Source organism: Kribbella sp. NPDC023972 (assembly GCF_040639075.1).
GTDB lineage: Bacteria > Actinomycetota > Actinomycetes > Propionibacteriales > Kribbellaceae > Kribbella.
On record NZ_JBEZZH010000010.1, the window covers coordinates 167,868 to 223,681 of the forward strand.

62 protein-coding genes (2 of these 62 cut by a window edge) are annotated in these 55,814 nt (G+C 67.3%); 37 read left to right on the forward strand and 25 right to left on the reverse strand.

Going from position 1 to position 55,814, the window contains the following annotated elements; all coding sequences use genetic code 11:
• The 13 genes from AB0F43_RS31745 to AB0F43_RS31805 form a co-directional block, all read left to right on the forward strand.
• Positions 1–171: the end of a hypothetical protein gene (locus AB0F43_RS31745; RefSeq protein ID WP_360485190.1), read on the forward strand. It extends 1,941 nt beyond the left edge of the window; only the last 171 of its 2,112 coding nucleotides appear in the window; its start codon lies off the left edge, out of view; the stop codon is at positions 169–171.
• Positions 168–1,289: a bifunctional lytic transglycosylase/C40 family peptidase gene (locus tag AB0F43_RS31750; RefSeq protein ID WP_360485193.1), complete on the forward strand. Its 1,122-nt coding sequence runs from the start codon at positions 168–170 to the stop codon at positions 1,287–1,289. Before AB0F43_RS31745 ends, AB0F43_RS31750 begins: the two co-directional genes overlap by 4 nt.
• Complete coding sequence (locus AB0F43_RS31755) at positions 1,286–1,891, forward strand: hypothetical protein (protein ID WP_360485196.1); 606 nt, start codon at positions 1,286–1,288, stop codon at positions 1,889–1,891. The genes AB0F43_RS31750 and AB0F43_RS31755 overlap by 4 nt, the downstream gene beginning before the upstream one ends.
• Before the next feature lie 64 nt (positions 1,892–1,955).
• The gene (locus AB0F43_RS31760; protein ID WP_360485199.1) at positions 1,956–4,106 is read left to right on the forward strand and encodes a hypothetical protein; all 2,151 of its coding nucleotides are present in this window, start codon (positions 1,956–1,958) and stop codon (positions 4,104–4,106) included.
• A 531-nt stretch (positions 4,107–4,637) separates the two neighbouring features.
• The gene (locus AB0F43_RS31765; protein ID WP_360485202.1) at positions 4,638–6,965 is read left to right on the forward strand and encodes a DNA translocase FtsK; all 2,328 of its coding nucleotides are present in this window, start codon (positions 4,638–4,640) and stop codon (positions 6,963–6,965) included.
• Between the two features lie 295 nt (positions 6,966–7,260).
• Positions 7,261–7,806 (forward strand): hypothetical protein, encoded by a 546-nt coding sequence (locus AB0F43_RS31770; RefSeq protein ID WP_360485203.1) that lies wholly within the window; start codon positions 7,261–7,263, stop codon positions 7,804–7,806.
• 43 nt (positions 7,807–7,849) lie between these two features.
• Positions 7,850–8,602 carry an HNH endonuclease family protein gene (locus AB0F43_RS31775; RefSeq protein ID WP_360485206.1) on the forward strand — a complete coding sequence of 251 codons (753 nt, stop codon included), beginning with the start codon at positions 7,850–7,852 and terminating at the stop codon, positions 8,600–8,602.
• Positions 8,599–8,868, forward strand: a complete 270-nt coding sequence (locus AB0F43_RS31780) for a hypothetical protein (protein WP_360485209.1) — start codon at positions 8,599–8,601, stop codon at positions 8,866–8,868. Before AB0F43_RS31775 ends, AB0F43_RS31780 begins: the two co-directional genes overlap by 4 nt.
• Complete coding sequence (locus AB0F43_RS31785) at positions 8,865–9,383, forward strand: hypothetical protein (RefSeq protein WP_360485212.1); 519 nt, start codon at positions 8,865–8,867, stop codon at positions 9,381–9,383. The genes AB0F43_RS31780 and AB0F43_RS31785 overlap by 4 nt, the downstream gene beginning before the upstream one ends.
• A gap of 290 nt (positions 9,384–9,673) precedes the next feature.
• The gene (locus AB0F43_RS31790; RefSeq protein ID WP_360485214.1) at positions 9,674–12,097 is read left to right on the forward strand and encodes an amidoligase family protein; all 2,424 of its coding nucleotides are present in this window, start codon (positions 9,674–9,676) and stop codon (positions 12,095–12,097) included.
• Positions 12,094–12,375, forward strand: coding sequence for a hypothetical protein (locus tag AB0F43_RS31795; protein WP_360485217.1), 282 nt, complete (start codon positions 12,094–12,096; stop codon positions 12,373–12,375). Before AB0F43_RS31790 ends, AB0F43_RS31795 begins: the two co-directional genes overlap by 4 nt.
• Before the next feature lie 21 nt (positions 12,376–12,396).
• The gene (locus AB0F43_RS31800; RefSeq protein WP_360485220.1) at positions 12,397–12,672 is read left to right on the forward strand and encodes a hypothetical protein; all 276 of its coding nucleotides are present in this window, start codon (positions 12,397–12,399) and stop codon (positions 12,670–12,672) included.
• Positions 12,673–12,997: 325 nt separating this feature from the next.
• The gene (locus AB0F43_RS31805; protein WP_360485223.1) at positions 12,998–13,693 is read left to right on the forward strand and encodes a hypothetical protein; all 696 of its coding nucleotides are present in this window, start codon (positions 12,998–13,000) and stop codon (positions 13,691–13,693) included.
• Positions 13,694–13,772: 79 nt separating this feature from the next.
• On the opposite strand, the gene AB0F43_RS31810 is transcribed toward AB0F43_RS31805, so the two are convergent.
• The 3 genes from AB0F43_RS31810 to AB0F43_RS31820 form a co-directional block, all read right to left on the reverse strand.
• Positions 13,773–14,585, reverse strand: a complete 813-nt coding sequence (locus AB0F43_RS31810; protein WP_360485226.1) for a hypothetical protein — start codon at positions 14,583–14,585, stop codon at positions 13,773–13,775.
• A gap of 149 nt (positions 14,586–14,734) precedes the next feature.
• A complete protein-coding gene (locus AB0F43_RS31815) occupies positions 14,735–15,229 on the reverse strand; it encodes a hypothetical protein (RefSeq protein WP_360485229.1) in 495 nt (164 codons plus the stop codon).
• A gap of 164 nt (positions 15,230–15,393) precedes the next feature.
• The gene (locus tag AB0F43_RS31820; RefSeq protein ID WP_360485231.1) at positions 15,394–15,879 is read right to left on the reverse strand and encodes a hypothetical protein; all 486 of its coding nucleotides are present in this window, start codon (positions 15,877–15,879) and stop codon (positions 15,394–15,396) included.
• A 76-nt stretch (positions 15,880–15,955) separates the two neighbouring features.
• Between AB0F43_RS31820 and AB0F43_RS31825 the strand changes: the two genes are divergently transcribed.
• Both AB0F43_RS31825 and AB0F43_RS31830 read left to right on the forward strand, forming a co-directional pair.
• Positions 15,956–16,144 (forward strand): hypothetical protein, encoded by a 189-nt coding sequence (locus AB0F43_RS31825; RefSeq protein WP_360485234.1) that lies wholly within the window; start codon positions 15,956–15,958, stop codon positions 16,142–16,144.
• Between the two features lie 134 nt (positions 16,145–16,278).
• A complete protein-coding gene (locus AB0F43_RS31830; protein WP_360485237.1) occupies positions 16,279–16,563 on the forward strand; it encodes a hypothetical protein in 285 nt (94 codons plus the stop codon).
• 58 nt (positions 16,564–16,621) lie between these two features.
• Here the strand turns inward: AB0F43_RS31830 and AB0F43_RS31835 are convergent, their stop codons facing one another.
• The 3 genes from AB0F43_RS31835 to AB0F43_RS31845 are packed head-to-tail and all read right to left on the reverse strand — an operon-like array spanning position 16,622 to position 17,746.
• Positions 16,622–17,176 (reverse strand): SAM-dependent methyltransferase, encoded by a 555-nt coding sequence (locus tag AB0F43_RS31835; protein ID WP_360485240.1) that lies wholly within the window; start codon positions 17,174–17,176, stop codon positions 16,622–16,624.
• Positions 17,061–17,495, reverse strand: a complete 435-nt coding sequence (locus tag AB0F43_RS31840; RefSeq protein WP_360485243.1) for an SAM-dependent methyltransferase — start codon at positions 17,493–17,495, stop codon at positions 17,061–17,063. Before AB0F43_RS31840 ends, AB0F43_RS31835 begins: the two co-directional genes overlap by 116 nt.
• Positions 17,495–17,746: a hypothetical protein gene (locus tag AB0F43_RS31845; RefSeq protein WP_360485246.1), complete on the reverse strand. Its 252-nt coding sequence runs from the start codon at positions 17,744–17,746 to the stop codon at positions 17,495–17,497. Before AB0F43_RS31845 ends, AB0F43_RS31840 begins: the two co-directional genes overlap by 1 nt.
• Before the next feature lie 363 nt (positions 17,747–18,109).
• On the opposite strand from AB0F43_RS31845, the gene AB0F43_RS31850 reads away from it, so the two are divergent.
• From AB0F43_RS31850 to AB0F43_RS31910, 13 genes are all read left to right on the forward strand, one after another.
• Positions 18,110–18,439, forward strand: coding sequence for a hypothetical protein (locus AB0F43_RS31850; RefSeq protein ID WP_360485249.1), 330 nt, complete (start codon positions 18,110–18,112; stop codon positions 18,437–18,439).
• A gap of 2 nt (positions 18,440–18,441) precedes the next feature.
• Entirely contained in the window at positions 18,442–18,762 is a 321-nt protein-coding gene (locus tag AB0F43_RS31855) for a hypothetical protein (protein ID WP_360485252.1), read from the forward strand.
• Entirely contained in the window at positions 18,759–19,226 is a 468-nt protein-coding gene (locus AB0F43_RS31860; RefSeq protein ID WP_360485254.1) for a hypothetical protein, read from the forward strand. The genes AB0F43_RS31855 and AB0F43_RS31860 overlap by 4 nt, the downstream gene beginning before the upstream one ends.
• A 62-nt stretch (positions 19,227–19,288) precedes the next feature.
• Positions 19,289–19,453 (forward strand): hypothetical protein, encoded by a 165-nt coding sequence (locus AB0F43_RS31865; RefSeq protein WP_360485257.1) that lies wholly within the window; start codon positions 19,289–19,291, stop codon positions 19,451–19,453.
• Positions 19,450–20,361 carry a hypothetical protein gene (locus tag AB0F43_RS31870; protein WP_360485260.1) on the forward strand — a complete coding sequence of 304 codons (912 nt, stop codon included), beginning with the start codon at positions 19,450–19,452 and terminating at the stop codon, positions 20,359–20,361. Before AB0F43_RS31865 ends, AB0F43_RS31870 begins: the two co-directional genes overlap by 4 nt.
• 202 nt (positions 20,362–20,563) lie before the next feature.
• The gene (locus tag AB0F43_RS31875) at positions 20,564–20,953 is read left to right on the forward strand and encodes a hypothetical protein (RefSeq protein ID WP_360485263.1); all 390 of its coding nucleotides are present in this window, start codon (positions 20,564–20,566) and stop codon (positions 20,951–20,953) included.
• Positions 20,950–21,240, forward strand: a complete 291-nt coding sequence (locus AB0F43_RS31880; RefSeq protein ID WP_360485266.1) for a hypothetical protein — start codon at positions 20,950–20,952, stop codon at positions 21,238–21,240. Before AB0F43_RS31875 ends, AB0F43_RS31880 begins: the two co-directional genes overlap by 4 nt.
• Positions 21,237–21,635 carry a hypothetical protein gene (locus AB0F43_RS31885; protein ID WP_360485269.1) on the forward strand — a complete coding sequence of 133 codons (399 nt, stop codon included), beginning with the start codon at positions 21,237–21,239 and terminating at the stop codon, positions 21,633–21,635. The genes AB0F43_RS31880 and AB0F43_RS31885 overlap by 4 nt, the downstream gene beginning before the upstream one ends.
• A gap of 36 nt (positions 21,636–21,671) precedes the next feature.
• Positions 21,672–21,890 carry a WhiB family transcriptional regulator gene (locus AB0F43_RS31890; RefSeq protein ID WP_360485272.1) on the forward strand — a complete coding sequence of 73 codons (219 nt, stop codon included), beginning with the start codon at positions 21,672–21,674 and terminating at the stop codon, positions 21,888–21,890.
• Positions 21,887–22,039 carry a hypothetical protein gene (locus AB0F43_RS31895; protein ID WP_360485275.1) on the forward strand — a complete coding sequence of 51 codons (153 nt, stop codon included), beginning with the start codon at positions 21,887–21,889 and terminating at the stop codon, positions 22,037–22,039. The genes AB0F43_RS31890 and AB0F43_RS31895 overlap by 4 nt, the downstream gene beginning before the upstream one ends.
• Positions 22,039–22,947 (forward strand): hypothetical protein, encoded by a 909-nt coding sequence (locus AB0F43_RS31900; RefSeq protein WP_360485278.1) that lies wholly within the window; start codon positions 22,039–22,041, stop codon positions 22,945–22,947. The genes AB0F43_RS31895 and AB0F43_RS31900 overlap by 1 nt, the downstream gene beginning before the upstream one ends.
• Positions 22,944–23,177 (forward strand): hypothetical protein, encoded by a 234-nt coding sequence (locus AB0F43_RS31905; RefSeq protein ID WP_360485281.1) that lies wholly within the window; start codon positions 22,944–22,946, stop codon positions 23,175–23,177. The genes AB0F43_RS31900 and AB0F43_RS31905 overlap by 4 nt, the downstream gene beginning before the upstream one ends.
• Positions 23,178–23,197: 20 nt before the next feature.
• Positions 23,198–23,680, forward strand: coding sequence for a helix-turn-helix transcriptional regulator (locus tag AB0F43_RS31910; protein ID WP_360485284.1), 483 nt, complete (start codon positions 23,198–23,200; stop codon positions 23,678–23,680).
• On the opposite strand, the gene AB0F43_RS31915 is transcribed toward AB0F43_RS31910, so the two are convergent.
• The 8 genes from AB0F43_RS31915 to AB0F43_RS31950 all read right to left on the reverse strand — a co-directional run bounded on the left by AB0F43_RS31915 (position 23,681) and on the right by AB0F43_RS31950 (position 37,214).
• Positions 23,681–24,475 (reverse strand): hypothetical protein, encoded by a 795-nt coding sequence (locus AB0F43_RS31915; protein WP_360485287.1) that lies wholly within the window; start codon positions 24,473–24,475, stop codon positions 23,681–23,683.
• Positions 24,472–26,127 (reverse strand): hypothetical protein, encoded by a 1,656-nt coding sequence (locus tag AB0F43_RS31920; protein ID WP_360485290.1) that lies wholly within the window; start codon positions 26,125–26,127, stop codon positions 24,472–24,474. Before AB0F43_RS31920 ends, AB0F43_RS31915 begins: the two co-directional genes overlap by 4 nt.
• 1 nt (position 26,128) lies before the next feature.
• A complete protein-coding gene (locus AB0F43_RS31925; protein ID WP_360485293.1) occupies positions 26,129–26,662 on the reverse strand; it encodes a hypothetical protein in 534 nt (177 codons plus the stop codon).
• 830 nt (positions 26,663–27,492) lie between these two features.
• Positions 27,493–28,713, reverse strand: a complete 1,221-nt coding sequence (locus tag AB0F43_RS31930; protein WP_360485296.1) for a Wadjet anti-phage system protein JetD domain-containing protein — start codon at positions 28,711–28,713, stop codon at positions 27,493–27,495.
• Positions 28,710–32,138 carry an SbcC/MukB-like Walker B domain-containing protein gene (locus tag AB0F43_RS31935; protein ID WP_360485299.1) on the reverse strand — a complete coding sequence of 1,143 codons (3,429 nt, stop codon included), beginning with the start codon at positions 32,136–32,138 and terminating at the stop codon, positions 28,710–28,712. Before AB0F43_RS31935 ends, AB0F43_RS31930 begins: the two co-directional genes overlap by 4 nt.
• Complete coding sequence (locus AB0F43_RS31940; protein WP_360485302.1) at positions 32,135–32,899, reverse strand: DUF4194 domain-containing protein; 765 nt, start codon at positions 32,897–32,899, stop codon at positions 32,135–32,137. Before AB0F43_RS31940 ends, AB0F43_RS31935 begins: the two co-directional genes overlap by 4 nt.
• Positions 32,896–34,365, reverse strand: coding sequence for a DUF3375 family protein (locus AB0F43_RS31945; RefSeq protein ID WP_360485305.1), 1,470 nt, complete (start codon positions 34,363–34,365; stop codon positions 32,896–32,898). The genes AB0F43_RS31940 and AB0F43_RS31945 overlap by 4 nt, the downstream gene beginning before the upstream one ends.
• Before the next feature lie 437 nt (positions 34,366–34,802).
• The gene (locus tag AB0F43_RS31950) at positions 34,803–37,214 is read right to left on the reverse strand and encodes a hypothetical protein (protein WP_360485308.1); all 2,412 of its coding nucleotides are present in this window, start codon (positions 37,212–37,214) and stop codon (positions 34,803–34,805) included.
• Between the two features lie 143 nt (positions 37,215–37,357).
• On the opposite strand from AB0F43_RS31950, the gene AB0F43_RS31955 reads away from it, so the two are divergent.
• The 4 genes from AB0F43_RS31955 (at position 37,358) to AB0F43_RS31970 (ending at position 43,890) form a co-directional block, all read left to right on the forward strand.
• Positions 37,358–37,537 (forward strand): hypothetical protein, encoded by a 180-nt coding sequence (locus AB0F43_RS31955; RefSeq protein ID WP_360485311.1) that lies wholly within the window; start codon positions 37,358–37,360, stop codon positions 37,535–37,537.
• Between the two features lie 194 nt (positions 37,538–37,731).
• The gene (locus tag AB0F43_RS31960; RefSeq protein WP_360485314.1) at positions 37,732–41,286 is read left to right on the forward strand and encodes a hypothetical protein; all 3,555 of its coding nucleotides are present in this window, start codon (positions 37,732–37,734) and stop codon (positions 41,284–41,286) included.
• A gap of 150 nt (positions 41,287–41,436) precedes the next feature.
• Entirely contained in the window at positions 41,437–42,243 is an 807-nt protein-coding gene (locus AB0F43_RS31965) for a hypothetical protein (protein WP_360485316.1), read from the forward strand.
• Positions 42,244–42,372: 129 nt separating this feature from the next.
• Positions 42,373–43,890 (forward strand): hypothetical protein, encoded by a 1,518-nt coding sequence (locus AB0F43_RS31970; protein ID WP_360485320.1) that lies wholly within the window; start codon positions 42,373–42,375, stop codon positions 43,888–43,890.
• A gap of 6 nt (positions 43,891–43,896) precedes the next feature.
• Here the strand turns inward: AB0F43_RS31970 and AB0F43_RS31975 are convergent, their stop codons facing one another.
• On the reverse strand, positions 43,897–44,415 hold the full coding sequence (locus AB0F43_RS31975; RefSeq protein ID WP_360485325.1) for a hypothetical protein: 519 nt from the start codon (positions 44,413–44,415) through the stop codon (positions 43,897–43,899).
• A 120-nt stretch (positions 44,416–44,535) separates the two neighbouring features.
• Here AB0F43_RS31975 and AB0F43_RS31980 point away from each other — a divergent pair, with 120 nt between their 5' ends.
• From AB0F43_RS31980 to AB0F43_RS31990, 3 genes are all read left to right on the forward strand, one after another.
• On the forward strand, positions 44,536–44,979 hold the full coding sequence (locus tag AB0F43_RS31980; protein WP_360485328.1) for a hypothetical protein: 444 nt from the start codon (positions 44,536–44,538) through the stop codon (positions 44,977–44,979).
• Positions 44,980–45,079: 100 nt separating this feature from the next.
• Positions 45,080–45,412 carry a hypothetical protein gene (locus tag AB0F43_RS31985; protein ID WP_360485331.1) on the forward strand — a complete coding sequence of 111 codons (333 nt, stop codon included), beginning with the start codon at positions 45,080–45,082 and terminating at the stop codon, positions 45,410–45,412.
• A gap of 585 nt (positions 45,413–45,997) precedes the next feature.
• Positions 45,998–46,501 (forward strand): NUDIX domain-containing protein, encoded by a 504-nt coding sequence (locus AB0F43_RS31990; RefSeq protein ID WP_360485334.1) that lies wholly within the window; start codon positions 45,998–46,000, stop codon positions 46,499–46,501.
• 8 nt (positions 46,502–46,509) lie between these two features.
• Here the strand turns inward: AB0F43_RS31990 and AB0F43_RS31995 are convergent, their stop codons facing one another.
• Genes AB0F43_RS31995 through folE form a run of 6 tightly spaced genes read right to left on the reverse strand, consistent with a single transcriptional unit; the run spans position 46,510 to position 51,116 of the window.
• Positions 46,510–47,760: a glycosyltransferase family 4 protein gene (locus AB0F43_RS31995; protein WP_360485337.1), complete on the reverse strand. Its 1,251-nt coding sequence runs from the start codon at positions 47,758–47,760 to the stop codon at positions 46,510–46,512.
• Positions 47,760–48,398, reverse strand: coding sequence for an AAA family ATPase (locus tag AB0F43_RS32000; protein WP_360485340.1), 639 nt, complete (start codon positions 48,396–48,398; stop codon positions 47,760–47,762). The genes AB0F43_RS31995 and AB0F43_RS32000 overlap by 1 nt, the downstream gene beginning before the upstream one ends.
• Complete coding sequence (locus AB0F43_RS32005) at positions 48,376–49,287, reverse strand: DUF2797 domain-containing protein (protein ID WP_360485342.1); 912 nt, start codon at positions 49,285–49,287, stop codon at positions 48,376–48,378. Before AB0F43_RS32005 ends, AB0F43_RS32000 begins: the two co-directional genes overlap by 23 nt.
• On the reverse strand, positions 49,211–50,032 hold the full coding sequence (locus AB0F43_RS32010; RefSeq protein WP_360485345.1) for a hypothetical protein: 822 nt from the start codon (positions 50,030–50,032) through the stop codon (positions 49,211–49,213). The genes AB0F43_RS32005 and AB0F43_RS32010 overlap by 77 nt, the downstream gene beginning before the upstream one ends.
• The gene (locus AB0F43_RS32015) at positions 50,029–50,502 is read right to left on the reverse strand and encodes a 6-carboxytetrahydropterin synthase (RefSeq protein ID WP_360485348.1); all 474 of its coding nucleotides are present in this window, start codon (positions 50,500–50,502) and stop codon (positions 50,029–50,031) included. Before AB0F43_RS32015 ends, AB0F43_RS32010 begins: the two co-directional genes overlap by 4 nt.
• Positions 50,499–51,116 carry a GTP cyclohydrolase I gene (folE, locus tag AB0F43_RS32020; protein ID WP_360485351.1) on the reverse strand — a complete coding sequence of 206 codons (618 nt, stop codon included), beginning with the start codon at positions 51,114–51,116 and terminating at the stop codon, positions 50,499–50,501. Before folE ends, AB0F43_RS32015 begins: the two co-directional genes overlap by 4 nt.
• A gap of 282 nt (positions 51,117–51,398) precedes the next feature.
• Here folE and AB0F43_RS32025 point away from each other — a divergent pair, with 282 nt between their 5' ends.
• Both AB0F43_RS32025 and AB0F43_RS32030 read left to right on the forward strand, forming a co-directional pair.
• Entirely contained in the window at positions 51,399–51,776 is a 378-nt protein-coding gene (locus tag AB0F43_RS32025; protein WP_360485353.1) for a hypothetical protein, read from the forward strand.
• 188 nt (positions 51,777–51,964) lie between these two features.
• On the forward strand, positions 51,965–53,029 hold the full coding sequence (locus AB0F43_RS32030; RefSeq protein ID WP_360485356.1) for a hypothetical protein: 1,065 nt from the start codon (positions 51,965–51,967) through the stop codon (positions 53,027–53,029).
• 40 nt (positions 53,030–53,069) lie between these two features.
• On the opposite strand, the gene AB0F43_RS32035 is transcribed toward AB0F43_RS32030, so the two are convergent.
• The 4 genes from AB0F43_RS32035 to AB0F43_RS32050 all read right to left on the reverse strand — a co-directional run.
• Positions 53,070–53,240 (reverse strand): hypothetical protein, encoded by a 171-nt coding sequence (locus AB0F43_RS32035; protein ID WP_360485359.1) that lies wholly within the window; start codon positions 53,238–53,240, stop codon positions 53,070–53,072.
• Between the two features lie 189 nt (positions 53,241–53,429).
• Positions 53,430–54,410, reverse strand: coding sequence for a hypothetical protein (locus AB0F43_RS32040; RefSeq protein ID WP_360485362.1), 981 nt, complete (start codon positions 54,408–54,410; stop codon positions 53,430–53,432).
• Complete coding sequence (locus AB0F43_RS32045) at positions 54,407–55,045, reverse strand: hypothetical protein (RefSeq protein WP_360485365.1); 639 nt, start codon at positions 55,043–55,045, stop codon at positions 54,407–54,409. The genes AB0F43_RS32040 and AB0F43_RS32045 overlap by 4 nt, the downstream gene beginning before the upstream one ends.
• Before the next feature lie 219 nt (positions 55,046–55,264).
• Positions 55,265–55,814, reverse strand: the 3' portion of a protein-coding gene (locus AB0F43_RS32050; RefSeq protein WP_360485368.1) for a TIGR02391 family protein. 260 nt of this gene lie beyond the right edge of the window; the window shows 550 of its 810 coding nt (coding positions 261–810); the start codon falls outside the window, past its right edge — the gene reads right to left on this strand; its stop codon occupies positions 55,265–55,267.

The following is a 55,814-nucleotide window of genomic DNA, read 5'->3' on the forward strand; positions in this document are numbered from 1 at the left end:
CCCCAGCCCCCGCAGGCGACCATAGCCGCCACACCCCGCCCCAGGCGGCAGCCAGAAACCGTTCCGGCGGTCGTGCCCCGAGTCGGGCCGCGCCGGCCCGTCCAGCGGCGCCGAGCCGACCAGATGCGCACCTATCTGAAGTCCCTGAGCCCCGAGGAGCGTGACTCGTGAAGAAGCTGATCGTCGCCGGTGGCATCGCCGCCGTCGCTGGCATCGCGGTCGTCGGCTTCGTCGGTCTGTCGATGCTGACGATCCTTCTGGGCCGCGGCTCGATCGCCGAGGCGAAGCCGCCCGGCGATGTCCCGGGGGTGTCGCCGATCCTGCTCAAGGCCTATCAGCAGGCCGTCGAAGGAGCCGCGAAGACGCTTCCGAACTGCCACGGGCTGCGCTGGCAGATCCTGGCCGGCATCGCCCAGATCGAGTCGAACAACGCCGCCGGCCACGCGATCAGCGAAGCCGGCGACGTCACCCCGCCGATCATCGGCCCGGCCCTGGACGGATCCGGTGCCGGCGGAAACCTGACCCCGGTGAACGACACCGACCAGGGTGTCTGGGACCGCGACACCAACTTCGACCGCGCGGTCGGCGTCCTGCAGTTCATCCCGAGCTCGTGGCGCGTCTACGGCCGCGACGGCAACAACGACTCGATCAAGGATCCGCACAACGTGTTCGACAACGCAGCGGGTGCAGTCGTTCACCTGTGCGGAACCGGCGACAAAGACTTCTCCACTCCCGAAACCCTGCGCCAGGCGCTCTACGGCTACAACCAGTCCTGGTCGTATGTCAGCAAGGTCACCGAGGCGATCGCCACCTTCGATGTCTCCGCCCCCACAGCTGACCTGCCTCCGGGCTCACCGAAAGGTGCAGTGATCGTCGCGGCAGCCATGAAATGGGTCGGTACCCCGTACTCGTGGGGTGGCGGCAACGCCTCCGGCCCATCGACGGGAATCTGCTGCAGCCCCGGCGGCTCCGACGGCCGCAAGACCACCGGATTCGACTGCTCCGGCCTGAGCACCTACGCCGCCGCCCAGATCGGCATCAACCTCCCACGGACCGCCGCGGCACAGTCACTGCTGCAGCAACAGATCCCCGCCTCGGCCGGTGTGGCTGCCCTGCAGCCGGGCGACCTGGTCTTCTTCGGGTTCATCCCCGGCTCGCGGACCGGAATCCACCACGTCGGCATCTACGTGGGCAACGGGCAGATGGTCAACGCCCCGCGGCCCGGCACCCAGGTCCGGGTCGAGCCGATCTGGAGCGACAGCTACGCGGGGGCGGTGCGACTCGCATGACCAACCCAACCCCCGCGGGCGACCGGACGAGGCGGCTCAAGGCGATCGGGTGGCTGACCGCCGGAGGAACCCTCACCGTGGCACTCACGGCCGCCGGCCTGTCCCTGATCACCGCCCCGCCCACCACCCATCCAGCGCCGTCCACGACGACACCGACCATCTCCACGTCGCCCACCCAGAATCTGCCGGCCCCGACGCCCGCAACTGGCACCACCCAGCAGCCAGTGCCGACGGTCTCACCTTCGGCAGCGACGTCGACGGGCCACGGCGACCCGATGGCCGGAGCCATCCCCGACAGCCTGATCCAGCGCACCCTCGACGAGGCCAGCCTGACCACCGTCGACGCCACCACGGCCAAAACCACCCGCGCTATCGCCTGGACAGCCCTGGCCGCCGACCTGCAAGCCGGCGGCTGGAGCCACCCCCACCTGCAAGGCGCCTCGGTCGCCGCCCCAGGCAACGACCAGACCGCGCCCACCATCGTCGACGTCACCGCGATCTGGTGCGCGACCACCCCCGCGGGACAACCGGTCGACCGCCAGCGCAGCATCGTCCGCCTGACCTCCACCTCAGGAAGGTGGGCCGTTGAGCGCATCACCTGAGCCCGCTCCGCTCGCCACCGCACCCAATCGCAGTCATCCCGACGACCACGGAGACACCCAACCCATGAGCGTGGCAACCCTCGAAGGCAACAAGCCCGTCCCCGGTGACCAGCCCACTGACAAGGGCAAGGAGACCACCGCCACGGCGAGCACACGCCCGCAGTGGGCTGAATCGCTCGGCACGGTCGAGGACGACCTGACCGGCGGCTCCCACGAGGAACAGAAGGAAGCCGGCCGCGCGATCATCCGCATCGCCGTGGACCAGGGCGAGAAGCTGCGGGGCCCTGACAAGCTCACCGGCGACACGATGGCCGAGCACTTCGCCTGGTCGCCGCGCTGGTGGCGCGAACGCCTCCGCGAGGTACGCGAGGCCGCCGACTCCACCAAGCTGACCGTCGTCACCGACTCCCCGGCGAGCCCCTCGGCCGGCGCTCCGGCCGAAGCCGTCGCCACGGCGGATCTGCGAGCCGATGGCACGGAGGAAGGTGCCACCCGTGCCACGGAAGCTCTCGACGAGCGTGCCACCGGTGCCAATGGCAGGGATGGCAAGACCGTGGCAGGCGTGGCCAGCCCTCATCCGGCACCGGCGGCAAGCCCAGCCCCCACCACCGTGCCGTCCGTGCCGCCGACGCCACAGACGGGACCGGATGGCAGCACCGGCCACGCCGATCTTGCCGTGGCACAGCACACCGCCCGTGGCTCCCGTGGCACGAGCCAGGTCCCAGTCGGCCGGTCCGGCCACGTCCAGCACCCCGGCAGTCGCGGCGTGACCGGCAAGACCGGCACCGCCACGACCGGATTTGACCTTCACCCCACCGATGTCGCGCCCAGCACCTGGCCCGGGCCAACCGGGCCCGCCCAGCCCACCCGGAGCAGCGCGACAGGCTGGCCTGAGCGTGCCGCGACCGCCGACGCCGGCGCGCAGCCATACGACCCGCCCTCTACGGCGCCTCAGGCCCCCTCAGAGCCCGCACCAGCCTCCATCGAGGCAACCGCACCGCCCCGGTCCTTGCAGGATCGTGAAGAGGCGCCGGTGATCGTTCCCGACCCTTCACTCGGCCTGCAGGACCTCGCATCCGAACTGGCCGCAGCCTGGGGTGCCGGCGAGCAGCACGCACGACCGCGCCAGGCCCCTCGCGCCGTCCAGGGACCCGTAACCACGGACGTCGCGGTGGCAAGCCCCTTGCCAGCCACCTCAGACGAACCCGCGGCACCCTTGCCACCAGCTGACCGGACCGACACTGCGCCCTTGCCACCCACGGCGCCGCAGACCGCACCCAGCACCGAACTGTCCGCGGCCGGATCCCAGGCCGGTCCCGCCCTTGCCACACCTGCCGAGCGGCAGCAGCCGCGCGCCACGCCACCGGTCGCAGACGATGAACCGGCCATCGTGGCGAGCACGGCACACGCGAATGGCACGCTCGGCCAGGCGCAGCCTGCCGTGGCAAGCCACTCGGTGCCTGCCACCGAGATCACCGGCGCGGCCAAGCTCCAGTACGCCTTCTACGGAACCGCGTCGCTGTTCGCGCTCATCGGACAGGTGTGGGCCGCGCTCGACCACATCACCATCGGGGGCGGCTGGCCCACCTGGGTGCAGGCCCTCGCCATGGCGCCGGCGCTGGCGGTGATCGAACTGGCCGGTGTTGCCACCTCCCACCAGGCCGACCTGCGCCGCCGCCTCGGCGAGCAGGCCTACGGGTACCGGGCGCTGTCGCTCATGGCCGCGATGGTTGCCGCCGGCGTCAACCTGCTCGGCCATTGGGGCGAGTGGTTCCCCGCAGTGGGCTTCACCGGGCTGTCTGTCTTCGCGTACTGCAGCTGGCTGATGCAGTCGGCCGCACGGCGCCGCGATGCGCTCAGAGCGGCCGGCCAGATGGCGAACACGGCCCCGGTGTTCGGCCCGATTCAGTGGATCCGGCAGCCCAGACTGACTTGGCGAGCCCGCCTGATCGCCATCGGCGAGGGCCGCGGCCGCAGCGAATCGCTGCTGCTGGCCGCGGAGCGGATGCACCGCGAGACGCGCGACAAGGCGATCGCCAAGGCGGTGCAGAAGGTGATCAAGACACAGAAGAAGGACGCCAACGGCGCGATCATCGCCGCGGCGACGATCGATCCGGACACGCTGGCCACCGCACTGAAGGCGCGAACCGACTACGCCGCCTGGACCGACCACCTCAGCGTCGACCTGGCTCCACCGGTGCGCGACGCCGGCTAGCCAGACCCGACCGGGCGGCACGTCCGCCGGTCACGCAGGTACCTGTTCGATGGGCCCGAGCCCGCGGCATCACCGCGGTCGGGCCCATCGCATTTTCGGTCGTACGGGCGGGCGGACTGGGCCCAGAAGACGAGCTCATCACGGTCGAAACCGCCGGAAACAAAGGGCCAGCCGGCGGGACCAGTGGGAGGTGGGGGAGGGGCGGCGCTGATACCTCAGCGCCTCTCGCTTGCGCTCGAACGCGGCATCAGCGTAAGCAAATACACCAGCGATAGGCAAGCGCTACAGCTAGGCGAGGGCTATACCAGGGTTGGTATGGAACGAGGACTAGGCCAACGCCAGGGCTGACCTAGGCATCAGCGAGCGCTAGGCGATACCAGACATCCCGGGCGACTCCCGCCACGAACCGGCCCGACCCACCCGGGCCGCCGGAGCTGAAGCGAATTTTTCGCCCTGCTGCTCTGTCACAGACCGGCCCTTAAACCAGCCTTCTCCGGGTAACAGCACAGATCCCGAAGGAGAGGGCGGCCAATGGTGGCAGCGCAGTCCCCGCGGCGCCGCACGACCACAACGGTCGAGCCGGAAGAACAGACCTACCAAGGCCGCGAGATCGCCACGCCTCCGATGAACCACATCTCGGAGCGGCCGTGGATCGCCCAGGTCGTCGCCCTGGCCGGCCTGACCACCGCCGCCGGCGGCACCGCGCAGATCCTGGGCGCCGATGCCGTACAGATCGCCGAGACCGTCGCCGCCGGCCTCGGCCTTGCCACCGGCCGCGCGGTCCTGGGTCTGCGACGTAACCATCAGCGCCGCCGCGCCGCCGAGCTGGCCACCGCGATCTTCGACGAGACCAAGCTGCTGTGCGAGGTCAAGCTGCGCCGCTGGCGCGGAATCGTCTACCCCGACCCGACCCGGATCGTCGTCCGCTACCCCCTGAAGGTGAAGGTCGACCCCTTCTGGACAGCCGCCATGGTCGCCCTGTGCGAATCCAGGCTCGACATGTCCCTGGCCATCCGGAAACACGACCTGAAGCGCCGCCGGCTCGTTCTGACCCGCTCGGTTGCGCCCGTCGTCGACAAGCCCACCCTGCTGGAGCACCCGACCCTGCAGCGCGCGACCAGCCTGCTCGCCGAGCTCGTCGGCGCCGACGCCACCATCGAGCCCGACTGGGCCGACGAGGACAAGCAGCAGCTGCGCGCCGTCACGGTGCACCACCGGGCCTCGGCCAAAGTCGCCAGCCCGATGTACCAGGCCAAGGTCGAACGGATCTTGTCCACGATGCTGCCCGGCCGCTGGCGAACCCGCTGGAACGTGGAGCAGGACCACTTCGTGCTCGAGCAACGGCCCATCCTGGATCACTCCATTCCACGGCCGGTCGAACCGATCACCGACGCCAACCGGTGGCGGATCCCGCTGGCGATCGGCGAAGACGGTCAGCAGATCGTCTGGGAACCGCGAGACCAAAGCCACCTGCTGATCGTCGGTGCCACCAACACCGGCAAGACCGTCGCGATCCAAGGCGTCGCGGTCGAGGCAAGCCGCCGGGGATGGCGCGTTCGCGTGGTGGACCCCAAGGCTGTGGAGTTCCTCGGTCTGCGGGACTGGCCGAACATCGAAGTCGTCGCCACAGACCTCGAAGCACAGATGGCTGTCATCTACTCGACGTGGCAGCTGATGGAAGAGCGCTACGCCCAGATCGTTGCCGGCGAAGCGCACGAAGACGACTTCGAGCGCGTCGTCTTGATCGTCGACGAGTTCCGCGACCTGTTCGGGGCCGCCACCGAGTGGTGGTCACGCAACAAACCGACCGGCGCGACCGGCAAGTGCCCCGTCTTCGAAAAGCTGTTCTCGCTCGTGCGCAAAGGCCGGACCGCCGGCATTCACCTGGTCTTGGGAACCCAGCGACCCGACGCCGACTTCCTCACGGGCGAGGCGCGCGACAACTTCAAGGCACGCCTGTCGCTGGGCCGGCTCTTCCCCGACGGCGCCAAGATGATGTGGGACAGCTACCACGTCGGAGTCACCGCTCCCCGAAAGATCAAGGGACGCTGCACCGGCGTCGACGACGACGACAAGTACGTCGAGGCCCAGGTGCTGTGGACACCCGACCCCCGCAAGGCCCAGCACACCCAGAACCAGGCCGACCTGGAACTGCTCGAGGCCTTGTGGCCCGACGAGGTCACCTACCCGCGGATGCAGGTCGCGCTCGACGAGGAATGGCTCACCCGCGTCGACAGCAAAGGCCGGCCCCTGATCTGGGACGCGATCATCCACTCCTCCTTCGTGCCCTACGGCACCCTCCCCGACGCGCCAGAACCGGTCATCCCCGAACCCAGCTACACCGAGGTCGAGCCAGAAGACGACGGCTACGACCCACCCGAACCTGCCTCTGCCGAGGAACTCGAGGTCGGCGACCTGATCGAGCACGAGGACGAGTGGGTCGTCGTCGAAAGAGTCTTCAGCGACGGCGAATCGTTCGGGGTCGAATGGCGCGACGACAACGGCGACGGCGGAACCATCACCATCTCGGCCGAGGAAATGATCGAGCGACGCTGTCCGGCGCGCGAGGCCGCCAACGACGAAGCCGCCACGACTGCAACACCCCCAGCAGCAGAGGTTGAGATCGGCGACGACATCGACCTGGTCGTTCATGCCGCCGAGCTGATCGTCTCGACCCAGTTCGGGTCGACCGCGATGTTGCAACGCAAACTGCGAGTCGGTTTCGCCGAGGCCGGCCGGTTGATGGACATCTTCGAGAGCCGCGGTCTCGTCGGGCCCAATGAGGGATCCAAAGCACGAGACGTCCTGGTGAAGCCGGAAGACCTGGAAGAGTTCATAACCACCTTGCGAGGACAGTAACCGTGGCCCGAGCAAGCAGATCGCCGTGCCGCCCCGAGTTGGCGGCCGACGGCCACGCGGCTCCTTCCAGGCCCCGCGTCCCCCAGCGGCCGTACGGAGGCCCCGCCCTTCGCAGCGGTGGGTCCGCCATCCGCACATCAAGTAGTGAAACCGCCGCCCCCATGCGCGGTAACCATGTTGAACCTTCGCTCAGCGCTGCGCGGAGCCAGGCCAGCACGGCGAGTCCGGCTGATAGAGGCGCCAACCCTGAGCACGCACCAACGCCCGCCGACGACACCAATCCAGAGGAAGGCTGATGCGACGCAAACACCTACCGGCACTTGCCACCCATGGCGACGACCTGAGCCTTCCTGCGCTGACCGCGGCCATCCGCGGGTTCCTCGGGGACGACATCACCGTGCGCCCGCTGTGGAACTACGACACGGGCGTTCTCGAGGCCGTCGAGGTGCGCACACCGCAACCCATCGCCCAGATCCCGGGGATCCTCGACCAGCTGAGCACTCGAGTGTCAGCTCGGCTGCGCCAGCCCTGGATCTGCGACAGCGACATCGACGACCCGGCCGCGATCCGGATCGCGAAGGCCGACCAGGCAGCGCTCATCCAGGCGGGCCTGGACACGATCCGGCGCACTCTGACCGACGGAGCCGCCTCACTAGGCAATCCGCAGGTCACTCCCACCTATCGGCCAGACGGTGCACTTGACGCGATCAAGATCAGCTTCAGCGCCAGCCGGAAGGTCGACGACCACGTGCTGAGTGACTTCACCACCCGGGTGATGCCCGGCGAGTGGATTCCCGCGTGGACCGGCCCCGACACGCTCTGCCTGACGCCACTCGCCTGACAGCCCGTCCGGGCTCTCCCTCACGAATCACGAAGGACGACGCATGCACCTGCCACTCCGGATCGCCGCGCTCAGCTTTGCGCTGCTTCTCGCCGCGGGCTGCACCATCCCGATCGCGAACCCAGCAACCCACCCCAACACCACGCCGACCGCTTTGCCGACCAGCACACCTAGGCCCTCCACCTCGATCCCAGCGCCAGCTACACCCGGTCGCCCGACCGCCGAGCAGATCCGCGCCGGCGCCGCCGAATTGGCCGCGCTGACCACCGCCGTCCGCGGCCCCCGGGTCAAGGATCCGCGAGACCGGTTCGGGAGCGCATGGAAGGACGTCGACCACACCGGCTGCGACCAGCGCAACGAGGCCTTGGCCCGGGCTCTGCGCGATCGAGTCTTCCGCCCCGGCTCGACCTGCGTCGTTCAGTCCGGCATCCTCGACGACCCGTACTCAGGCCAGCCGATCTCGTTCCAGCGCGGCAGATCGCTGGTCGACATCGACCACGTCGTGCCGCTCGGCCACGCCATCCGGGTAGGCGCCGCCACCTGGACCCAGACCCAGCGTGAGCAGTTCGCCGGCGACCTCACCCTCGAGCTGATGCCGGTGTCGGCATCACTGAACCGGCAAAAGGGCGACGCTCCGCCCGACGGCTGGCTACCACCCAACAAGGACTACCGCTGCACCTACGCGCTGCGATGGATCGCGATCAAGGCCCATTGGCACCTGACGATCACCGCGACCGAGCGCACAACCCTGAGCCGACTCGTCGCAGGATGCCGCCCCACCCGGGCAACCCGATGACCGCCACGATCAGCGAGCTCGACCAGCAGCTGCTCGAGAACTTTGCCCCGGCCTGCGAGGGCTTCTACATCGAGCATCGCGACCCGCCGCAGGCCGAATGGATCATCCACTGGGTCTGCTGCCTACCCAGCTACCTGCTCACCTGCACCGGCTGCAAGGACACGTTCCTCGGCCTACCCGCTGACCTCCGCGTCGACCGCCCGGGCTACCAGCCCCCACAGACCGCGGCCCACCTGATCGAACCCCTCCACGGGAGACCCAGATGATCACCGACGGCTTCGTCCGGATCCCGGAGCACCAGCTGGCCCACGATCCCAGCGGCTGTCCCATCGCACCACGACACCCTGGCGAACTGGCCTGGGCCTACGAACTGATCGAACCCGGCACCCGCGTCTACGGCGTCGACGCCGACGCCGTCTTGGCGGCCCTCATCGACAACTACCCGCTCGGCGGACCCGAGACCGCCCGGGCCGCTGCCCGGACCCGTCACGCCATGTCGACTGCCCATGCCCTGACCGCTGCACGCGTCGCCGCCCATCGAGGCGCCCTGCCTGCCCGCCAGGACGAGGCGCTGCGAAACCCGGCGTGGGTGCCGCTCGCGTTGACGCTGTGGGACTGTGCGGTCACGCTGACCCTGGTCGACGTGGTGTACGCGCCATTCACCACCGCGCCCGCCCCGATCGGCAACGTCCGCTGGTTGCACAGCAGCGACGCCGACAGCTACCTGCTGTCGCTGTGCGAAGCCGGGGCAACGACCGCGTATCGGGCCGGCGTCAGGTGAGGTTGCTTCGCTAGTAGTCCCACACGATGCCGACGATGCGGCCCTGTGGCACGTCGATGCCCGAGAAGGTCCACCCGTACCGATGCCCGGTTCCGGGTTCGATGACGTTCTCGCGTGGGAGGTGGAAGCCGTCGGGGAAGTTGCCGATCGGGAAGGCCGCGCTCCTGAGTCAGCTCATCGCGACGGTCTCCATGACTTTTGTCCAGATCTGTCACAGACCGGCTCAAATCAGGGCCTTCTTCAGATAAGAGCCCCTCGCCGAGCGGGCGCCGAAGAAGGAGCAACACCACGTGTCAGGCCGGACACACCCGCTGGGGACCGTCGCGATCGGACTGGTCAAACGCGACATCGGGCTGGGCGACGCCCAGCTGCAGTCGATCGTGCACCAGCTCCGGCGCCAGGGAGCGACCGTCCCGGTAGACCAGGCCGATCACCTCCAGACCAGCCTGCGGACGAAGCTGCAAGCCGACCTGGACAGCGACCCCACGATCAAGCCCCAGCGGCGCGATGGCCTGCAGCGCCGGCTGACCGTCGCCCTCGACCGTCCGCTCGAACCCGCCCTGGCGTGGTCGCTGCATCAGCTGCGGGGGAGTGCGCTGCGCGCCCATGCAGCAATTCAATGGCGCCTGGCCGCCTTGGCGGCCGTCCGTGGACAGACCCTCGCCGAGACCACCGCCGAGTTCCAAGCGCTACGCGACCGAGCACCACGCGGACGCCAGCGGCGAGCCCCATGGGAGGAGCGGGCAACGACCTGGGGACTGCCACAAGACCCATCCACCCGGTACGCCTTCGACCAGCTGCGCCGATCCGCTGGCCCCCGGACGCCGCGGCGCCTAGTCACCGACCACCCCCACGCGATTCCTAAGTTCTCGGGCTTCCTGTTCGGCTATGACCCGATGTCCTGCCGCCTCGAGGTCCTTCAACCCGACGGCAGCGTGGCGCCGTTCCGGCTGGTGCCGCCCGACCTGGCCAGCGCACTGTCGAGCGGCGACTCGCGCCTGGCACTGACCCAGTTGTCCAGCCTCGCTCGCCACCGCTTCCGCAACCAGGTCGGAGCCGAAAGCACAGGCTTCGCCCTTCGGTGCCCGAACTGCGATCGCGCCACCGCGCTCGCCCACGTGTGCCCAGCCGCACCGCCCGTCCTGGCCGGCGGCCAGCTCGTCCAGGTCGCACACGCCGGCGCCACGCTGCGCACCATCGCCGCCGACGACGTCGCCCACCTCCTGGCCGCCGGGCATGTCGCGGAACTGCCCGTCCACATCACCTGCAGCAGCCCGATCGACACCGAGCCCGCGCCGCCCCTGCCTCACCCAGGCCCCGGCGTCGTCGACGGGATCGCAATCGTCGCGCTCGCCGACCGACCGCAGCTCACCCTCGACCGAATCGAGTGCTCCTGCATGACGTTCCGCGAAGCCCGCAACTGCGGCCACCTCACCATCGCCGGGCAACTGCTCGAGGCGCACCTCACCCCACCCGCCGACCCAGCCCCCGCACCCGCCGACCTGACGGCCTACCGGGCGGCCGCGGCACTCAACGCCGACAAGCCGACAGTCGCGCCCGATGTATCGACGTTCAACTACCGCGACGATCCGCTGCGCTTCGCGGCCGACTGCCGCGCTGCGCTGACCCGCCGCGGCGACGAGCACGGCGGCGTGCCCTTCCTGACCGCCACGCCCGCCATCTACGGATACGGCGAGAACCGGCCCTTCGGCATCGAAGTGGAGTACTCGACAGGCCGCCTCGCCGATCCGGGCCACGCCGACGACTGCCTACCCGGTCTCAACCTCGGCGAGGTCGAGACCAGCCACTACCTCGCCGGCCACGGCTGGCAGCACGGCTACCGGCAGACCCACACCAACGCAGCGGGGGAGGAGGCCAGCGCCACAGAGATCCTGAATGCACACATCGGCAAAGCCCTGCACGACCACGGGATCTTGAACGACCCGGCCATCCAGAACTACGGAGCAGCCAAGGACAGCGGCTACAGCCAAACGGGCTGGATCTTCGAGACCGACGCCACCGTCGCGGGCGAGATCGTCTCACCGATCCTCAGCGACACCCCCCAAACCTGGCGCGACCTGGCCACCATCTGCGCCCAGGTCACCACCCAGGGGGCAGCCGCGGAGGGAGCCGGCTGCCACGTCCACGTGGCCGCCGCCGATTTCGCCACCAACGCCGCCGCCATCACGAGTCTGCTGCGGCTACTGCTCGTTGCCGAAGACGACCTGTACCGCATGGCCTCCAACCCGCACACCAGCTCCCGGATCGCACAGTTCTGCCGTCCACCACAGCAACCACCGGCCCTCGGGTTCAGCGCCGTGACCGAGGCGCTCGAAACCAGCACTCACGCCTCGATGGTCAGCTTCACCGACATTCACCCAGACGACCCGCAACCTTCCCATCTGGAGTTCCGCCTGTTCGACGCCTCACTGCAGCCCGGACGCATCCAGGCCCAGGTGAAGCTCGCCCTGGCACTGACCGGCTACTCGGCCCACCACGCGATCTCGCCGTTGGAACCCCGCAACCGCCTCGGCGCCGGCACGCACCGGCGGAAGGTCCTGCGCTCGTCGGGTGAGTGGTTCGACCCCGTCACGACCGCCCCGATCCGCCACCTCATCGACCGGCTGTTTCGCCGCGACGACGACAAGCGGCAGATCGCTGCCCTCTGGGCAGTCAGCACCTACCAGGACAACCCGACCCCGGAGATGCGATGAACAACGACAACGACAACGACCTGCTCGACCTGCTCAAAGTGCTCCTCGGCGCGGGCGCCGTGATCGCGCTGTTTTGTCTGGGGCCGGGCAGCTTCCGCACCGACGTCGCCGGCTGGCTCACTCAGCACCGCCTGCTCGTCGAACATCCCGTGATTCCCCTCCCAGGCCTGAGCGGCATCGGGCTCGACGCGGCCCGCCTGGTCGTCCTGGCCGGCCTGCTGATCATCGCCGGCGCACTGACCTGGATCGCCCTGCGCACCCGCAAATCCCATCACTGACCTGTCGAAAAGGAGGACCTCATGGCCAAGCCCCGAAACCTCAAGAAGACCGCACTTACCGAGGAACAGACCGCCATCAAGCGCAGGCTCGACGACAAGATCGGCGCAGCGCTGGCCGCTGGCCAAACCGTCCCGTGCATCCTCAATCCAGGTCCGTACGACGGAATCGGCTCCGAGCGCGACCTCATCGAAGCTGCCCAACGCTGCGGTGAATGCCCGGCGTTCACCGAATGCGCGGCGTGGAAAGTCGCCGGCAAACTGACCGGAGGTCTGGTTGCCGCGGGCGAACGTGTCTGAGCCCACCCACGCCGCATCGCCCGGTACCTGGCAGGTCCGACCCTCCCAGGTACCGGGCCTCGTCGACGAGATCGTCGCCCCGGCCCGACAGCGCCCGATCCTGCTGATCACACCGGCCGGCACCCGCAGCGGGCCACGGATTCACCCCGACCAACTCCCGCCGCACATCCAAGGCCTGGCCGATATCCGAATACTCGCTTCGAGCGCCGCTGTGCTGCGACTGTCCGACCTGCTACCCAAAGGACTCCGGGTGTACGGAGGGGCGGCCCGGATCTACTGGCCGCAACTGTCGCTGTCGCACGGCCCTCAACAGCACCCGGTCATCTTGGCGTTCGAGGACACGGACCCAGCCGTCCCGCTGGCACAGATCACGGACGCGCTTGAAGGATGGCAACCTGCGGCGGACCAGGATGGGTGGGGGAGCGAGCCGAGCACGGTCCGCGGACAGAAACTGCGCCGCCTGCACCGAGATCTTTCGCGCGCCCAAGAAGACACGGCTCGAGCAGAACGCCGCGCCGAGGCCGCGGAGCACCGAGCCGACGCCGCCGAGCGCGAAGGATGCCGCCTGCGCCATCAGCTCGAGCGGCTGCAGGCCGAACATGCGCAACTCACCGCCCCGCCAGTGCCGGTGTACGCGGATCCCGTCCGCCAGCTGCGTCATGAACTCCACCTGTGCTGGCTCGAAACGGTGCCCGAGCCCGAACGTGGGCAGGCCCCACTGCGGGACTTCACGGTCGGCGCTGACTTGATCGCCTCACTGGACATCGATCTGGTGCCCCGGGCCCGGATCATCCGCGTGATCGTCGATGTCCTCACCGGCGCCGTCTACACCCATCCCGGCCGCGCGACTCATCGCCACCGTGTCTCAGCGGCACCCGGATCCGCTCCGATGACCCGCGCCGACCGCGCGACCGCCTGGCGCTGCGCGGTGAAGACGAATGCCCCTGCGGCCGCCCGCCTGTTGTGGTGGCAGCTAGATGACGGGTCGATCGAACTGGACCGCGTCATCCGTCACGAGTGATACCCGCGAGAAAGTCGGTCGATCTGCATACCGGCCTCCGCAGCGGCCATCTCCTCGATGAGACGAGCCTCGAAGAGCTCTACGGCGAGGCCAACTCTTGGATCGCCCTAGGCATGAGGCTCAGGTCGGCGCCGAGGGGCACGACGGTGAACAGTTTGCTGACGGCGGTCATGCTGATGGTGGTCGGCTTGAGAGCTGGCAAAGAGTTGCTGAGCGGAAGAATTCTTTGCAGTCCGACGCGAGCAGCGGCTTGGTCGAGTCGGATGAGGTGATCCGGACCGGAAGAATAGGTCTCGCCGACGACGAGCAGCACGACCTTTCCGAGGCCGATCGACTCCGAGGCGTTGATCGGTCCCTCTCGGACACTGAATCCACAGGGTTTGCCGGCTTGGTCAAGCAGGACCCGTGAGTCTCCGCGTAGCGCGAGAGCGTATGAGGGGACATGAGGCTCAGCCGGCTCGACGTACTCGGTTACGCGCGCCGCGTACACGCGAACACCCTTGGGCGTGCCGGCTTGGTCGGTGTCGAACCGGCGAAAAAGCATCGTCCTGCTGGCGTCGGTGCCCAGCACCCCAGTGCCACGCGCGAGGCCGAGCAGCAGCGTCACCCACACGGCCCAGTCCCCGAGGTGCAGGAGAGTCTTTCGCGTGACGGGATCGCCAGTCTCGATGAGCTCCATCATCTCGGTCCGCTCGTGGAGGACACTGGTCGCCTTGTTGTGCGGATAGCAAAGCGCCGTCCGAAAGCGAGCGAGGTCCTCGCGGTCGGGATCGATACCGAACCGGTTCCAGAGAGTCTGCGGGACGATGTGTTCGACGGTCAGGTCGTCGAGCGCGCCGCAGATCAGACACTCGCTCGAGCTGGCCACTGGGGCCCTGCGGATCTCGTCCACTGCTGTCTCCAACCACTCAACGGTGTTCCGTGAACAGATGTGCTGCGCGTCCGCGGATTTGAGCTGCCAGGTACGCAGCAGTACTCGGTAGCTTCTTCAGTCCGCCGGCAATTTCCAGAATTGCTCGCGGTCGCGCGCCCTGCAGGTGATCAGTCCTTCACCCGAAGTGCTTTACGGCAGACTTTCTCGAAGTGATCGCTCGCTGCGTGAAGGCGGATCACAGACGGATAGTCGGCCGCGAGGGCCTCCATTGGGTCCGAGCCGGCTTGTCGAAAGTCTGGGCGATCCTCGCCGAGATTGAACTTCAAGCCCTCGTCGGCTTCCAGAAGCTCGAGCCAGGCCTCTCGGACGGCGCTGTGGGCGATGAGCCGCATCCGTGCGGTTGTCTGATCTGGCACCCGCTTCAGTTCATCGCGTTGCGTGTGTTCTCGCGCCGTCCCGGAGGTGCTGTACGGCTCCACTAGCGAGCGCAAACTTTGGCGGATGAAGTGGACGTGCAGCATGGCCTCTGCATAGAGAACCATGCGCTCCTTGCGCAGCATCGTCCGATCGGCGAGGCGCCCCTGCAGCAAGGGAGCGACCAGCGAACCGAGGAGGGCACCGGTCAGTGCGATAGCTGCGCCTAGGACAACGGCGGCATCCACCCCGACATCGTAAGCCGTGGGCGGGGGGACTCGCGCGCCGGCAGAGGGCGGTGTCAGCCAGCGCCGTCGTTATCTTGAGCGGGAGCGTTTCGAGTTCTCGAGCATCGCGCCACCACGGCGCTAATTGGTCGAATGTCTGGCGAAGCTCCTCTCGCGCAGGGGTTCTAGGCGGAGCCCTCGTACACCGACCCGACGTGCGCTCGGATGTACATCTCCAGGCTCGGGAGCTGGTCGAGGTCTCCAGGGCTCAGGTAGACGTTGGCGCGGTCGAGGTTGGCGTGCATCCATGCATGCACCGTGCTGGCGTCCAGGTGCTCGACTCCTAACCACGGCCACAAAAGCTGGTACTTGACCAATGAACGGGCCAACGTCGACGGGGCAGCCGTCGCGGAGTAGTGCTGGTAACGGAAGCGATTGTTGGAGCTGGCGCTGACCCGGCCGACCTTAAGGACTCGGCCGGGTCCCGCGGGGCAGTCGACATGTCCGGCGAGCGCGAAGACGTAAACGGCGCCATGGCCTGAGGGGAGGTCTCGGCGCTGTTGGTGTGGTGCGCGCAATATCTCGACCTCGTACGTCATCAGTGGCATGCCGAACGCGGCCACTGCTGCATCGAAGCTAGCGAGTGCGGGACGCAGGTTAGCGAACGCCATGCCTCGCAACGTACCGCCGGGCTTGACTTGGTGTCTGTTCGCCCACCATCGGGCCCGGTGACACATTGCCGTGGTCATGCTGCTCGTGATCGTCTCACCGGCGCCGCTTATACCCATCCCGCCCGCGCGACCCATCGCCACCGTGCGTCAGCGGCGCCCGGATCCGCTGCGCGGTGAAGACGAAAGCACCTGCAGCGCCCGGCTCTTGTGGTGGCAGCATTGCGACGGATCGATAGAACTGGACCGCGTGATCCGCCACGGGTGACGAGGACCAGTGCTGCCTATCCCAGTGCGCGCCACCCGGGCCCGGCGACCGTTCCCCGCGGTGCCCGCAGATCTCAGGCAGCCACGACTTGCGAACCCCTCACATGTGCGCGGACGCTCCCCTACAGTGGAACCGTGACCGATCGCGAGCCACTCACCGCGCCACAGGTCCGCGCCATGGTCGACGCGGCCGGAATCAGTCGGCACGATCTTGAGATCGAGACAGACCCCGAGGTATGGCGCGACGAACGGACCGGCGAACACATCCAGGGCGTCTTGATCGGCCTGGGCCCAGAGCGCAGGGCGGTGGTGCACCTGCTCGCTGCCAACGGTCTCGTGGTGCACCCTCACGATGAGAACTACATGTGGGTCACCAACCGGCCCACGCCAATCCGTTCTCAGGTCTCAGCACCTGACTGAGCTCCGCTGCGGTCCAACGAGACCGGGCCGAGTGTCGCCAAAGATGTCGGTGAAGAGGTCAGGCCTGTTGTACACGAGCCACGGCAGCGAACGCGCACCGGCGAATCGAGTTGGCAGATGTCTCGTCGGTGCGGTCATCGGGCCACAGATCGCAGTACGTCAGGCCAGGCTCCACGAGACCTAGTTCCTCGAGCATCGCCGCGATCTCGGAGACTGGGAGGAACCGGCCGCCGCTGAGATGGCTGGTGGTGAACAGGTCCGTGAGCTTATCGGCCCTGCGGTCCAGCGGCCGCGCGACCGTCTCCGGGCCTGGCAGCTCATCTTGCGGGGTGGCGAAGAACGCCATCACCAAATGCGATCCGGTCGTCAACTCGGGGACGTACTGCGCCAGGAATTCGCTGGGACCGCGGTCCTGACCGGCGCTGAAGGGCAGCAGCACGGTGTTGACGACGGCGACCGGGCGCTCCCAGTCGATGAAGCCGTCGACATCAGGGTGTTTACGCACGGCCGCGGCGTCCAGCGGATCCGCATCGATCACTCGGACGAGCTCGTTGGTCGCCATGAGCGCGCGGGCGTGTGAGACGACGTGGCGATCGCGATCCACGTAGAGCACGCAGGGCCACGGGATTGATCTTCTGGACGACGTCGCGAGTGTTGTGATCTGAGGTGGGCAGACCGGGGCCGCATTCGATGAACTGATCGATGCGGCCCGGCCCGGCGAGCTGCGCGACCGCACGCCGGCGGAAGTCGTGAATCGCCCCGGCGAGGCCAGCAACTTCTGAGTCGATGGATCGCGCCCGGCTGACCAACTCTCGGTCGCCGGCCCAGTTGTCTTTGCCGCCGAGCAGGGCATCCCACACCTTGGCAACGGTCGGCCCGCCGATCACGGACGGCGGGCTGTCGGATACCGCGCTCTTGGTCTCGTCAGCCATCAGCGATCGCCCGCCGAGTGCGTGCCGACGGCTTCGACCGTGAGCCGTAGCCGTGACAGCAGCTGGGAGACCGCTGTGATGTGTCGCGGTGCGGCCTCGACAGGCGCGGTGAAGTCGGTGATCAGGTGGTCGCCGAGCCACGTCCGTACCCGCACCTCAGGGGCAGAAGTTGTGGAGGAGTGCACCGCATCGAGGCTCTCGTGGGGGAGTGCCGCGGGCGCGGTCCGGGGGTGCGCTGAGTTCACCTGCATCGCTATCGATCTCCCAGGGACGACGTTCGTGTTCGTCTGTGCCCCGGGCTCCGCGGCGTGATCGCCAACGGTCGTAGCAACGCAAGACCGAACGTAGCAGCGGATCGGCGTCTGGGTCGCGAGGGCCACGCGCGGCGTAACCGACTCGCAACCGGCGCTGCGCGAGCGCGACGGGTGCCGGCCGGCGCGGAGCACAGGACCCAGGCGGCCAGATTTTTGGCGGCTGGCTGTCACAGACAGACCGAAATCTCGGCCTTCTCCATCTTGAGGACTCATTTCAGATGAGCGAGGGCGACGATTGCCAGCTAGACGCGAATATGCCAATGTTGTCTAGACGCGAATATGCCAACTCAGGAGGTGGACATGCACAACCAGCCGCTCCAGCTGCAGGCAAGCATCCAGATGCTGCCGAGCGCCGATGGATACCTGGCCGAGATCACCGACCCGTCGTCGGCCTGGCATGGTTTCTTTGCCTTCGGCTCCGATCACCACACCGCGCAGCGCAACCTGGTGCAGACCGTCTGGGAGCACCTCTGCGCCGGCGGCCGGATCACCCCGGCGATTCCTGGTGTCGCTCTGCAGATCCCCAAGACGACCTGGTTCCCGCGCAACGTCCTCGAGCGGGCCGTGCCCTCCACCTTGGCCGGCGCAACGGCGCGTCCTCTGGCGGGCGACGAGCCGGGGCAGGAGTGACCATGACCGCGCTCATCGACCTGATCAGCCCGCCGAGATCCGACTCGCCGACGGTACGGCTGCGGATCCACATCCACCGACGGCCGCAGGGCGGCTGGTGCGCCGACATCGACGACGAGCAGGACCGCCAGCCCGCCGACCCGTACTGGTTCATCGGTGACTGCGACAGCGTTGCCGAAGCCGTGACGGCCGCCTGCGCCGAGCTCGCCGCGATGGCAGCCGACCCGACCGCGGTCGCCGCCCACGGCAGGCTCAGCGGCTGGATCGATCCCAGCATGGCCCAGCGCCCCGCCCGTCGTAGCCGGATCGGAGTACTGCAGTGAGCACCGTCGTCATGCACCCGACCGCCCGCGCCACCACCCCGACTCTGAACGCCCAGGTCTTGTTCGGGCACACCCACTATCCCGACGCCCGGATCGAGGTCCGGCCCCTGGTGGTCGACGGCGTCGAGTACCTGACCAACAGGCTGCTCGTGATCCGCCGCGACTTCCTTCACGGCCTGGACGGCGGCTGGATGCGGCTGGGGTCCGAGGTCACCCACGGCCTGCAGTACCTCGCCGACGCGCTCAAGGACACACCCGCCGGCACTCTGCCGGTCCACCGGTTCGACCCTCACACGGTCTGCGCCTTGCAGCAGTGCGGAGCCGGCATCGCCGTCCTCAGCTTGCAGCATGCCTTCAACCTGCACGCCGTAGTCCACGCAGGCGTACCGATCGGGCTGGCCGTACCCCTGCCGGAAACCCACAGCGCTGCACCGCTCGGCGTCATCCCCGGCATCCAGCCCTGACCCGGACAGGCCAACAGCCCGACCCGCAACACGCCCTGACGCCCACGAGCGGAGACCTGAACATGAAGCGACACCTGGCAGGCGCCCAGATCATCTTGCTGATCGGCGCCAGCACGCTGGTGGCCTTCGGCAACGACCAGGACGCGTGCGCGGTGACCGCGAAGAAGAGCGCCCGGTGGGACCTGGACGGTAGGACTTGGGACGGGTTCCGGGCGGCGAGCGTGTGACGGCCACGAAGCTGCCCCGGCTGCTCGGTATCGACGGCGGGACCGGAGTGACAACTCAGACCACTCAGCGCTGGCGGGACGGCTCACCTCATCGGGTGCCGGTTAGCGCCAGCCGGTTCGAACCGAGCCGGTACGCCGTACAGGAACTCGACGAATCGACCGCCCAGGCCTTTGTCTGCCGCCACCACTACTCGTCGAGCTGGCCGGCCGCCCGGCTCCGCTACGGGCTGCTCGACCACCGTGCCGACTCGACCATTCCAGCGCTGGTAGGAGTGATGGTCCTCGGCATCCCGATGGCCAAGAAGGTGCTCACCAACCCGTTCCCCACCCTCGAGCCCTACACCGAGAGCCTGGAACTGTCCCGGCTCGTCTTGCTCGACGAGGTGCCTGGCAACGCTGAAAGCTGGTTCTGTGCCGAGGCCTTCCGCATGGCCGCCGCTCGCGGCATCCGTGGAGTCGTAGCGTTCGCCGACCCGGAGCCCCGCTGGCGGCGTACCGCGACCGGCCACGAACAGATCAAACCCGGACACTGCGGCATCGTGTACCAGGCACTCAACTTCGACTATCTGGGCCTCGGCACCCGCAGGAGCCTTGTCCTGCTGCCCGATGCGACCGCTCTGTCAGCTCGTGCCATCGCCAAGGTGACCGGTGCTGAGCCAGGAAGCCACGGCGTCGTCCGCCGCCTGGTGGCTCTCGGCGCCACCGCGCCGGCCCCAGGGCAAGATCCGGCGGGGTGGCTACGCGCCGCCCTGCGCGACGTCGGCGCAATCCGGGCACCACACCGCGGAAACCACCGCTACGCCCTTCGCCTGGGCCGAACCCGCGCCGAGCGCACCCGCGTCCTGATCGGTCTGCCGGCCCGGAGCTACCCGAAGCCACATCCCACCGAGAAGGGATTCAGTCGATGACATATCTGAGCCTCGATGACGCTGGCGCCGTCATCAGATCCGATCAACCGCTCCTCAGGCCGGGCTGCACACCGCGCTGTTCCCCCAAGCACCACGTCTTCTGCCGCGGCCCAAGCTGCTGCCCACACCTCCACATCGCCAACCCGCAACCAGCACCGTCCGTCAGCGAGACCGCCACCTCTCCCAGAAGGGCCAACCGTCCATGAGCCAAACCATCCCCACCAGCCCCGGTCCTTCTGTTGCCGACATTCTCAGCTCAGCCCTGTCGCCGGCGAGCTTGCTCGGCTATCTCGACGACGAGGACCACCTCGAACACTGCACCGACGGACCCGAGCGGATGACCGGGCGCGCGCTGACCACCGTCGAGGAGCTCGAGCGGCTCCTCGACCTGGCCCAGTCCCGGGGCAGCTTGCCCGTGCTCATCGACCATGACCGCGCGCCGTGGATCTTGTTCCTCGACGAGGACGGCCGCCAGTACTCCCGCACCGTCCCGTACGGCCCTGAAGGTGAGGGCGGCGAATGGGCCGACCTGCTCGCCGGCGGGCCGCTGGTCGTGGCCTGGGACGGCTGGGACGACGGGGGTGCCCGGTGAAGCACACCGCTAAGTACTACCCCGGCAGCCCGGCACTGGAGATCCTCGGCAAGCTCGTCAACGCCGCGAACGGCGGCTACATCACCAAACCGAGCCCGGCACGCGTCGGCCTCACCTTGGAGCACGGCGACCACCGGCAGCGCTGGCGAAACTACCAACGAGACACTCTGGGCGCCCTGGTCGAGGATCGCCTGGTCACCGTAGACCCGACCAGCGGTGACCACGGGCAGCCGATCAGTGTGACCACGGCCGGTCGTGAACTCTGGACCACGGTGATGTCACGGTGACCGGCCTGTCTTTGGTTTGGGACGCCGGCCGAGATCTGCCGGCCGCCCCGATCGAAGAGCACGCTGGCCGCACGGTCACCTGGGAGGCGTGGAGGCGAACTCCGAGCACGACCCACATTCAGAGCGTTTGCGAGCAAGCCGACTGCCTCTATGTCGGATCGGGATGGATGACAGTCGGCACTGTTCACCCGCTCGACGGCGACACGATCGAGCGCACTGTTCGACGCCGGACGCGCTCCGGCAGGCAGTACGGCGTCGTCGACGACGCGCCGGCCTACCCGCTGCGCACGCTGTTCGCATTCGCCTGCGCCAGATGTCACCACGTCACTGCGTACGAGATGGCTGCCGCTGACCGCTTCGAACCGGTCTCCCTCGACCAAGGAGTGCTGTTCTGATGACCGCCTCCCCGATGCTCGACCTCGAACCGGTCGATGCCCCGGCGAGAACGCGCGATCTGCGCTCAGACCGATCCGGAGGCCTTCTTCCCCGTGATGGGTGGCAGCACCAGGGACGCGAAGAAGATCTGCCTCGGCTGCGACGTCCGCGGGGAGTGCCTGGAGTACGCGCTCACCAACGACGAACGGTTCGGAGTGTGGGGCGGATTGTCCGAGCGCGAGCGACGCAAACTGAAGAAGCGCGTCGGCTCGTGAACACCGACGATGAGGTGCCCCAGGCCGTCCTCGCAAGCCGGACCGTCGCCGAGCTCGCGACCGCCTACATCGGGGCCGGAGAGGTACTCAAGATCCCGGACGACATCGCCGACGGCACTGTCGCCGCGCTGGCGACGGAGAAGAGCTGATGCTGACCATCCCCGACTTCCTTGACCTTGTCGCCGAGCACACGGCCTGCCGCTGCCCTGCGGTGACCCATGCCAGTGCGCCTGACAACAGCGACTGCCCGAGGAACGTCGCGATCCGGGCCCACCGGGAGGCATCCCGGTTCGATGGCGCATGGCCGATCCCACAGAGCATCTTTGCCATCGACCAGATCCCGGCGTACCTGTCGGAATGGGACGACGCCCCACGGGTCGTGATCGCGGTGCTGCTGTGGCGCGCGACCGCCGAGTTCGTGAGCGACAACTCACCCCTGACTGTGCCGCCCGGACAGAGCATCTCCGAGGCTGCGGAAGCGTACGTCCGTGCGCATTGGCGAGAAGCCGAACGCGACGACGACGCGACCCCACGATCCATCGGCCGATTTCTGCGCGACGTCGCGCTGCTCGGCCACTACGAACGGCTGAAGCAAGACCAGCAGACGGCAGCCGGCCCTGATCTGCAAGCCGGCCTGAAAACACGCCGAAGCTTCAGCATCCCAGGCGAGGCCTGGTACGGGGCCACCGTGCGGCAGCAATGGGGACCGCTGGTACACGGGCAGCTGACCGCTGGCGTCGACGTGCTCGACGAGGACGGGGAGCCTGACGGCACAGGGCTGGGCGAATGGACGCTGACCTGGCTCAAGAAGCACCCGCAGCTCGACCTCGAACTGCAGGTCCCGGTGGACGCATGGAAGGTCTTCGTTCAGACAGAGTTTCCCGCGCTGCTGGCCGAGCTCGGCGTCGACGACCCTGCCGAACCGGTACCGAGCATCGAAAAGGTCTCCCGGACACTGCTGGCCGCGGGCTGGGTCGATTCCACCGCCCGGGCCATCGAGATCAACGATCAGCGGCGGCCTGCCACCGGCAGCGAACACCAAGTGCGGACCCGATGACGGCCGAACACGAATGCGGTGCCGAGATCTCGCAGGCAACCGCGACGGCCCGGCGCACGGTGTCCGCAGCTCTGCTGGCGGCTCTGGACACTGCGCGGTGGCCCGACGGATCGCGTCTGGTCGACGTGAGCGACCACACGATCCAGCAGCGGCTCGTTCCGGCGCTCACCGATGAACTCATCGCCCAATTCAGCCGGGCCAGCGACGTCGACACGGGAGCGGCGATCTGATCGGGCTACGGGCCGCCGTGATGCCCGTCGGTCAAGATGGGGGAGTGGGGAAGACAACGTCGCCGGCATTCAGCCCAGCCCGTCTCGCCGAGGCGCGCCGGGCGGCAGGGCTGAGCAATGCACAGCTGGCCGACGCAATCGGCGTACGCCGGCAGGAGGTCGTACGGTGGCAGTCACTCACGGCGCCCCGGACACCACGGCCTCAGCTGCAACTGCGACTGGCCGAAGCGCTGGGCGTCAAAGTCACTGACCTGGTCGAGCCGGAAGACCTCACCTTGGTAAGCCTTCGCCGGGAACGGGGCCTGAGGCAAGTGGACCTTGCCGAGCTGGCAGGGTTGCCGCGTTCGACCGTTCAGGCGTTGGAGTCCGGCAAGATCGCAGCCCTTCGGCCTGAGCATGCCCAGCTCCTTGCCGGGGCGCTTCAAACCAGCGTGCGGGCAGTCGCGCGTGCCCACGAAGTAGGGGTTGCCCGCGCTCAGAACCCTCCTGCGGGTCGTCCCTGATTACTCGAACGTCACCATTTGCACGCCGACGATCTCGACCTCTTCGGTGTCGCCGTAGTGCTCGATCCCGGCGATCTCGTCGTCCATCCAGGCCAGCGGGTCGTCGCCTTCGCCCTGAGCACGATTGAAAACGTCCTGGGCGTCGTAGCCGCGTTTCGAGCCGACCGAGATCACGCGGTGATCCTCGAGCGTGACGGTGAAGTTGACCCGCTTCTTCTTGGTCACCGCCTGCTGCAGCTTGTTCATCAGCGACTGCCGGCCGCGCTCGCGCCCCGGGCCCTCCGTCTTGGGGATCGTCATCTTGTAGAGCTCACCGGTTGCATGGGTGTACGTCGACTCGTCGAACTTGGACGCGCCCGGCTTCGCACGTTCCGGCGGGGCGAGGATCGATCGCGGAGCCTGCGGGGTGTTGTGGACGACCGCCAGTCCGCGCGGAGCCTTCTTGACGTCGGTGCGCGGAAGCTTCGCGCCCTTCGCGGGCGCCTTGGCCCGTGCTCCGATGGGCGCATCCGCCGGGACCACGGATGGTGCGCCGGCCTTGCCGCGGACCCGGACCGGATCACCGGTCTTGGTCGTTCGCCGAGGCGGCGGCGTCGATACCCTGCCCGTGTTGACCAGTTCGGACAGCGACGGCTGCAGGTTGGCGCCGGGAACCTTGCCGTTCGCGATCCGCCGAAGACCGGCCGGGTCCCGCTTGAGGGCCTCGCCGATCCGGACCCAGCTCCAGCCCTCCGCACTGTGCAGGTGGTTCAGCAGCTGCTGGCTGGTCGGCTGACCGCCCTGTGGCGTCGTCACGACGTCTTCCCCGGGGCGAGCTCGTCATACGCCGCGGTGGGTCCGGCGGCCTCGGCCTTCTTGACGATCGCGTCGCGAGCTGCCCGTGTACGCGGACTAGCAAGCGGCCCCGGCAACCAGCCCTTCAGCCGCAGCCGGCCCTCCTTGCCGTCATCGCCGCCGCCCAGCCGCACAGGGATCGTCGCCAGGTGCGGCTCGGTGGTGACGATCGCGTCGCCGTTGATCGCGACGAGGGTCTGCGGATCGAGGTCGAGGGCGCCCCATTCCTTCAGCTTCAGCCCGTTGACGGTGTAGCCCGCGGTGGGGCCCAGCAGCATCCGGGCGCGCTCCTTGGCCCAGACCTGGGCTGACAGCTCAGGCCGATGGAATGCCCGCTGGCGGTCGGTGAGGGGCTGCTCCTCGGTGTAGATGAACCGGTTGCCGTACTCGACGACACCGGAGATCGCCCACGGTGGGACGTCGTTGAGGTCGTCGACGATGTGGGTGCGTGGCCGGCCTCGCGAGTGGAAGCCGCCGATGGTCTGCAGCAAGACCGCACGAAGGGCGCTCTTCACCAGCGACTTGAGCATCTCCGGTGCATCGAGTTCGTTGGCTGCGCCCCGGGCCTTGAGCATGCGGTCGATGAAGGTGTCGAGCGGCCGGCCCTTGCTGAACTGAATCCCTTCGAGGATCTCGATGCCGCGGTGCCAGCCGGTGTTGAGGTCGTGGAACAGCTCTGCGCCGTCGACCCACGTCTCGTACGTCGCCCCGGGGCGGTTCGGCCAGTGCCACGCGTTGGTTGTCGAGCCTGGAATCTGCACCCCGAACAGGCCGAGAGAGTCCCAGCCATCGGGAACGGTGAACCGGATCCGGAACCGCGCCTTGGCGTAGCGCCCTTTCGTGTCGTTGGTCCACAGCTCTGTAGCCTCGGCTCCGGTGAGCATCCGGGCCGGGCCCACGCCGAGCTCGCCCTTGGCCAGGCCGGCGTACATGAACCGGCCGTCGGCCGCGGCCAGGCCGTCGATCTTGTCGGCCGTGATCAGCGCGACGCAGTCGCCGCAGTCGCAGCGGCCGTCGCCTGAGACGAAGCTCTCGGTGCGGTGCTGGCCACTGGTGGCGTGGATCAGGTCGGCGATGTCGTCGGGGACCATGGTCGACTCGTAGTCGAAGGTCGGGTCGCCGGGGAGGGTGTGCGCCCACAGGTTCTGGCCGGTACCGGCCGGGGAGTTCAGCAGGCCGCCGCCTGCACCGTAGCGGCGCAGAAGGCTGGTGGTGATGGTCCACGCCTCACGTGCCGACGGAGCGGGAACGTCGTCGCCGGGGAACCACTCACGGACGAGGCGGACCTCGACTCCGTAGCCATCGGCGATGTGGACGAACCGGCCGGTCGGGGTGCGTGCCTGCAGCCAGTGGCCGGCGCCCCGCCAGCCTGGTGTCTCTGCGGTCAGCCAGTGCGGCCGGCCAGGCGTGCCCGCGGGGATCGCACCGGACAGCATGAGGCGCTTCACGCCGTGCTTGTGAGCAGTGTTCAGCAGGTCGACCAGGTTCGGCTTGGTCCGGCGGCCGCCGACCAGTGGCTGGATGGCCTTGCCGGCATCGTCGACGCCGGCACCTGAGACGAAGTCGAGCCACAGCGTCGGGACGTCAGCCGCGGTGTAGGGGATCGGGCGCATTTCAGCTGCCCGCCGCGGGGGTCTGGCTCGACTTCATGGCGTCAACACTAGGACGCCCCACCTTGCGGTCCCATCCCGCCACGAACGAATCGACCAGGCTTTCGATGAACAGCGGACCGTTCTTGGTCTGCACCGCCGGCGCCGGGAAGCCCTTGGTGTTCAGCGCGATCTCCCGGGCGCGCTGGCGGGACACGTCCAGCTTTGCTGCGATCTCCGGGTAGCCCACCAGCGGCGGGAACTGGGGCTCGGCCAGGCGCCGATCGAACTCCCTCGAGCCGAGGACTGCGATGCCGGTGGCCTTCTGGCCGGTTGCGGTCTCGACCAGACGGACCGCGTCGGCCGCTGCCCGGCGCAGGCTCGGGGCCTCGATGCTGATCGTGGCCGAGCAGCGCACCCGCTCGGGGCCGAGGTCGTCGGCCGGCTCATCGTGGACGGCAGCGGACAGGCCGGCGAGCTTCTCCAGCCACTCCTCAACGGTCGCCATGTTCGGACTGAGCGGATAGACCCAGTCGACCACAGCGGTCCAGTCGGTCATGATGTTGCTTCCCTTCCTTGTCGCTGACAGTCAAGTGGAGGACGCGGCCCCCGGGGTGCATTCCCGAGGGCCGCGCTGCCCCCTAGTTGACCGGGGGCCAAACAAGCCCTGCTTTCCGCAGGTAGGCCAGCGCGTTCTTCCACCCTCGGTGGTCCGACGCCGTCCCAGCGATCGTGGTGACCCGCTTCCCGTCCGGGCCCCGAACGATCCAATGACCCTTGCTCGACCGTTCGGCGGCAAAGCCCTGGTCCTCCAGAACCTTCAGGAGCCTGCGGAGATCTCCGCTCACTAGTATCACCCCCAATCCTTGTCGCTGACAAGAAAAACCTATCAGCAATCCTTGTCACTGACAAGGATTGTTGTCGAGATTCGCCCAATCTCAGATACGGGCCGGCCGGTCAATCTGAGATGTGTTCTGAGGCTGGTGGGGCCAGTGGGGCTGGTGTGACTCTGCAGCGAGTGTCTTGGCTCCGCCTAGGAGCGTGCTGCCGAACGCGTAGGCATCCAGTGCTCATCCCGCCCGGCCATCGGCAGAGGCGACGCCGGAGTGGCCAGCCCTAGTCGACCTAGCCCTGCAGCAGGGTCTACCTCAAGTCGCTAGATCACCGTCTCGCGCCTTCGTGCGACGGTGCGGCGACGAACTCGGATCATCGCGCGAGCGTGCGCTGTTGGCTGGACCCCCACATCGTCGCGATGGCCATGGTCAGTGGTGGTAGGTCGTCGCGAATCTGCGGCGCTACGACCTTGCCTCCGTTGCAGGTGAGGTCATGGGTGGTGCGCTGGTTGAGGATGGCAGGGCATCTGTGTCGGATTGCGGCGCGCTGTGGTGTTCAGTTGCGCAGGGCTGTGAGGATGGTTGTGACCACCATCGGGGCGGGTAGGCGTTCTTGTTCGAGTTGGGCATGTTGTCCGTCGAGTGCGCCGGTGAGGGCGTCGAGGGCGGCTTGTTCGTGGGGGTGGAGGGTGTTCAGGGGCGGGTCGATGCGGCTGATTCGTTCGGGGACAGCTAGGTGCAGATGCGTCTGGACGGTTGCGGGGTCCATGAGGATTGACTGCAGCCTGGGCTGGAGTGCTCGCGCGCGCGAGAGCAGGGTGATGCCTGGCCGGTCGAGATCTCCCCAGTACAGCAGGGATGCATCGTTGAACCACGGGAGCTGTGTCAGGGCGTCGAGATGGTTTCCCAGTGAGTGAATGACGACGAGGCCTTCGTGGTCTGGGATCAGGAGTGCTGATTCCTTGTTCTCGACGACGAGGACGATGCTGGGTCGCAGCGGCAGTTCGGCGATCTCGGCGATGGGAGCGCGGAGGTGCCGCAGGCCGGCGATCGCCGACCGGTCGGCCGGATCGGTGAGGATGATGTCGATGTGTCGGGGCAGTGCGAGCAGGCCGAGCAGATCGAGATCGGAATCGGGCAGTTCATCGTCTGTATCTATGTCTGTGTTGGTGTTGTCGGTGAGGTCATCGGGTGGTATCTCACGGCCGGGGGTTAAGCCGAGGACGGCGAGGACAAGTCGCCGGTGACGTTTCAGCCACTTGGTGTGCATGCCTTCGACGGGTACTTGCCGTGGGGTGAGTCCGCTACGTGGGTTCTCAGCAAACCACTTGGCGGCGGCGGCCAGGAGGTGGAAGTCGGCGTCGTCGAGGTCGATGATCTGGCGCAGGTGTGGCTTGATGACGGCTGGGGTCGCGTGAAGTTTGAGGAGCCGTTGCCAGCGGGTGCGGGCCGTACGCCAATGTTTGGTGAGAGCTGGGTTGGCTGAGGCGAGCGCGTCGACGGTTGGGGCTTGGAGGTGGGTGATGATCTGCTGTTCACCGAGCAGCGTCCGCTTGGTTGCTCGGCGCAGTGTCAGGTCGGGGTGTTCGCTGTCCCATTGGTTCCAGGCACGTAGCCAGGTGTCGACGTTGCCGGGGTGGCGGGCGATGTGGTCGGCCGAGGGCGCGCCGAGGGGAAAGGTCAGGGCGTCCTGGTCCGGTGGCGTGATGAGCCAGTCGCGCCACCGGTCGTGGTAGCGGGTGCTGATCAGGTCGGTGACGGTGGCTGGTGTTCTCATAGTGAACCGGCCGGTTCGGCGCCGGCGCGCTGGAGTTGGACGGCTTCTTCGATGGTGAGTGGATAGATGCGGACACTTCCTGGCCGGTCGGCGTCTGCGCTGATGTAGGCGACGGTTTCGACGTGGTCTTCGAACGCGGTGACTTTTTCGCGGGGTGCACCGATGATCAGCTGGAAACCGAGTGCGCGTAGTGCGTCGAGTGCGCGGCCGGTGTAGTTGGCGTCGGCTTTGACGAAGCCTTCGTCGAGAACGATGGGTGCGTAGGTCGGGACGCGCGTGGATCCGTCTCCGAGCCGGTAACGCAGGGCTGCTCCGAGGATGAACGCGATGAGTTCTTGCCCTTCGCCGCCGGACATGCCGGCGACACCTTCGTGAACGAGGGTCTTGCCGTCGGGGCGGGTCTCGATCGCGCGGAACTCCACGTGTTCGCGAGCATCGAAGACTCGTCGCCGCCACGAGTCGCCTGCTCGTGAGCGCTCTTCGAGTCGTTTGAGTTCGCCTTGCAGTTTGACGAAGGACTTCTCGAGGTTGGCGTCGTCGCGGCCGAGGATGTTGCTGGTGTAGGCGGTCAGCGTCTTGCGGAAATCTCGCAGATCGCTGCTGGGCCGGTCCACGGTGTCGATCGCCAGGGCGGACTTGTCGCGGAACTCGACGCCGGTGAGGACGTCGTTGATCGGCTGGAGACCGCGCCTGATGCTTTTGCCGTCGTCTTCGATCTGCACGAGGAGCTTGTGCAGGCTGTCGTTCATGTCGGCGCCGACCTTTTCCAGCCAGGCGTTCTTGGCGCGCGGAAGGTCGTCGGTGGTCAGGGCCTCATAGATGGCGAGCACTGTGGGCAGGCTCTCGATGGTCTGGTCGATCTCTGCCTTGTCGTCGAGTTGTTTGTAGTGCCCGAAGATTGTTGTCAGGTGGCTTTGGTGACCGGCTCGGTCCTTGTCGTGTTGCTCGATCTGGGCCACGAGCAGGCCGGTCGCGTGATCGAGCGGATCGTTGATCGACTGCGAGGTTGCCGGGGCCGCGAACGGCAGGGGAGCCAGGTAGACGCGTTCGTCGTCGGTCAGGGCGGTGTTGTCATCGATCAGATCTTTGACTTGGTCCTCGATGACGTAGAGCTCGCCCCATTCTTCGTTCAGCGCGTCGACTCGTCCCTGGGCTTCCACGACCTTGCGTCCGGCCGCGATCTCGTCCTCGTGGTGGCGCTCGAGTTCCTTGCTGAGTTTGTCGATCTCTGGTTGGGTCGCGGCGAGCTGCTTGAGTTGTTCGGTCAGTTCGGTGATCCGCTGGCGGGCTGGGCTGGTGTCGAGTTCGGACCAGCGGGTGTTCTGAAGATCCTCCAGGGTCGCGATCTGGTTTTGCAGACGATCTCGCTGCTGCATGGTCTTGGTGGCGGTCTTGTCGGCCTCGTGGTGTTCTCGGTGCAGCGCCTCGACGGTGCTGCTCAGCTGCCCGACAAGGGCGGCGTTGTCCCACCCGATCCAGGTGTATGGGGTGGCGCGGTCGTCTTTGATGACACGGCCGCGGACACCGGTGAGCATGCCGGCACGTGTAACGGCGCCCTTTGCGCCCTGTGGACGTGGGGAACGTAGATCGTCGGGGCTGGCGACGCACAGGTAGCTGTGGTGCTCGATGAGCTCGTCGAGGAGCCAGCCGCAGTAGGGGCTGTCGGGAGCGATCTCGATCATGGCCGGGACGGTGCCTGGGATCGGGGACCGGCGGGCGTGCTGGCGTTCTTGGGCTGGCGTCAACACGATGCGGCCGCGCATGTCGTTGGCGTCGACGAACCGGGTCACGTCGCGCCAGTCGGCCTCGGCGACCAGCAGGTCAGAGGCCATCGCGCCCAGGACCTTGACGATCGCCTTCTCCCATTGCCGATGCTCGGAGCGGATCCGTATCAGCTCGCCGGCATAGGGCAGTTCTGCTTCGGTGACGCGGGTTCCTGCGGCGATCGTGGAGCGGCGGATTGCGGCGTGGTCAGGGATGTTCGTGCTGCGGCGCCGGGCATTTTCCAGTTGGCGCTCCGTTTCCCGGATGCGTTTCTTGAGGTCCCAGACGAGGCCGTTGTGGTCTGCGCTGACCGGATCGACGGCCTTCTTCTCAGCCTTGAGCGCGGCTAGTTTCGTACCGATCTCGGTGAGCAGCAGCGACATGTCGCCCACGGAGTCCGGCATCCGCAGGCCTACCTCTTCGAGCCGGCGCGCCACAGGCGCACGAGTCGCCTCGATGCTGCGGAGCAGGGCGCGCTGGGCCTCTGCTTGGGATTTGAGGCTCTGGCTGCGGTCACCGCCGGCGGCGGTGATCTGTTGCATCACGTCGCCCCAGCGGTCGCGTGCCGCTGTCGCGAGGGCTGTCGCGGTTCCGACGTCTTCTCGGGCGACAGCTTCGGCGATCCGGTTGTCTTCGATGGCGCGAGTGATCCAGCCGATGATCTTCTCCGCATGCCAGATCTCGACCCGCGTCGCCTCCTCGCCGCTCAGGGGACGCAGCAGTTGCCGTTTGACCGTGGCATCTTGCCCGGCAGCGGCATACCGCCTGGCCAGGCCCGGCACCTCTTCGAGGGCGTCGTGGCGTTTGCGGGCGGTTTCGAACACCTCGTACAGGGCGGAGGCTTCCCGGTAGGCGGCCAGCGCGATGTCCCACCGTTGCAGGGCGAGTGGTTCGGTGAGGACGAACTGCTTGAAGAGGTCGTTGATGGAGAAGATGCCCTTGGATGATTGGGCTCTGCGCAGCAAGGTTAGCGCGAGCTTTTGGGACTCCTCGGTCGAGCCGATGCCCATCACCCGACGCATCCGGGCGTGCATCGACGGCTGCGAGGTCGTGACCAGGTCGCGCGGCAGGATGACCAGTTTTTCCAGGGATGCCTGGGTGACCGGGGAGGACGCGGCTCGGGTCGGTCTCAGCTCGTTGAGGCGTTGCAGATCGAAGTCGTCCTGGATGAATGCGTAGACGGTGCCGGAAGTGATCTCGTCCAGGGTGGAGGTGTCTTTCGATACCCACACCAGGCGGGCCGCGGTGACGATTTGGCCGTCGCCGGTGGCCCAGGTGACCGCGACGCCGGACGGGAACTCAGTGCCGGGCGGGCGCAGATAGGCCGTCGATGAACTGTGCCGGTTGCTGTCGAGGATCTGATCGGTCTTGCCGCGAGCGTAGCTGTAGACGGTGCGTTCGGCTTTTCGGCCGCGGTCGTCACGAGCGGCCTGGTTGAACTCCTGCGGGTTGGGCATCAGCACTGCGGCGATGGCGTCGAGGATTTGGGACTTACCTGCCCCTGTCGGGCCGAGAATGGCGGTGCCGGCGCGGCCGACCAACATGGTTTCCAGGTTGCTGTAACGCCCCCAGTTGAGCAGTTGCACCTTGGTGATGCGGAACTGTTCCGGTGTCCCCTCGGCCGGTGCCCGCGACTGCAGGACCACTGGAGGCGTCTTCATCGGCCGGTCTCCGATACACCACGAGTGTCGCCATCGTCATCGTTGGGGTCGTTGGGTTGTTCGGCGGCCGGGGTGCCCGCGGGCTCGTCGGTTGTTCCGGCGGCTTCAGGGTCGCTGAGTGCTTCCAGGTAGACCTGTTCCATGTGGGTCAAGACGTCCAGGGAGACCAACGGCACCACCGCTGGCGACACCGTGTACAGGTAGTCGGCTTCTGTGTCTTGCGTCAGCAACCCTAGGTCGGCGACGGCGCGGATCGCGGCCGAGACCCGCCGCTCGTACTTCGCGTCGTCGGCGTCACCGCTTTCCCGAAACGGCCGCAGGAAGTCCGCGATCTGGGTGTTGGACACGATCACGGGATCGTCGGCGGCATCGGTGTATGCGTGCTCGCGGCGCAGGAAGATCAGTACGAACGACGCGTCGCGTGACAGGGGTTTGTCGCGGCGCAGCATCACGGGCACGTCGTCGTCGGTGACCTTCCGCTTGAACGCCACCTCGTAGTCGCGGTCGACCTCGAGCGTCATGAACATGTCGTCCAGTCGTTCGCCGATCTCGGACTCGTAGTCGAGCACCGCGTCCCACGCGGCGCGGTTACGGCTGCGGGTGATGAAGCGATTGGTGAGTAGCGAGACGAGCGCACGCCGTGCCGGCATGGCCAGCCGTGAGGTCGCCTCGGTGTACGGATCGAACTCGCCGGGGTAGTCGCCGGCGGCGGCCGAGCGGGAAGGAGCCGAACCGTCGACCGGTTCGTCGGGATCACTCATAGGTGGCCGCCCTTGGTGGGTAGAGGTTCGTGGAAGACCATGTACGGCACCGTGATCTGCAGGTCGTGACCCGCAGCGGTCGTCAAGGTGATCTCCTCAGCGAGTTCGGTATCGACCTCACCGTGGGCGATGGCGAGGTCGAGCAGGCTGAGCAGGGTCCCCAGGCGCTGGAATTCGGGTGGGGTGGCTTCATAGGCTTCGCTGCCGGTCACGAGGTGCCGCTCGAGCAACAGCCGATTGACGGTGCCAGTGGCGGCCTTGGTGCTCATCCCGGCGGCCACCCGCAGCGACTCCCTGTCTGTTTCGGGGATGACTGTTGGACGTGACTGCACGACAACCTCGACTGTTTGTGGTCCACGGTCGCGCCACAGCTGCGTTTGGGTGATGTCGATGACCGCGGCGGTTCCGATGCCGAGAACGTCGGGGATGGTGCGGGGACCGCGCCCGCTTTGTGCCCACTCGACTCCGGCGTTCAGCGCGCGATCGGCCATGGTCAGCAATCGTCCGTGCCGGCCGTGGGCGGTGCGGGTGAGGAGACGGCGAAGCGACGAGGTCCAGCGCACATAGCTGGTCTGGACGACGAGTTCTTCAGCCAGCAGCGTCGACAGCATCGTGTCCAACTGTGTTCGCTGCTGCGATGTCATGTGGTTGCGGGCGAAGTCTTGGCGAAGGATCTGCTCGATATCGTCGCGAATCACGTCGGCCTGGCGCGAGGTGAGCAGCCGGGCGAATCCGCGGTAGGCGCGGCCTTCCGGGGTCTGGGAGAGCAGGTCGTGTTCTTGCAGGTAGCGCTCGACCAGGTCTGCCTTGGTCGGTCCCTGCACCATCGCGTCACGGGCGACTTCTTGGTGGCGGTCTTCGACCATGGAACGCAGATGCCGAAAGTCCGCGGGCAGTGACGCGGTCATGCTCAAGATCTCGCGAAGCTGATGTTTCATCTCCTCCACGGTCGCCAGCCGTACCCGGCCGGCGGCGACGTCATCCTTGCGCCGCTGCAGTTCGCGAATCTGTTCCTCGATCCGCGCGACCTGGACCTCCCGGTTCGGGTCGGTCATGTCGGCAAGGAGGCGCACCGCGTGGGCGATGCTGCCCAGCCGGGCACCGGAGACGGTGTTCTCGCCCTCGATAACCTCGCGCATGAAGCGAAGAGCTCTCAGCGTCTCTGGCGAGAGCCGGTATCTCGTTCGCCCGTCCTGTCCGGTGTCGGTCTGAAGCCAGCCTGCATCGATCCATTTACGGCAGTGTTCGACGGGCGTGACCTCTCCCTGCCAGCCCGGATGCCTGGCGCGGGCATCGGCGACCTTTTCGTGGAACCACTCCGCCGATACAGGACCTTCGGCGAACTCCAGATGCTCCGAGAACAGCGGCAGGATCCAGCGAGCGTTCGTGGCACGCAGTAACGACAGCGTGGGATTGCTGTCGAACGCCTGCTCGACCACCTCGCTGGCCAGCCAGCCTCCGGCCACGGTGACACCTCCCGGTACCGGCCGCTCGGGTTCCTTGCTCGGGCCCCGGGCTGGTCGTCCCGACGGTCCGAGCCGCGGCTAGTCGTAAGGTACCGACAACCGCCGACAATTTCGTTGCAGAGCGTGGCGACCAGCCAGAACCTGGCTGTCGAGATTCCCCGGATCTCAGATGGCCTCGCCCAGGAGATCTCAGATTCTTCCAGCCCATCGGCGGAGCTATCTGACATCGAGCGGCGCCCGGCTCGCCACGGGTTGCGCAGACCCAGGACCGGCTCTCCACCGTCTCGGGTGAGGTGGCGTGCAGTGAGGTCTTCGGCCAACGCGACCACTGCTAGAACACCGCCTCCCCCTCGACCGCGTACCGCGCCGTCAGCCGAACGATCCGGCCCTGCGACACCCCGTAAACCAAGCAGGCGCCGGTGCAAGGAACCGGCTTGCTATTCACTACGCCAGATGTCGTCAGCGATCGAGCTTGGCGACGTGTTCCCGCTGCGGGTTTCTCCGGGCTTCTCCAGTCGGATTGACTCAAGGTTCCAAGGCCTAGCGGGCGTACGGTCATCGGCGAGCCCATAGCGTGCAATCTGCTCGGCGCCCGCGTGGTCCCCGACATGTCGCCGGACAATTGCGAGGTCCCGTAGCGCCCAGAGCCCAGCGCGATCTGCCCCGTCGAGCAGAAGGCGCTCTGCTCCGGCGTAGTCGCCGGCATGGCGCCGTCCCATGGCGAGGTAGCGCAGCGCCGACCGCGCTCCACGGTCCGCTGCGGCATAGGTGAGTCGCTCCGCGTCGGCGTGATCACCGGTCCCCATCCGGATCCGTGCGAGATCTTCCAGCCCTTCCGAGTTGCCATAGTCTGCTGCGGCGTACGCGAGACGCTCCGCGCCGGGGAGATCGCCGGCCTTCGCCCGGATCCGCGCCAGGCGTCGTAGTCCCTCCGGGTTGCCACGGTCCGCTGCGGCGTACGCGAGACGCTCCGCCCCGGCAAGATCACCGGCATCCTCGAGATGCAACACCGGCGGCCACCACTTTTCCCAGGGCCTGGCAAGATCCTCGGGTTCATAGCGACCGCTGAATTGGCTCTCCTGCTCCTCCAGAGCGACCGCCGCCTGGTCGGCAGCCTCCTCGGCTAGCGCGAGGTTCCGTCGCGGGTCTTCAATCACGAGCCTCTCGTCCCCGCTCTCCTCGAGCGCCCGGAGAAGCATCACCGCTCCCAGGTCACCGTGGTCGTCCGCAGCCTGGCGGAGGAGACGTACGGCGGTCGAGCGATCACCGGCCTGTTCCATAAGCATTGCGACGCCTTGCAGCCCTTGTGGAGCTCCCCGGTCGGCGGCAGCTTGGGCAGACTGCACCGCACCTTCGAGATCGCCGATGTCACCGAGCAGCCGGGCAAGCTCGACCTGTCCCTCAGTCTCGCCATACTCAGCGGCGAGATAGTACAGAGTTGCCGCGCGGTGCCGTCGCCCGCGATCGTCGGCACGACGAGCGAACTCAAATAGGACCGCGGGATCTGTGCAGGTCTGAGCAACTGCACCCCAGAAACTGGCGGGTGGATACCCGGCGGGGCGTGTCCGCCGGCCGTGCTGCTCGAGGTAGTCGGCAAGCTTGTAGCCCATCGAATTCTGGCGCTCATGAAGAACCTTGCGCGGAGCAAGAACTCCATCCGCTCCATGGCACTCTTCCGTTAGGGACTCCATCGCAGTCTCGAACCAGCGGCTGGTGTCGTCGGCTCGGCCCAATGCCGAGTCCGTCAAATAGCCGAGCGCGGCGCAGCGCAAGAAATCTGCTGGCAGGTAGAGCCAACGGCTGTGCCGCCGCGCGTCCATCGCAGCGTGAATGATCGCCCTGGGGTACTCGCCGGCATCTTGATAACGGCGCATCAGCTCGGGAGCCGCGGCGAGATATTGAGTAACTCCGCCATCAACGGCCGCAGCGGCCCGCAGTCGGTCATCGCCATCGATCTGCGTCCGCGCCGCCGTCAGCTCAGGGCCCGTGAAGCTCGGGGGCACATGGATACGGTGGCTGCTGGCAAGCAGTGCGCTGGCAGCTGCATGTTGCGCCGCTTTGTCACCCCTCGTCATCTCCTCCCAGTACCGCGGCCACATCGAGCCGAGCACCAGAATCGGCCCACCTGGATCTTGGAGCAACTGCTGCAGGGTCGACGCGACACGAGCCCCGATGCCTTCCGGAAGGAGATACATATGCGCCTCGTCTAGCCAGACGACTGTTCGGGGAGCGACCCGGCCGGCCGTCAGCTCTCCAATCACAGCCTCCGGACGATCCGGAGCAAGTGGATGCCACACCCGCCAGCCTGGCAGGGCTTCACGAATCGCCTCCCAGCACGCCCGACTCTTTCCGGTCGACGATCCACCCACCACCATGACGATCCTGCTGCGCGAAGTGGCCGCCAACAGCTCCTCGCGGAGTTCTATGTCGTGCGTGCGTTTCATGTAGGGCGGGAGCACCGGCGCACCCACCTGCTCACTGCTGATCGCACGGCGCACGCCGTAGGTCTGTGCCTGGTCCTCAGACAGCTCTCCGACCAGCCTGCCTAAATCCTCGCAGGGCGACTCGAGGCTCGCGCCGCGTAACACACGCCACCACTCAATTGGGTGTGACTCGTGGGCCGGGTCGCGGCGCCTGGCCTCGGCCTCCAGCAGGATGATCAGGCGATCCTGCGCCTTCGGGTCCCTGGGAACCTTGACAGCTCCTCGGAACCAGTCGCTCAGCGTTTGCGCTGTCAGGAAGATTGGGGGCACTTGCTGGGCAGCCCGCTTGATTATCGAACCGTATGTCAGGCCAGCGGCGGACCGCAGCCTGCGCAACTCGACTACGAACGCCCCGTCCTCGGCCACTGCACACCCCCCCCGGCGACAAGTCCTCAGCTCCGGCCCGGATCCGTCCGGATAACCCGGATCACCATCATGACCTGCGCATCCCCGCACCGTACCGAACCACCTCACTGCCGGACAGGGCAACGGCAAGGCCGACTTGGCGCATGACAACTCTTCAACTCATCCACGACATCGTCGGCGCCGCGGGACTGCTCTACACAACCACGGTCGCGATCGCTGCTATCGCCGCGATCGTCTCTGCTGATCCGGAGCAGCGCCGAGCCGCGCTCCGGGTTCTCGCTCTCCTAGTCCGAGGGCGAGGCAGGTCGCACGACGGGCCATGACTGATCCGGACCTATCTGGGTCGTCGGTGTGGCGCTGTAGGGGTGGCGCCTGGCGGCGAACTTCGTGGAGAGTGCGCGCAGAACCACCGGCGTCGATTCCGCGCGCCTCTGTGGCCGGTGGTGTGGTGGGTGGTCTCTGCGAGAATCGTGTGTCTTGTGCCGGGGCGAACGTTGGGACGCTGGAGGAGGTGGCTGTGGAACTGTCGGACAGGGACCGGAAGGTGTTGTGGACGCGTGCCCGGAACGTCTGCTCGTTCCCGCAGTGCCGGCAGCGGCTCACGCAGGACCAGGTCGATGCCGCGACGGGTGAGGCCTTCCAGACGGTGATCGGGGAGGAGGCGCACATCTACTCGGCGAGTTCGAAGGGGCCCAGGTACGACGCGAACTACCCCATCAGCAAGCTCGAGACCTATGAGAACCGGATCCTGTTGTGCCGGAACCATCATCGGCTGATCGACTCCGAGAAGGGCCGCGCCTACGACCCGGAGACGCTGATCGGCATGAAGCGGCGTCACGAGCGGCAGGAGGAGCGTCGTGAGCGGATCTCGGCCACGATCCGTGGCTATATCGCTGACCAGTACGTGGCCGACGACCAGGTGCTGTTCCGGCAGGTCAAACTCGAGGGACCGAAGGTCGATGAGATGTTCGTCGACGTCCCGTTCGCGGCTCGACACGACGCTGACGCCGCGGAGCTGCTCGGCCAGATCGCAGCTGACCGGCCGGGTGATGCGGAAGCTGAAGCTGGGTGGGTTGTCGCCGGTGCGGCGCAGGCGCTGCTGCACCCGGACTGGTCGGGCAATGCCTTGGTCGTCGGTGGGCCGGGGCAGGGGAAGTCGACGCTCCTGCAGTACCTGTGTCAGTTCCATCGGGCGCGTCATCGCGGCGCGGGGGAGAGCACGGGCGATTACACGGGGCAGGCGCAGGGCCTGCAGCCTCTCACCGAAACCACGCGGATCCCGGTCCGGATCGATCTGCGCGACTATGCCCGATGGGCCAGTTCGAGCAAAGCGCGGGTCAACAAGAGGCCGGCGAAGCGGAAGCGATCCGATCTGGGCCGAAGGTTGGATGAGGCGGACTGGCCGTCGCTGGAGGAGTACATCGCCGTCCACGTAACCAAGCACAGTGGGGGGCGCAGGTTTAGTCTGAAAGATGTTTCGACACTGGTGTCGACGGAGCCGGTTCTGCTCGCGCTCGATGGTCTCGACGAGGTAGCGAACCTGGAGCACCGGGACCAGGTCGCCAGTGAGATTGTCCGTGCGGCGGCTCGCCTGCGTGCCGACGCGGCTGACTTGGTCGTCGTGGTTGCGACGAGGCCCGGGCTTTCGGGGTCGCCGCTGTGGTCCTCGGCGGACTTTCCAGTCTTCTACCTTCAGCGGCTGACCGCTGGCCTGCGGCTGCAGTACCTACAGCGATGGTGCAAGGTCGCTGCGCTCGGCGCTGAGGCGGCGGTCAGGTTGCAGCGGACCTTCGTGGAGCACGAAGGCCTGCCGCACATCCGTGACCTGGCTTCCTATCCGATGCAGCTGGCGATCCTGCTCCATCTTCTGCAGCGCCGGGGCCTGCTCCCCCAGGAGCGCACCGAGTTGTACTCGGAGTATCTCAAGGCGTTCCTGGACCGCGAGGAGACTGAGGACAAGGAGCCGTTGCTGTCGTCGGAGCGGGATGTCATTGAGGACATTCATGCCTTCCTGGGCTGGTACCTGCATAGGCAGGCCGAGGACGACGGCACGAACACGCGGCAGATCGCCCGTGCGGACCTGAAGAGGCTGCTAAATCAGCATCTCGCGGGCCGGGAGAAGGGTCTGGAGCTCGCGAACCAGCTGTTCTCAGCGATGGAGAGTCGGGTTCTCTGTCTGATCGAGCGCGAACCCGGGTTCTTCCAGTTCGAGGTCCAGTCACTGCAGGAGTATTTCGCGGCCGCGTACATCAACGAGTACGCCGATCCTCGCGGTGCGGGGAACTCCAGGGTCGACTGCCTCGACGCGTTGCTGGCACGGCCGTACTGGCTCAACGCGTGCCGGTTCTTCGTGGGCATGTTCACCAAGATGGAGGTTCGTGGAATCAATCACAGCTTGCGGGAGCTTCAAGCAACACCAGCGTTGTCGCTGCACCCGCATCTGCGGCTTGCCGCCGGCCGTCTGCTCGACGACCGCGCCTACCAGGGTCAGCCGGACGCGACGCTGCAGGAGATCGTGGACTTCGTGCTTGCCGGGCCGGGTGTTGTGCTGGCCGAGGACGGCCATCTCGACGAGTCCGGCCAGCCGCTTACGTTCGCTGAGGACGCTGGACGCTCTCAGGCCGTCCGAGCACTGAAGAAGCGGCTGGCCGACGAGACTGTGGGGGATGTTCGGGCGGTGGCGGCCAGGATGCTTCGTCGGCACGCGAACGATCACGGCGAGCTCGCCCGGTGGTGGTGGGATCACCTTGAAGCTCGCCTCGGGACACCCCCAGCGACGTCCACCGAGTCGCTCCGGGGGACATCTGCTGAGAGGTCCAGGGATTGGCTGCGGACAGCTGCAGATCTCGGAGTGCTCGAGCTCCCTGACGATCCGCCGGTGGCAGCGCTTGCGGCCGCAGTCACGAGCGCTGCCTCAGAAGATGGCGAGGGCGCCGGTACTCAGTGGGTGTCCGAATGCCTCGTCGGGGGCGGTTATGCGGGTAGCGCGGACGACGTGCTGCGGATCTGCGTAGATGAGATCAACGACGGTGCTGGCGATGTCGTGCCGGTGGGAAGTGCTACTCCGCTCTGCAGGATTGTCGAGGCCGCTCGGGTCGCCCAGGCGCGTTTCTCGGCCGGTGGTACTGAGGGTGCTGGAGCCCGTACCCGGTTCCGTCGCGCGACGGGGCGCAGTCTGGTTGCCGATCTTCTGAACGGCACGGAACAGATCCGTTCCCGCCCAGACGCGGATCCTTCCGCATGGGCCGCCAGGTTGAAGCAGGTCGCGAGGCTGTGGGGCGACGGATGGGTCCTACGCCAGGCGGTTGCGCTGGTGCCCGCAACGGTCGACTTGGCGCACGTCGCCCGTGTCCATGCGGGGGCAGACCCGGTCCTCGCAGAGCTTCTCGACCAGCAGTTGCAGATCCGCGCGAACCGTGCCGACGCCAACTGGTGGCGGTCCGCGAGAGAGCGGGCTACGAGCGACCTCGAACAGCGCGCCTGGCTCTTCTCGGTGCTCACCGCCGCGCATAGCCAGGTCGTTATCAGCCTGGCAGCCGAGATCACTGCGTCATCGGAAGCCCTCATCCCGAAGCACTACCGCGCGATGGAAGCGGCACTTCACGCCTTCACCCACAGCCCGCTCTTACGCCGACTGACCCTGCAGGACGCGCTGCGTCTCGGGCAGGTGACCTATGGTCCCCGCACACTGTGGTTGATGCGCCCCATAGCCACCGAGGCTGCCGCTGAACAGATCAACAAGAAGATCGTGGCCGGATTAGGCGATCTGCTCGCACCGGGCATGGGCGACCGGCGCCAACTCCTGGAAGTCATCGGCGCCGAACGAACCGTGAAGATCGATGCGCTCCGAGGCACCCGTAGATCTCTCCCGCCAGGAACATGGGCGGCCGCCGTCAAACTCGGTGCGATGACAGCCCGAATCTCGAAGGTCGTGCTCGAACACCCAGAGGAATACCCAATCGACATCGTGGCGCGCGCTGTCCAGCAGGCATCCGACCTGCTGGGCGAACTGCCCGCGATTGCCGAAGTCGCCCGAATGAACAACTGGTTCCAAGCCGCACCCACCACGTGATCGGTCGCCGGAGGAACGTCCAACCAAGGACAATGGCAAACGCCGCGGACTTGGCTGCTGCGCTGGATCGCGCCAATTCTCCGCAGCAGCAGCGCAGTGTGGCCGGTTCTCGGCGGTGACGCGGTGGGCTGGACCTGGGATGCTGCCCGAATGGAGGAGAAGAGCCCGGTCGGGAGCCGTTTCGTCGCCATAGCACCGCCGACACTGCTGTGGGCGGTGGGGGAGCTCTGCCGGTCGCTGACTGCCGAGCAACTCGCCTCCTTGAAAGTGTCGGCCGGCGAGCACCTCGCGGCCATCCTCACCACGACCTTCCTGGCATGTGCGCCGGTGAGCATCGACAGCGACGGAGGAACCGATCTGACCTTCGACTTCTCCCGGCGCCCGGCCGATCACTCGCACGCCGTCGATCTCGGACCCGCCGCGTCGGCTGACTTCGAGATCAAGTCTTTTCCAGGCGGCTGGCGCAAGTACGGCGCACTCGTAGACAAGGCGCTGGCCGCCGGCAGATCGACCGACGATCACCAGCACGTCGCAACCTTCAGGCATGTGAATGACGTCCTCCGGGAGGAGGGGCGTTCGATGATTCGCCGGGCGAAGGAGCAACTCGATCGCAAGTCCAAGCCCGGGAGATCGAAGAACGTATTCCTGATCGCCAATCTCGTGGACCAACCCATCATCGAGTTCCAGTCGCCGATCCTTGCCTACATGCTGGATCCGTTGGATGACATCGACGGCATCGACAGCGTGTGGGTCCTCTGGGCCCCCGGCCACCTCGTCGTTTGGTCGGCCGGCTCGCAGACATGGACGGACCTCGTCTACACCGCCGACGATCCCCAGGACCCAAGCGTCGACTACGACGAGAATCTGGACTTCCTCCAGCAAGTCGAACAGCGCTTTTTGGACGAGACCGGCTGCGACGGAGGATCCCCGTACCTCTTCCGCCTAACTGCCGGCTAGACCCCCGGACGCCGGCCAGCCAAGGTGCGCACCTCGCAGCATGTGCGTCCCACACCGGCGGCGCCGACCACGGGCAGGCGCTGAAGAAACCCAGTAGGGAACCGGCCCGGGTGGGCAGATACTTGGAGGGTGTCAGGTCAGGGATCGGCGCGCCGGGCGAACCCCACCGCCGCACCGGTGCAATACGCGGAGTTCGTTCGCGTGGTCGCTCAGTTCAAGACGACCAAGCTCCTTCGCCTGCTCGCGAGCGTGGCGGGGGAGCAGTGGCAGCGGCCCAGCCATCAGCTCGTCGACGTGCGCGACCCGATCCTCCCGCACGCGGCCAGCCTGGTCGCGATGGAGGCGCTGGGCTCATGGGGACGGCACGGACAGACCACACCGACGCGGGACGACCTGCGGTACCTGAGCGAGATGGTCGTGGGACTGGATGACCCTTTCGCTAGTTCGGCCGACGAGGCCGGCCGCCTGGCCGATGGAGCACTGGACGACCTCCTGCTCCGGGTCGGCTTCCAGCAGTTCGCCTACCAGCAGCCTGTCTTCAACGACACCGCGAGGCTGCGGCCGATGCTGTCGCGCCCGTTTCCGGCCGATCGATTCCGCTGCATCTCCGCCGAGGTCATCACCCAGTTGCTCGGCACCGACCTCGACACCTACATCGACCTTCAGCCCTTGTTCCTTGCCGCGGTCATGGTCAACCGGGGGCAGTTCAATGCGGCGTGGTTGGACCAGCCCAACTTCGGCGAGCTCACTGCACACTTTCCGCCGGCTGACATCCTCGCCGTGTATGAGGCGATGACCAGGCCGGGCCAGGATCTGCGGCGTCTCATCCGCCCGAACCGGCACCCCGATCCGCGGATGCGCCAATACGACTTCAACCCCCTGGTCGCCAGCCCGTTCGTCGGTCTGCCCGATGGCACTTCTGTCGCGCCACAACCCTTCTTCGTGACCGGCAGATTCACCCCCAGCGCCTTGTACTACGCCGGCATCCGCCGATTCGGCAACGACTTCGCGACCGACCTGGGCTACGTCAACGAGGACTACGTTCTCGCGCAGCTTGGGCAGCTCCGCACGATCGGGCAGCAGGTTGACGGCGAGATCGAATGGAAGAAGGGCCGCAAGACCGTCGACGCCACCGTGGTCGCCGCCGATCAGGTGGTGCTCGTCGAGGTGAAATCTGTGCGACCGATCCTCAGCGCGCGCGCCGACTTCGCGTCCTACACGGCCCACCTGGCGCGCGATATCAAGAAGGCCGTCGAGCAGCTCATCGACACCTACGACCTGTGGAAGGCCGGAAACCCGCACCTGGACCACCTGCCGGCGTACGGGTCGACGACAGTCAGCGCCCTGATCGTGGTCCCCGAGCCGCTGTACCTGGTCAACCACACCGCCTTCCGGGCGACCCTTCCTCCCGCGCCGTTTAGCATCGCGATCATCTCGATGACCGAACTCGAGCACCTCGTCGCGTGCGCACTGCACGAACACAACGCCACCGTCCTAGCCAATGCCGCTCGGCCGCATCCGGGAGGAATCATCGCGTCAGACGTGCAAGGCGTGCTGCTGGATGCCCAGCGGCGAGCTGGCGGGAAGATGCCCCGCAATCCCTTGCTCGACGCGGCGTTTGACGCGATGAGGATCAGGTCCAGCTAGGCGGGATCAGCCCGCGGTTTCGGAGTCGCTCTTTGTCCGGGGCCGGCCTGGAGTCCGCTGGTGCTCGTCTTCGTAGCGTTCGTAGTCGGACAGCAGCCACAACGAATCGCGGCCGGTGTCGTACACCGGACGGGGGAAGTCCGGTTGTTGCCGGATCCTGTGCGCGCGCTGCTTGCTGACGCCCAGCCGTTCGGTGATACCCGAGGCGGAGATCAAGTCCGGCAACTGCGCCGTCGCCTCGGAGGCCAGGTGGATCTCGCGATCGACGACACGAACACTGACCGGTTCGCCGAGCTCGTGCGAGGAGGCCGCCGTGGTGTGGGCCAGCAGCGACGATGCCAGACCAAGAGCCCCCAGGAGGTCTTCTGCGTTGACGACGATCACTAGCCGAGGTGCGCCGTCGGCACTAGCCACCTGGGTGGCAGAGCCGACCTGGTCGTGCGAGGCCAGGTCCGCGGCCAGGCGGTCGACCTCATCGCGAGAATCGCCGGCGTTCCATTGCAGCTGCACAACCCACGGGCGCAAGTACGAACCCTTCCTCGCTCGGCCACTCATCTCCGGTCAGGTTCAGGCTAGAGCAGTCGGCCGAAGGCTGACCGTCGCGACTCCGCTTCCCAGGCAAATAGTTGACCATGGGCAATAGATATGGAACAGTTGACCGTGGTCAATAGTTTAGCTGTGGAGGGAGAAGACGTGGCAAAGACACTCCTCGAATGCTGGCTGCCGGCCGCCGCGCCACGGGTCAGCGGCTCGCGCGCTGCGCGAAACCACGCTCGCTTGGCTCAGGCATCGCTTCTCGGGTTGGCCCTCGGCGCACGCGATCTGGCAGTGGCTGCGGCCTTCGTCCGCCTGACCTGGCTGGACGCGCTCGAGGTCAGGGTCGAGTCCGTCGTCGACGAGCGCATGGAGGCGCTGGCCAGCGGCGCCGCCGTAGAGCACCTCCGGCCCTGGACCGCTGGTCTGGTGCCGGCGTGCTTCCACGCATGGCAGCCCCACCTGACCCAACTGACCCGCAGCGATGGGTCGGAACTCTGCCTCATCGATATCGTCTACACGACGGCGACCTTCCAGGATCTCTGGACGCCGTGACGACAGCGCACCAGGCAGCCAGCAGCAGCTGATCGCCCGGAGCGATGAAGCCCAGACCAACCCGTGCATCCGGAACAGGCCGCGGACTGAGGAGTGACCAGTGCCAGATTCCCGACCCCGCGCGATCGAGATCCAGCGTGAGGCCGACGGCAAGACTCTGCATCTGCGCTGCCCGTACTGCGGCGAGCTCGACAGCATCGCCGAGGTCGGCAAGGCAACGCGCTGGAACAAGGTCGACGAAGTCTGGGACAACGACGGCGACCTCCACATCCACTGGTCCACCGATGACGTGAAGTTCGAGCACACCGGCTTCCGCTGCGTCGAATGTGACGCGACAGTGGTACTGGCGACCGCGATGTATCACTCGAGCGACGACGATCAGCAGGCCCGCCTCGTCGCGCCGGAAAGCCTGACGCCTCAGGAGGAGCTGTGACCTCAACGGAGAGTTCCGCGGCCGGCGACTGGCGGGCCCCCATCGAATCGCCGGCCGGACGGGGTTCGCTGGGCTGACCTCGCCGACCCCCGGGTACCGCGTGCGCTCACATTTCACACCGTTCTGGTACCTGATGGTTGGGGCAGATCCACGGCGGGAGGCGATCGCTGCCGCGGGAACACTCTTGGTTTACCTGTCGGTCCAAGATCCGCGTGCGATAGACGAGGACGTCCGCCGCCCCGAGGATCCGACCGACCGGCGCATCAGTGACATCTGGGTTCATCCGAACGCACGAGGCGAGGGAATCGGCAAGCTCTCGGTCTGGTAGCGAAGGCCCACCTGCTCTTCGAGAGCCACTCGCGCTCCAGGTCAGCGGCAGGTACGAACTGGGCGAACTCGTGCGGCGACTTCCCCCTCCGGCCGAGGAGGTGGTCGACGAGGCCCACCTTCGAGCGCGGAGGCCGGATCTCGTACGACCAGATCCTCGTACTCCACCCAGATCTGATTGGTCTTCCGTTCGCCGCCGAGTCCTGAACCGCGTGTCTTCACCGAAGTCCTTCGCCGGCCCCGACTAGCGTGCGCGGTGTGACCGAGACCGCCAATCCGCAGTACCGCTGGACCGCCGATGCTGTGCCGGCGGGCCGCAGGGTTGGGCAGGTCTACGGCTGGTTGTTCGATCCACACGGGCGTGTGCTCGTCCAGGAGACAACCGGTGGTTGGAACCTGCCGGGTGGCTCGCCCGAGCCGGTGGATCCGTCGCACGAGGCGACGCTGCGGCGGGAGGCTCTTGAGGAGTCGCAGGTCGAGATCGGCGCGATGGCTTACCTCGGCTACGAGTGGGACCCGCGTAAGCGTGAGACGGCGCTGGCCAGGTACGTCGGCCACATCTCGCTCTTCCGGCCACGACACCCTGATCCAGATGGCGGCCGGCTGCACGGACGATGGCTGGTGCCGATCGAGGACGCGGTCCACCTGCTGAGCTGGGCTGATTCCGGGCGGAGCCAAGCTGCCGCCGCAGCGGCGATCGCCACAGCTCGCTGGGGAATACCGGCAGACCGCCCAACGGCGCCGCGGGAGCACGTGGACTGAAGCGAGGCTTAGTCGCCCAGACGGCCGAGCTGCTTGATGAACGTCCGTACTGCGGCGCTGTGATCGAACCTGCGCCGGACATCTCGACCTGCGCGGTCCCGCATTTCCCGGCGCGCCTCCGGGTCAAGGCTGAGCGCGCGATGGATGGCGGCGGCGAGCCCGAGCGGGTCGTGTGGGTCGCAGGTGAATCCGGTCACGCCGTCGATCACCTGGTCGCTCAAGCCACCGGCGGTAGTTGTCACGACTGGGGCAGCGCCGGCGGCGTGCGCCTCGATGGGGATCCGCCCGAACGGCTCAGCCTGTGACGGTACGAGGACCGCGCAGAGCGCGGGATGCCACAGCAGTGCCCGGATGGCGGGCGAGAAGGACGTGACGAGGGAGACGTTGAGATGTTCGGACTGGATCCGCCACGCCAGGTGCCGCTGGTAGTCCGTGACCACTGGGCCGTCTGTCACAGCGGCCAGCACGGTGTGGGGGACTGGTCCGCCCTGGCGCTTGAGGTACTGCAAGGCGTCGAGGACATCGTCGTATCCCTTGTATGGGGTTGCGCGCCCCATGCAGAGCATGAAGCTGTCGGCTGCGTGTGGAGGTAGCGGTAGGGCTTGACCTGCAGGCTGTCGCCAGTCGGCGTCTACGAGGCCGTTGGGCAGGTCGATGATGTGGCGGGCGTCGACGGAGTAGTCCGTCTGCAGATGGCTGCGCATGAACGCAGAGATCGCTGCCACCCGCGCGCCCCGGTCCGTAGCTTCCTGAAGGGCCGCAGACTCCCACGCGACCCGGTCGAGATCGCCTGGAGCATGGATCCTGGCGGTGGAGCGTGGGACCAGGATGAGACGTTTGGCCAGTTCAGGCCCGAGAACGCTTCCGAGGCCGAGGAAGGGGACATCGAGCGCGATGATCCACGGCATGCCGTTGGTGCCCGCGAAGCGCCTGTGCAGCCGGCACGAAGCGTCGTGGACCACACGACGGAAGTTCTCGAGGCCGCCGAAGCGCAGCTGGCCGTGTGTCCCGTTGTCCAGGGCCTCGATCACGCTGCCGGTTTGAGCCAGGAGGGCTTTGGTTGCCGCGTGCCACGATTCGTCGTATTCGCTGCTGCTGGGGTCGAGCCGGATGGGCATGACGAGGATGTCCGTGCTCGGCGACGAGTGGGCGAGCAGCTCCTGGAGCAGGGTTCGGTTGGAGGTTCCGGCGCCGGTGCCGCAGCCGTAGAAGCCGTCGTGCATCAGCACGGCGATCGGGAAGCGCTCGGGTGCCATCATCAGACCAGGGCCTCCCGCTCGAGCGCATCGACTGCCTCGGCGATCGTCGGATGTTGCAGGTGCTCCCAGTTGGCGGTCGCTACCCGGACTGCGAGTTGACGGTGGACCCGGGCGATCGCCCTGATGGGATCGGTGTAGAACCCGTGCAGACCGAGGAGGCCGGCCGGTGTGCTCCAGATGTGCTCGGCGTTGAGCCGGCTTGCTCGCCGCGCAAGGCTGACGGCTGGGTCGACGTGAAGTACGACATAGGTGTCGGCGATGGTGAGGTCGCCGGCGGCGAGACACTCGAAGGCCCACTTCGCGCGTGCGGCAAGGAGTTGACGGTCGTCGAGAGAGAAGGCGTAGGCCAAGGAGGAGATCCAGTCGCGATCGAGCCAGACGACTCGCTGATGGCCTCGGGCGCGGCTGGCCTGTTCGTTCTTGATCAGCCAGTTGCGTTGATGCGCGGCATCGTCGTCGACGGCCGGGTGGCCGGCGATGGGGATCGTGGAACCGGAGGGAGTCGTGTATTCGCCGATCACGCTGTGGCCCCATTCTGCGAGTACATGCAGCGCGGTGGTCTTTCCGGCGCCGGGTGGGCCCTCGACCGTGATCAGCCTTCCGGGGTTCCTGGGTTCAGAAGAGTGTCTCGTCAGCATGGGGGCTCCTGGGCTGGGTGCGCGCGTCGGCGGTGATCCCGCGGGTGCGCTGGGAGCTGGAGGGCAGCGTGGGACGGCCAGCCAGGAGGCGGCTGTCGACCAGCGTCGGTCCAGCATCGACAAGGTTGATGAGGAGGTCTCGCCCACAGGCGACGATCACGGTGCCGGTCACAGTGGCCTCGGCGGCCAGGGCGGTGAGTTCGTCGTAGTGGTGAGGGAGAGAGGCCAGCCCGAACCGGGCGAGGTTGTCGTGGACAACCGGTTCGTGGGGAGTAGTGGTGCCGGCTGGGAGAGTGTCGCGGATCAGCCGGTGCGCCTTGATCAGCTCGGAAGCTCGTTCCTCGGCGGAGCCAACGGACCACCACGCGGCGACCTTCTCCGCTCGCCGTCGCCGCTGTGGTGCGATCGTCGCGGCAGAGACGCGTTGTTCCAGGTGCCGGATTCCTGGCAGGGATCCGGTCGCGACCCAGACGTAGGCGACGGCTCCCTGCTCGGCGAGGCGATTGGAGCCCCGGTCGAGTGCGGTCGTGCCCACCTTGAGCAGCTGCGGGCCGAACCATGCCAGGTAGAGCGCGTGCGCCCGTCCATCGTCGAGGACGTCGCCGCGGGCGAAGGCACGCCCGGGGTCGGCTGCGCTACATGAGTCGCACTGCGCGGACGGTCCAGGTAGTGGCATTTCGTTGCTGAGTGGGCATGGCTGCCGGCGCTGGGTCTGGGGGAGCCACCAGCCGATGCAGCGACGTGGCGTGCCGAAGTCCAGTGCCAGCTGGCGGCTCGGGTCGACCGGGAGACTGCGCGAGTTCCCGGACTGGTCAGCAACGGCGAGGACCGGCCTGTTCGACTCCCAGAAGACGCCGGTAGTGATCCAGTCGCTCGGCTGCGTCCGCACTGTCGTACCTCCGGTACAGGTCGTCGTGGCTGCCGCTGAGCAGGCGCAGGTCGCACCAGGTCTCACCAGGGTTGTCGGGCATGTGGAGGTGGTTGCGCAGCGGGTCCGAGTTGCCGAGGATCTCGCGGATCGCGTGCTTGCGCTGATGGCCGGCTGGCGTTGGGATCTTGGCGCGCAGCGTCAAGACAGTGCAGGGCGCCGAGGTGAGGTAGTGGTCCCGGGCGGCGATAAAGTCGGCGCCGTAAGCCTCGGGATAGAGCCGGCGGACATCGTGCGTGCTGAGGATCCTGACGATCGGCTGCTCGATGACGAACTGACCCGCGAGGAGGTCCACGACGGCGGCCGCGTCGCCGCCTGGCTTCACCATCGCCAGACCGGAGCTGATCCGCGGCCAGCTCAGCACCGGTTCCGGCGACCGCATCGAGGCCGCCCAAGCGGTGAAGCACGCACGCCGGCAATCGGGCCTCACGCCAGGGTGCATAGGGGTGTCGCGAGTCAGCTCGACAACGTGTGGAGCGCACACCGCGCACCCGCCCGAGCGCTCCGCCGGCCGCAGACCCAGCGTCTCGGCCGGCGAACCCGAGCGGAAGCAGATCCACCAAATGTCCCAGGGGCTTCGAGGCGTCCAGTCCACCAGGCCAGGCGTCTGCCCCGCGGCGGCCTGGTCGACGAGGTAGCTGAGTACCGTCGTGACCTCGCCGCGATGTCCCAGGCCGGCCACGGCCGCGGCGCTCGTGCCGGTCACAGGGGCGCTTTCACACGGACGGAGCTGTCCAACGACTCCGTGAGCTGGAGTTCGACTTCGGCCAGGCCGGACGTCGGCCGCAGCTGCTCCACGATCTGGTCGAGCAGGTAGCCGGCGATCGCCTCGGTGCTGGTGCTCGTTGTCGGCAGCAACATGACGTCGTCGGCCGGAAGGTTGTAGACCTTGCCGGCACCCCGGATCACGACCTGGCTTCCAGCGTGCTCGATCGTCACGCCGGGAGTATCTGAGGCGAACAAGGTGCGCTTGCGCAGCGGCGCGAGCGCGGCGCGCAGGGTGCCCTTGACCGCGGCGAAGTCCGCGATCATGCCGTCCTTGTCGAGGGTGCCGGTGAGGTGGAGCTCGACGATGTAGGTGTGTCCGTGGAGACGCTCGAACTGCCCTGCGTGAACGCCGCTGTGGGCGGCGGAGAAGGCGAACTCTCCGTGGCCGATCGTGATGGTGGTCGTCATCGCGCGTCCCGGGTGAGAGCCATGAACTCCGCGCGGGCGCGGGCGTTGTCGAGCAGTACGCCGCGAACCTCGGAGGTGATCGTCTCGGTGCCGATGACCTGGACACCCCGCAGCCGCATGCACATGTGCTCTGCGCGCAGGACGACCCCGACGCCTTGCGGCTTGAGCTCGGTCTCGATGAATGCGGCGATCTGCATGGTGAGGCGTTCCTGCACCTGCGGCTGCCGCGAGAAGTGCTCGACCACGCGGGCCAGCTTGGACAAACCCAGGATGTTCTCGCCGGGCAGGTAGGCGACGTCGGCGGTTCCGAAGAACGGCAGGGCGTGGTGTTCGCAGACGCTGTGGAACGGAATCGCCTTCTCGGCAACCAGTTGGCGGTACTTCTGGTCGTTGGGGAAGACAGTGAAGTTGAAGGCGCGCGGGGTGAACAAGTCCTGGTAGGCGCGGGCCATCCTGCCGGGGGTGTCCGCCAGGCCGGGCTGCTCCAGGTCCATGCCAAGCGCGGTGAGGAAGTCGCCGGCGGCGGCCGTCGCCTCTTCGACGTCGATCGCCCGCTCGGCCGAGACGCGCGAGGGCGGTTCCGCCGGGGGACGGTCGAGATGCATTGCTGTCATTCGTACTCCCTTGGTGCATGAGGCCCATGGGCCTGATCTGCAGTGAGTCGGCGGGTCACATAAACTACTGACCGTGGGCAATAGTTACAGAAGAGTTGACCACGGTCAATAGTTTCGGAATCGTGGACGCGCAGCGGTTGAACCGCGGCTACCCTTCAGCGGACAGCGCTGAGAGGTGGCTCCTGCATCGGCCGGCCGGCTTCACGCTGGGCTGTCGGCGACGTTGCGAAGCCGACGTCGAGCACGACGGTCAGCGAGTACGACGAGAGGATGGGGTTCTGGTTGAGCGAGCACGTTGCGCCGGGGGATGACCTGTCGCCGCAGGAGCGCGAAGCTCTCATCCACGCGCTGACTCCCAGCGAGAGGCGCGCCATCGCGCTGACTCTTGAGGACCTGCGCGGCTGGGCGACGTTGCACGGCCAGCTGCGCAAGTTCGATCCCCAGACAGGTGCCGAACTCTCACCCCCGGTAAGGACTGTCGGCATCTACGACCGCCGGCCGCGGCCGGGCTTGCCGACCGACTGGATCGATCTGTTCATCCGGCTCGGCTGGATCGAGATCGTCAAACTCGGCAACGGTTGGAGTGTGTGGAAACCCACCGCCGCCGGTGCATCAGTGCGTGAACAGTGGCTTCCAGAACACATCCGCGAGCGAGGCTGAACCTCGATGAGCGCCGCGCCGAGCTGGTGCCGCGAGCCGCGAGAGTGGTTCCCCTGCCCATCCTGCGAGGACGGGCTCTACTGGACCCGGCAGCAGTGGACCGGTCCGAACTTCCGAGAGCACCCCAGCTGCTCGAGAGCAGGTTTGTGGCCGGCTTCCGACGTGCGGGCAGCCGCCGAGGTCCTCGCGTGAGTACCGATCCGGAGGTCGCGCGCCGGCAGGCCGCTGCGGAAGCAGAGATTGAGGCGATGCTCGAGGTCCGAAGGAAGTCGCTGGCCGCCGAGGTGCGCTCACTGGACGACCCAAGCGGAATCGACGAGACGACCTTCACGGTCGAAGGCTCCGATGCGGACGTCGCCCACGCTGAGGAACTGCTCGCCGGCAGCGGCATGATCCCGGCGTCCGATCTGTCCGGCCATCGCGGAGCCGTCAGGCTGTGGCGCGCCCACTGCGAGGCCAGCCGCGGCTTCCAGCACGTCGAACTCCTGGCGGCGGTCGACCAAGTGCTCGCGGCTCCCAGGCCCGTTCACCCAGCCAGCGGTTGCGACGATCCCGCACCGATCTACGCATGGGTCCGGCCCAGCGACATCCCAGTCACCAAGCACGAGGCCTTCCCGTACCACCGCACACCAGCCGAGCTCGCCCAAATCGCCGCGAACCTGATCCGGGAAGCAGGCGATCCCGCCGGTCTCGCCGACATCCTGGGCGACGGGCTGGTTCTGTCGACGACCGTGACACCGCGGGGACCGGTCCATCTCGTGACCGAGAACGGCAACCACAGAGCCGCCGCCGTCCGCGCAGCCGGCTTCCCAGTCGCCTTGGCCGAGGTCACTGTGCAAAACCCACCATGGGAGGTCAGCGACACCACCGGCGCCGGCACTCAGACGCTGCTCAGGCTGCTCTATCGGTCCGGACTCCTGACCAACTACCAGCCCGACGGACCCACGGGCGAAGGACTCGACACATTCGATGCCGAGGGCATCAGCTCGTGGCTCCTCGGGTTCGGGTCGGCCGGAGCAGCACGATCCAACTTGCTCGCCTTCGAGGCGATGTTCGGGTGCCACCCGGACCCGCGGCTCGACTGGATCCGCGACGCCAAGTCGTTCAACCGCCTACTGCGGCACGAGCGAATGGTGCTGCCCGAGTACGGCCTCGACGTCCTTGATCGCATCGCAGGCCAGTGGCCACCCAGGCCCACGATCTTGCAGCGCCTCGAGCATGTGCTCTTCAGCCGCGGCTCGGATGGCCGGTAGCGGCGCAGGATGAGCGTCGGCCCGGCAACAGCCGAAGCTCCTAGTCGGCAGCTGGCAGACCAGCCGCTGCTCTGCGGATGTAGTCGAGATGCTTGTGGGGCTTCTCGACCGCATACGCGATCTCGTCAGGAGTGAAGCTCTGCTCGGCCATCCAGCGGGTCATCACGATGATGTCGGCGTACGTGGCCGGCTCGGCGAGTTCAACGTCCATGGCCGCGGTCTCCTCGGGATCAGTTTGGGGAACAGCTGGACGGTAGAAGTCCAGCGCCGGCCGCGTCCACACCTGCACCGAGAAGCGGGCTTATCAGTGCAGGTGTGGCCTGTGCGGATTCCAACCCGGACGTGCGCGACCCGCGACGTGGCTGCCCGTCGACCGGGATGCGGCGGGCAGCCCGTTCCGTCACAGGGAGACGAGGACGATTCCATCCACCAGGCCGTCGAGCGCGGCCGGAACGGGGACGTCGCCGGCGACCGATTCCAGGGCGCCGTCGAGCAGGTCCTGGAACAACTGCCGTTCGAGCAGCTCCTCGACGTAGCGGGGTGGGCTGTGGCGAAGGCCTTGAAGGATGTGCCGGAAGTAGGACGCTGGGAAGTGCCCGCGGTCGTCCGGGACGTCGGGGAACAGCGGGGCCCCCGGGACCGCGATCAGTTGAGCGCTGGGAGCAGAGAACGCGCCGAGCCGGGCGTGGCTGACCAGGCGGAAGATCCGCTTGGCGACCTCGCGCGGCCCAACTTGGGGTTTGAGGAGGAAGTCGCGGAGATCGCCGGGAGGGATGCCCTGCAGGTTGAGGTCATTCACCGGGCCGACGGATCGGCGCGGGTCGACGAGGTCCTCGAGCGAGATCGACTCGTCGAACAGTGTCTCGGCCGTGTCAGCCGGCGAAAAGATGGGGCTGAGCTGGAAGGCGGTGATCATCGAGATCGCCAGCCGCCGGCAGCCGACACACTCGGGCTGCTTGGCGTGGATGCAAGGCAGGCCGGTGCGAAAGGTGGGGCCGCCGGTGTAGACGCCGTACATCGCGGGGACCTCGAGCTGGGCCGCGGTCTTGAGCAGATCGGAGTACTGCTTGCCGTTGTTGTGGCGAATGTCGAGTTTCCACTTGGTGCCCTCGTGGGTGAGCCGCTTGGCCTGCACCAGCATGCCGAAGCAGACCCCGCTGGAACGGTCCAGCCACCACCACAGATAGTCCGCGCCGACTCCGCCGCCCTCCTGGTTCTTGTTGAACTTGCTGACCCGGACGGTGGGGTGACCTTTGTGGACGCAGACGTCGGTGACTGTCTCCTCGGACCAGCCGAGGTCGACGGCGTCCATATCCTCCATGTAGGTCTCGGCGGCTTCACGGATCCTGGTGAAGGCGGCCAGGGCCTCAGCGGTGGTCACGGCAGGGGAGCCGGCTCGAGGTAGCCGATGGGGCCGCCGCTGTCGACCCTGATCGTGCTGTTCATGATCTGCCGGGCGAGATCGCGCAGATCGTCGCGGGTGTCCTGCGGGTAGGTGACGACCATCCTCGGGTGAGCCCGGGCGAGCAGCTGGCCGGCGTAGTGATGCCGAACGAACGGCTCGCCCGGGTATTGGAAGCTGGCGACCTTGGGGCTGCTGATGGCGTACACCGCGACGGGCAGGGTGGCCACGGTGACCGCGAACAGGGTGTTGTCGATGACTCGCTCGGGGACCGAGCGCCACCAGCGCAGGCTGCTGTCGGCCAGTTCGTCGTCGCTGTGCTGGACGTGGAAGCCGATCCATTTCCGTGTGTCGTGGGGGTGCTTGGCCGGGTCTGCTTCAGCGCGGGCGTCGGTGCGCAGCACCGTGAGCTCGCCGGCCGCGACCTGCAGGCGGGGTCGGCCGGCCAGCCTCTCGACCTCCTCGAGCTCGATCGGGACGCTGAGCATGCCGGCGCGGACGAGCTTGTCCACGCCGGGACCGTTGATGCCGAGCCGGGCCGCGGTCTGGGTGCGGTTGAGAATGCGTGCTCGCGGGTGAGGGTTCTCGGCGGGCACGAAGGTCGGGAGTGGCATTGGTCATCCCTTCGGTAGGGGCGAGCCCAAGGCCTCGGTGGCCGGCGGGCTTCGTGACGACGATCGTACAGTGCGTTTATAAACGCACCAACCTGCCGTGGAGAGGCTCTCTGCCCCGGCTGGGGCAGGCCACGAGTCCCAGTCCCAACGGCCCGCCGGGAGACGCGGGGGGAGTGGGCGCCTGGCGTCGACCAAGGATGGCCGGGGAAGGTCAGGCGGTCAGCGTACGACAGCGGTGTCGAGGCGCCGGTGGATCATCGACAAGGTCGTCAGCAGCTCGAGGAGCTCGTCGTCGGTGACGGTCCGGTTCAGCCGCGGGTCGTGAGCGACGGGGTTGCGGTACAGGCCGGCCAGGCCCTTGATGAGGTTGGCGAAGCCCTTCTGCTCGTCGCGTTCGGTCTGGCTCTGAAGGGGGCTGATGGCGATCCGCGGCGTTCCCGACTGGCCGAGCGCCAGGACGTCGTCGACGAGCGAAGCTCCGTCGCCGGTGGCTGCGGTCAGCTGCCGGAGGCGGTCGAAGACGCTCTTGGTCGCCTCTAGCTGGGCGTGGAAGTTGTTCTTCTTCAGCAGCTCGAGGGTGCAGTACTCCAGTACCCGGGGGTGGGTCCGCCGGCGGAGGAGCTCCGATTGCAGCGAGGCGGCGTTGCGGGCGGCCTCGTCGAGAGTGGACGAGGCCGCGCCCCACTGGACCGCGCCCTTGTCGTTGACTCGAAGGCCGGCGAAAGTCAGTACTTCGTTCAGGCGGTCCTGCCTCCAGGTGAACAGATCG

Coding starts and splice junctions, on each gene's coding strand:
- AB0F43_RS31765 (WP_360485202.1), top strand. CDS start 4,638: ATGGTGGCAGCGCAGTCCCCGCGGCGCCGCACGACCACAACGGTCGAG.
- AB0F43_RS31930 (WP_360485296.1), bottom strand. CDS start 28,713: ATGAGAACACCAGCCACCGTCACCGACCTGATCAGCACCCGCTACCAC.
- AB0F43_RS31845 (WP_360485246.1), bottom strand. CDS start 17,746: ATGCAGGTGAACTCAGCGCACCCCCGGACCGCGCCCGCGGCACTCCCC.
- AB0F43_RS32035 (WP_360485359.1), bottom strand. CDS start 53,240: ATGGACGTTGAACTCGCCGAGCCGGCCACGTACGCCGACATCATCGTG.
- AB0F43_RS31775 (WP_360485206.1), top strand. CDS start 7,850: ATGCACCTGCCACTCCGGATCGCCGCGCTCAGCTTTGCGCTGCTTCTC.
- AB0F43_RS31980 (WP_360485328.1), top strand. CDS start 44,536: ATGGAACAGTTGACCGTGGTCAATAGTTTAGCTGTGGAGGGAGAAGAC.
- AB0F43_RS31785 (WP_360485212.1), top strand. CDS start 8,865: ATGATCACCGACGGCTTCGTCCGGATCCCGGAGCACCAGCTGGCCCAC.
- AB0F43_RS31755 (WP_360485196.1), top strand. CDS start 1,286: ATGACCAACCCAACCCCCGCGGGCGACCGGACGAGGCGGCTCAAGGCG.
- AB0F43_RS31875 (WP_360485263.1), top strand. CDS start 20,564: ATGAGCCAAACCATCCCCACCAGCCCCGGTCCTTCTGTTGCCGACATT.
- AB0F43_RS31760 (WP_360485199.1), top strand. CDS start 1,956: ATGAGCGTGGCAACCCTCGAAGGCAACAAGCCCGTCCCCGGTGACCAG.
- AB0F43_RS31900 (WP_360485278.1), top strand. CDS start 22,039: ATGCTGACCATCCCCGACTTCCTTGACCTTGTCGCCGAGCACACGGCC.
- AB0F43_RS31965 (WP_360485316.1), top strand. CDS start 41,437: ATGGAGGAGAAGAGCCCGGTCGGGAGCCGTTTCGTCGCCATAGCACCG.
- AB0F43_RS31920 (WP_360485290.1), bottom strand. CDS start 26,127: ATGCGCCCGATCCCCTACACCGCGGCTGACGTCCCGACGCTGTGGCTC.
- AB0F43_RS31820 (WP_360485231.1), bottom strand. CDS start 15,879: ATGGCGTTCGCTAACCTGCGTCCCGCACTCGCTAGCTTCGATGCAGCA.
- AB0F43_RS31905 (WP_360485281.1), top strand. CDS start 22,944: ATGACGGCCGAACACGAATGCGGTGCCGAGATCTCGCAGGCAACCGCG.
- AB0F43_RS31940 (WP_360485302.1), bottom strand. CDS start 32,899: ATGAGTGATCCCGACGAACCGGTCGACGGTTCGGCTCCTTCCCGCTCG.
- AB0F43_RS31925 (WP_360485293.1), bottom strand. CDS start 26,662: ATGACCGACTGGACCGCTGTGGTCGACTGGGTCTATCCGCTCAGTCCG.
- AB0F43_RS31855 (WP_360485252.1), top strand. CDS start 18,442: ATGACCGCGCTCATCGACCTGATCAGCCCGCCGAGATCCGACTCGCCG.
- AB0F43_RS31850 (WP_360485249.1), top strand. CDS start 18,110: ATGCACAACCAGCCGCTCCAGCTGCAGGCAAGCATCCAGATGCTGCCG.
- AB0F43_RS32000 (WP_360485340.1), bottom strand. CDS start 48,398: ATGCTGACGAGACACTCTTCTGAACCCAGGAACCCCGGAAGGCTGATC.
- AB0F43_RS32015 (WP_360485348.1), bottom strand. CDS start 50,502: ATGACGACCACCATCACGATCGGCCACGGAGAGTTCGCCTTCTCCGCC.
- AB0F43_RS31770 (WP_360485203.1), top strand. CDS start 7,261: ATGCGACGCAAACACCTACCGGCACTTGCCACCCATGGCGACGACCTG.
- AB0F43_RS31825 (WP_360485234.1), top strand. CDS start 15,956: ATGCTGCTCGTGATCGTCTCACCGGCGCCGCTTATACCCATCCCGCCC.
- AB0F43_RS31910 (WP_360485284.1), top strand. CDS start 23,198: ATGCCCGTCGGTCAAGATGGGGGAGTGGGGAAGACAACGTCGCCGGCA.
- AB0F43_RS31935 (WP_360485299.1), bottom strand. CDS start 32,138: ATGAAGACGCCTCCAGTGGTCCTGCAGTCGCGGGCACCGGCCGAGGGG.
- AB0F43_RS31890 (WP_360485272.1), top strand. CDS start 21,672: ATGCCCCGGCGAGAACGCGCGATCTGCGCTCAGACCGATCCGGAGGCC.
- AB0F43_RS31840 (WP_360485243.1), bottom strand. CDS start 17,495: ATGGCTGACGAGACCAAGAGCGCGGTATCCGACAGCCCGCCGTCCGTG.
- AB0F43_RS31795 (WP_360485217.1), top strand. CDS start 12,094: ATGAACAACGACAACGACAACGACCTGCTCGACCTGCTCAAAGTGCTC.
- AB0F43_RS31865 (WP_360485257.1), top strand. CDS start 19,289: ATGAAGCGACACCTGGCAGGCGCCCAGATCATCTTGCTGATCGGCGCC.
- AB0F43_RS32045 (WP_360485365.1), bottom strand. CDS start 55,045: ATGCCACTCCCGACCTTCGTGCCCGCCGAGAACCCTCACCCGCGAGCA.
- AB0F43_RS31780 (WP_360485209.1), top strand. CDS start 8,599: ATGACCGCCACGATCAGCGAGCTCGACCAGCAGCTGCTCGAGAACTTT.
- folE (WP_360485351.1), bottom strand. CDS start 51,116: ATGACAGCAATGCATCTCGACCGTCCCCCGGCGGAACCGCCCTCGCGC.
- AB0F43_RS31955 (WP_360485311.1), top strand. CDS start 37,358: ATGACAACTCTTCAACTCATCCACGACATCGTCGGCGCCGCGGGACTG.
- AB0F43_RS31995 (WP_360485337.1), bottom strand. CDS start 47,760: ATGATGGCACCCGAGCGCTTCCCGATCGCCGTGCTGATGCACGACGGC.
- AB0F43_RS31800 (WP_360485220.1), top strand. CDS start 12,397: ATGGCCAAGCCCCGAAACCTCAAGAAGACCGCACTTACCGAGGAACAG.